This window comes from Micromonospora sp. CNZ297, from assembly GCF_007827625.1.
This window is the reverse complement of sequence record NZ_VISU01000002.1, coordinates 56,555-110,750: the sequence shown is the minus strand read 5'-3', so window position 1 is coordinate 110,750 and position 54,196 is coordinate 56,555. Positions and strand designations below refer to the sequence as shown.

Genomic DNA, 54,196 nt, shown 5'->3' with positions numbered 1-54,196 from the left:
CCCCGCTGGGCGTCGTGGCGGTCGCCCCGTCGCCGTCGTTCCTGGTGCGGCATCCGGCGCTGCCGGTGCTGTACGGGTGCAACGAGCTGCCCGACGGGCTGGTGAGCGCGTTCCGGCTCGCCCCGGACGGCGATCTCACGCCGCTGGGCGTCCGCGAGACAGGTGGCGCGGAGCCGTGCCACCTGGCGGTCGCCCCGGACGGGCGGCACCTGTTCGTGGCGAACTACGGCGGCGGCAGCGTGGCGGTGTTCGGCCTGGACGCCGACGGCGTGCCGGGGGAGCGCACCGACCTGGTCCGGCACTCCGGGCACGGCGCCGACCCGCAGCGGCAGGAGCACGCGCACTGCCACATGGTCTCGCCCGACCCGGCCGGGGGTGGGCTGCTCGCGGTCGACCTGGGCACCGACTCCGTCTACCGGTACGACGTCGAAGCGTCCACCGGCCGGCTGGCCGAGCGGGAGCCCCGGCTGCGGACGGCGCCCGGGACCGGTCCCCGGCACCTCGCCCGGCACCCGGACGGGCGGCGCTGCTGGCTCGTCGGTGAGCTGGACGCCACTGTCACCGCGTACGAGCTGACGCCGGACGGGCCGCGTCAGTCGACGCGTGTCGACGCCAGCGGCCGGACCGGCCACGTCCAGCCCTCCGAGGTGGCCGTCGGGCCGGGCGGGCGTTTCCTCTACGTGGGCAACCGCGGCGTGGGCACGATCGCTGTCTTCGCGCTGGACGGCGCCGCGCCGGAGCTGGTGGCCGAGGTCGACACCGGCGGTGAGTGGCCGCGGCACTTCGCGTTCGCCGGTGAGCACCTGTACGTGGCCGACGAGCGGGCCGACATGATCAGGATCTTCCGGGTCGATCCGGACGGCGGGGTGCCCGAGCCGGTGGGGGAGCCGGTGCCGGTGGCGAGCCCGACGTGCGTCCTACCGTGACCGGACGGTTACCAATTGGCGGTCCGAAGTGGATTGACATCACCATAAATGACTGACCAGTAACTTAGCGTATGAGTTAGCTGATCAACTGTTTCTGCTGCGTAACTTTCGTCCGAACGGTTGTGGTGGTAACCCCACGAGGTACGCAAGATGGTCACCGTGTCTGGCCGCCATCGCATGCGTTCTCACCTCCGCGGAGCAGGTGCCGCCGCCGTGGCGGCCGCCCTGGTCGCCGTCGTAGCCGGCTCCTGGTTCGGCTACCAGCAGCTGGCCGGCCCGAACTGTTCGGGCCGGATCGAGCTGTCGGTGGCGACCGCCCCGGAGATCGCCCCCGCGGTGCGCGCCGCCGCCGACCAGTGGGTCGCCGACGGTGCGGCGGTGGGCGGGACCTGCATCGCGGTGAACGTCTCCTCGTCCGAGTCGGTCGAGGTGGCCGCCGCGGTGGCGAGCAAGCACGGCGCCACGCTCGCCGGCGTCGGGCAGGCCAGCGGCACCGCTGTCACCCCCGACGTCTGGGTGCCGGACTCGTCGACCTGGCTGGTCCGGCTCAAGAGCGGCGGGGCCAGCGCGTTCGCGCCGACCAACGGCGCCTCGATCGCCCGTAGCCCGGTCGTGGTGGCGCTGCCCGAGCCGGTGGCCTCGCGCATAGGGTGGCCGGACAAGAAGCTCCGCTGGTCCGACCTGCTGACCCAGGTCACCGCCAGCAAGCCGCTGCGGGCCGGGATCGTCGAGCCGACCCAGGACGCGGCCGGCCTGTCCGGCCTGCTGTCGCTGACCGCCGCGGCCAGCTCCACCGGCGAGTCCGGCTCGCCGAAGGCGCAGGAGGCGATGGTCGGCGCACTGCGGGCGCTGGCGACCAACCGTTCCTCGCTGCGGCAGGACCTCCTCGCGCGGTTCCCGCGCTCGTCCGACCCGACGGCGATCGCCAACGGGCTGGGGGCGGCGGCGCTGTCCGAGGAGGACGTGATCGCCTACAACAGCACCAAGCCGCCGATCCGGCTCGCCGCGCTCTACCTGGAGCCGGCGCCGATCCCGCTGGACTACCCGTTCGCGGTGCTGCCCGGCATCGAGCCGACCAAGGCGTCCGCCGCCCGGGTCCTCTTCGAGGTCCTGCGTACGCCGGGCTTCAAGGACCGGCTCGCCTCGCAGGCGCTGCGCGCGCCGGACGGCAACTGGGGCCGGGGTTTCCAGGCGCCGACCGGCGCACCGAGCCCGGCCAACGGCGGCGCGAGCCAGGTGCCGCCGTCGGGCCAGGGCGGCGCGGCCGACCTCGACCCGGGTGCCATCTCGACCGCGACCACGACCTGGTCGGTGGCCACCCAGTCGGGCCGGATGCTCTGCGTCATCGACGTGTCCGGCTCGATGAAGAAGCCGGTCGCGACCGCCAACGGCGCGAGCCGGGAGCAGGTCACAGTCGCCGCCGCGAGCCAGGGCCTCGGGCTGTTCGACGACTCCTGGTCGATCGGCCTCTGGACGTTCTCCACCAACCTCCAGGGCTCGCAGGACTGGAGCGAGCTGGTCGGAATAAAGCCTCTGTCCAGCAACCGGGGCTCGCTCCAGCGCGGCCTGGCCTCGATCAAGCCCTCCAGCGGCAACACCGGCCTGTACGACACCATGCTCGCGGCGTACAAGAAGGTGCAGCAGGACTGGGAGCCGGGCAAGGTCAACTCGATCGTGCTGTTCACCGACGGCAAGAACGAGGACGACGACGGCATCTCGCAGAAGGCGCTGCTGGACCAGCTGAACAAGCTGAAGGACGACGAGCAGCCGGTCCAGGTCATCATCATCGGCATCGGCACCGAGGTGAACCGGGCCGAGCTGGAGTCGATCACCAAGGTCACCGGCGGTGGCGCCTTCGTCACCACCGACCCCAGCAAGATCGGCGAGATCTTCCTCCGGGCGATCGCGCTGCGGCCGCCCGCCCCCCGCTGACCTGAAGCTCAGCGTTAGTCTTCCGCCGTACCGGAAATCCGGTACGGCGGAAGGCTTCCCGGGTCAAGACACGGGATGAGAACTGACGGTAATGCGTCCGAATCAATCGGTAACCATAATTGTCCAGGCATGATGACCGGGTGCCTCGACCGCGGGCTCCACACCGGAGCCGGGCGGCGACGGGGCGGTCCTGAGCGAAGTGGGGAGGGCCGGTGACCTCGGCGACGCTGTTGACCCCTGCCACGTCGTCGCGACCCGGTGGTGAACGCCCCGGCAAGACGACACGAGCCGCGGAGCGGGCCTACATCCGGGTCCTGGTGGTGCTGGACACCGCCGTGCTCGCCGTGGCCATCCTGGTCGGTTACCTGGCCCGGTTCGGCGACGAGGAACCGACCGGGTCCGAGATCCCGTACGTGGTGGTCGCCCCGGCGCTCCTGCTGGTCTGGCTCGTCTCGCTCAAGGCGATGCGCTGCTACGACGACCAGGTGCTCGGCTACGGCGCCGACGAGTACCGCCGGGTCAGCGCGGCCAGCATGCGACTCGCCGGCGGCATCGCCATCGCCGGGTACATCGCCGACGTCGGCGTCTCCCGGGGTTTCCTGGCCATCTCCTTCGCGGTCGGCACGATCGGCCTGGAGGTGGCGCGGTTCGCGGCCCGCAAGCGGCTGCACCGGGCCCGCGACCGGGGCGCCGGCTGGTCCCGCAAGGTGCTCGTGGTGGGCGACACCGCGCACGTGCTGGAGTTGGTGCACACGCTGCGCCGGGAGCCGTACGCCGGCTACCAGGTGGTCGGCGCGTGCATCCCGGACGCGCTGCTCGCCCCGGTGCCGCAGCGGCTGGGCGATGTGCCGGTGGTCGGCAGCTTCCGGGGCATCCCGGAGGCCGCCACCGCGATCGGTGCCGACACGGTGGCGGTCACCGCCTCCGGCGAGCTGACCGCGACCCGGTTGCGCCGCCTCGGCTGGCAGCTGGAGGGCACCGGCGTCGACCTGGTGGTGGCGCCGGCGCTCACCGACGTGGCCGGCCCTCGCATCCACACCCGTCCGGTCGCCGGCCTGCCGCTGATCCACGTCGAGGCGCCCGAGTTCCGCGGCGCCCGCAAGCTGGTCAAGGGCTTCGTCGACCGGTCCCTCTCGCTGATCGCTCTGCTCGTGCTGGCGCCGCTGCTGATCGTGATCGCGCTGGCCATCAAGATCGACAGCCGTGGCCCGGTGCTGTTCCGGCAGACCCGGGTCGGCCAGGGCGGCGAGGAGTTCGGCGTCTTCAAGTTCCGCACCATGGTGGTCAACGCCGACGCCCTGCTCGCCGAGCTGGCCGCGCGCAACGAGACCGACGGCCTGATGTTCAAGATGCGCGACGACCCGCGCGTCACCCGGGTCGGCCGGCTGCTGCGCAAGTGGTCGCTGGACGAGCTGCCCCAGCTCGCCAACGTGCTGCTCGGCCAGATGAGCCTGGTCGGTCCGCGCCCGCCGCTGCCGTCCGAGGTTGCCCGCTACGACGGCGACGTGGCACGCCGGCTGCTGGTCAAGCCCGGCATGACCGGCCTCTGGCAGGTCAGCGGCCGGTCGGACCTGAGCTGGGAGGACGGCATCCGGCTGGACCTCTACTACGTGGAGAACTGGTCGCTGGCCGCGGACCTGACCATCCTCTGGAAGACGTTCGGCGCGGTGCTCAACAGCCGCGGCGCGTACTGAGGGGGGCGGGTCAGGGCTGCGGCCCGAGCCAGTCCAGGCAGACCACCACCGCGTCGTCCACCAGGTCACCGGCGACGAAGGCCCGCAGGTCGCCGATCAGCGACCGGACCGCGTCCAGCGGCTCCATCGGGCCGGTCCGGCGCAGGAACCGGTCCAGCGCCACCTCGCCGTAGCGCACCTGCTCGGTGGTGGCGTCGATCACGCCGTCGCTGACCACGAAGAGCCGGTCCTCGCGCTCCAGCCGGAACCGCTGCGGGCGGTAGTCGGTGCCCTCGAACATGCCGAGCGGGAACTGCTTGTCCAGCTCCTGCTCGGTCACCTCACCGGCCCGCAGCCGCAGCAGCCGCGGCGAACCGGCGTCGACCACAGTCATCTCGCCGGTGGCCAGATCCAGCTCGATCAGGAGCACGGAGACGTGCTGTTCGCCCCGGTGCTGGGCGTAGATCGCCTGGTCGGCCAGCGCCGCCTGGTCGGCCAGGTCGAGCCCGGCCCGGCGCGCGTTGCGCAGCGCGTACGTGGCCAGCGAGGCGAGCAGCGCCGCCGCAACCCCCTCGCCGTAGCCGTTCAGCACCGCCAGCCAGAGCCGGTGACCGTCGTCGGACCAGTCGAAGCTGTCCCCGCGCACCGCGTACGCCGGCTCCAACTGTCCGGCCAGGCTGAACGACGGCCGGATCCGGCTGCGCCCGGGCAGCAGCTCCCACTGCATCTCGGCGGCCAGCGTGAGCCGCCGGCTGCGCCGGGCGGTGCGGTAGATGTCGGTGGTCGCCGTGACCGCGCTCAGCTCGTGCCCGAGCACAGTGGCGATGGTGTCCAGCTCCCGGCGGGCGTGCGGGTCGGCGGGTACCGGCGAGACCTTCAGCACGCCCCGGCGTTCGCCGCGCATGCCCACCGGGAACCAGCCGACGCCGTCGGCGATCACCGGCTCCTGGTGATCGAAGGCGCGCCAGGCCGGGTGGCCGGGGCCGGTGACCGACGGGCCGTCATCCAGCGGCAGCAGCTCGGCGAGCCGGTAGTCGACCTGGTACAGCTCGGTGCGGGCGACGCCGTACGTGCGCGCCAGCTCGGCGGCGAGCCGGTCCACGATGAGATCCGTCGGCGCCTCGGTCAGGACCTGGCGCGCGCGGCCCTCCGCTCCGCTCATCTTTGCTCCTTTGCACAGGTCGCCGGGCAGATCCGGGGAGTAGTCTCGGGCCACCATGACCGAAGAGCGCAGTCCCCGGGAACCTGAAACGAGTATGTCCGCCGCACTGGACGAGGCGGCAGGCACCTTGCTCGCCGTCTGGGAGGCGGCCCGGGAGCGCACCACCAGCCGGCTGTCGAGTGCCCAGCTACGCGCGATCATGGTCGTCGAGCAGTATGACGGCATCAACCTCCGCCGGCTCGCCACCCTCACCGACATGTTGCTCTCCTCCGCCAGCCGGCTGTGCGACCGGCTCGTCGCGGCCGGGATGCTGGAACGCGAGCCGGGCCGCTACGACCGGCGGGAGATCTCGCTGCACCTCACGCCCGCCGCCCTCCGGCTCCTCGCCGAGCTGCGTGCCGACCGGCGGCACCGGCTGGAGCGGATCCTGGCCGGGATGAGCCCGGAGGGCCGGGCCGCGCTGGTACGCGGCATGCGCGAGTTCGACGAGGTGGGCCGGCGAGGCGAGGCCCCGGTGGCGGAGGGCTGGCCGATGCTGCAACCGTCCGGGGAACGGATCGGCGACCCCGCCAGGCCGTCCGGTGAGCCGCCGGTGGCCCGTACCGCCTGACTCAGCCTGAACGGCCGTCCGGCGCGGCTTCGCGGGCGGCCCGCAGCCGGGCCACCACCCGGGGATGCTCGGTGAGCGCCCGTTCCAGCGTGCCGAGCACCTCGTCCAGCAGCGCCCGGCCGCCCCGGGAGGTCAGCGCCTCCTCCTGCCACCCGACGAAGTCGCGCAGCAGCCGGTCGTCGTCCACCCGCACGGCCGCGATCAGCGCGTCCACCAGGTGCGCGATGCCGGCGGCGACCTCCTCGGCGCTCTCCTGCGGCGGGTCCACCGCGGCGAGCGCGAGCCCGACCAGCTCACGCCGCCGGTGCAGTACCGCCACGTACGCGTCGTCGGGCGGGGGCGGCGGCGACCCGGTGTGCGCGGCCGACAACGGCCGTTCCAGCAGCGCCACCGCGTCCCGGGCGCTGGCGCCCCAGCCCGCCGCGCCGATAGCGGTGGCCCACCGGCCGTCCGGGCCGAAGCCGGGACCACCGGCGAGCACCGGCACACCGGCCGCGCGGCTGGCCTCCACCATCCGCGCCGCCCGGACCAGCCGGTTCGGCTGCACGCAGCTCAGCAGCACCGCGTCCGGGCCGGTCTGGTGCAGGTAGGAGACCAGATGCCGGGCCGGCACGCTGGCGCCGAGGAACGTCACCCGCCAGCCGGCCGCCCGGACCACCTCGGTGACGATGCGGGCGGCCAGCGCGTGCCACTCGCCCTCCACGCAGGCCATCACCACGTGCCCGCGTCGCGGTGGGCCGACCGTCGCGCCCAGCGCGTCCACCACCTGCTCGCTGACGTGAGTGGCGGCGTGCTCCTGGGCGACGCTCCACGAGCCGGTGAGCCAGCGCCGGCCGACCTCCCGCTGCGCCACCGCGACCAGGTCGACCAGGACGTCCGCGACCGAGAAGCCGTCCGCCAGCAGGCCGCGCGCCAGCGCCACAGCGCCGGACCGGTCGGCGGCGTCCAGGTGGTCGAGGTACGCGGCGAGCGTCTCCGGCCCGATCCGGCGCCCGGCCGCGGGGGTGGGGCGGTCAGGCGGCGGTGGTGTCACCCGGCCGCCACGGCGAGCATGGCGATGTCGTCGTGGGGTTGCCCGTCCAGCCACTCGTCGACGAGCTGGAGCACCCGGTCCACGAGCGCGGCGGGCGGAAGCCCGGTGCCGGTGGCGAGCGCCTGACGCAACCGGGCGTCGCCGAACATGGCCGGCTCGGTCGGGCCGCCCCGGGCCTCGGTCACCCCGTCGGTGTACGCCAGCAGCAGGTCACCCGGGGCCAGCCGGACCTCGGCGTCGGCGAACCGGGCGTCGGTGAGCGCGCCCACCGGCATGCCGCCCACCCGGATCGTCTCGACGCCGCCGCCGGCACGGACGACGAGCGGAGCGGGGTGCCCGCCACCCGCCATCCGGATCAGCAGCCCGCCGTCCGGCTCACGGCGCAGCGCGCCGAGCAGGAGCGTGGTGAACTGGGCCCGGCGGGCCGCGTCGGGAGCGTCCAGCAGCGCCCGGTTGAGCAGCTCCAGCAGTTCCCGGGGACGCTGCTCGACCAGGCGCAGGGTCTGCAGTGACTGGCGGACCCGGCCGGTCAGCACGGCCGCACCGACGCCCTTGCCGCAGACGTCGCCGAGCGCGAACAGGCCGCCGTCGCCGGTGGGGAACAGGTCGTAGAAGTCGCCGCCGATGCGCAGGCTGTCCCCGGCGGCGCGGTAACCGCCGGCGAGCGTCATCCCGGGCAGGCGGGGCAGCGCCGGCGGGAGCAGGCTGTTCTGGAGCACCCGGGCCAGGTGCGCCTGCTCGCCGTACAGCTCGGCTGCGGCCAGCGCGGCGCCGGCCCGGCCGGCGAACTCCCGGGCCAGGCCGATCTCCCGCTTGTCGAAACCGGGCCGCTCCCGGCGGCGGGCCAGCACCAGCGCGCCGGCCGGGCCGCCCGCGCTGGGCATCGGGCTGATCAACACGGTGCCCGGGCGGCCGAACCCGGCGGGCAGCACCTCGGCCAGGTCGGCCAGCTCGGCGTCCAGCCAGGGACTCGGTTCGGTGAGGTCGCCTTCGAGCGCTTCGACCAGGCCGGGGACGGACTCCACCGTGTGCCAGCCGGCCAGGCCGGTGACCGGGCCGGGATCGCCGGTGGCGTACCGGATCCAGTGCGGCTGGTCCTCGGCGGGCGGAGGCGGGCGGTGCACCACGACTGCCGCGTCGGCCAGGTAGGGCACCGGCAGCGTCACGGCGGTACGCAGCGTCTGCTCGCGGTGCAGGGACAGCCCGAGCCGGCTGCCCGCCTCGGCGAGGAACGCGGTGCGCGACCGTTCGGCCAGCAGCGCGTCGGTGCGCGCGTGTTCCTCGGTGACGTCCCGGACGTACCAGGCGCTGCGGTCGTCGGCAAGGGGACGCCGCAGGCCGCGCAGCCGCCGGCCGTGGTGTTCGGTCTCGAACGCGTCCGATCCGGCGGCGGCCGCGTCGGCCAGCGCCGGTACCCGGCACGCGGCCAGGTCGACGCCGGGCGCCACCTCGGGGAGCAGGTCGGCGGCCATCGCGTTGACGAGCGTCACCACGCCTGCGTGGTCGACCGTCACGACGGCCTCGGCGAGCCCGTCCAGCAGCTCCCGGGCCAGACGGTCGTCAGCCGGTAGCGCGGCCTCGGCAACCCGCCGGGGCCGTTTCCGCGAGGCGTGTCCACCGCCGCTGACCGGCCCCGCGACACCGCCCCGGCGCGCGGCGGTCACCTCCGGTGGCCGGGCGCTTCGGTCGGTCGACCCCTGCGCATGCTGTCGGTGCACCCCTCGCTCGGCGGACTTGTTGCCCGGCGGCAAGCGTACCGAGCGCAGGCACGGAATGCCCGTCGAGGATCATCCCGGCTCAGGTGGTCCGGGCCAGCCAGCCCACCGGCCGGTCGACGATCCGGCGGACCACCGACCCGGCGCCGCCGACCGCCGCGGACTGCGCGCCGAGCACGGCCGGCCGCACAGTGACCGGCGCCCACCCGGCGGTGAGCACCCGGCGGGAGACCTCCGCCTCCACAGTCGGCCGCAGCCAGGGCGCGAGCCGGGCGTATCCGCCCCCGAGCACCACCGTGTCCAGATCCAGCAGGTTCACCACGCCCGCCACCGCCACCCCGAGGGCGGTGCCGGCGTCGGTCAGGGCGGTCAGCGTGGCCGGGTCACCGGCCTCGGCCAGGTCGGCGAGCCGGGTGGCGGCGGTATCAGCCGGCAGTTCCGCGCCGGGCAGCCCGGCGGCGGCCAGGATCGCCTCCTGGCCCGCGTACCGCTCCAGGCAGCCCTGGCCGCCGCAGCGGCACGGCCGCCCCTGCGGCTGCACCGGGAAGTGACCGATCTCTCCGCTCCAGCCGCGCGCGCCCCGGTAGAGCGCGCCGTCGAGCACGATCCCGGCGCCGATGCCGATCTCGCCGGTGACGTGCAGGAAGCTGCGCGGGCCGGGCGGGCCGGCGTACAGCTCGCCGAGCGCGGCCAGGTTCGCCTCGTTGTCGACCACCAGCGGCGGCACCCCGTCGACCGGCTCGGCCAGCGGGTGCCCGGCCAGCAGCGCCGGCACGTCCACGTCACGCCAGCCCAGGTTCGGCGCGAGCCGGACCAGGCCGCCGTCGCCCACCAGGCCCGGCACGGCGAGCGCCGCGCCGGCCAGTGTCAGCCCGTCGCGTACGGCGGCAGCGCGTGCCTCGGCGGCGAGCGCGGCGAGCCGGGCGAGCGCGTCGGCGGGGGAGACCGGGCGCAGGTCGGCGCGGCGGACCAGGTGGTGCCGGACCGTGCCGGTCAGGTCGACGACGCAGGCCGCCAGGTAGTCGACGTTCACCTCCAGGCCGAGCCCGGCCGGGCCGTCGGAGGCGAGCACCAGGCCCCGGGCGGGACGGCCCGCACCGGTACGCGGCTCCGGCTCCGCCTCGGCGACCAGCCGGCCGGCGATCAGGTCGTCCACGACGGCGGAGACGGTGGCCCGGGTCAGGCCGGTGTCGGCGGCGATCCCGGCGCGCGAGGGCGGCCGGTCGGCGGCGGCGATCCGCCGCAGCACCACTGCGAGGTTCAACTCGCGCAGGCTGCCCTGCCGGACCGCCCCGGCGGTGCTGGCGCTTGTCACCTCTTGACACTGCCACATCGCCGCCATTTAATTCAACCGCTGAACAAATCGCGGACGACACCACCACCTGGAGGTCTGCCATGGCACCCCGCCCCACCCCCGCGGACAAGTTCTCCTTCGGTCTCTGGACGGTGGGCTGGCCGGCCCGTGACCCGTTCGGTGACGCCACCCGACCGGAGCTGGACGCCGTCGAGGCGGTGCACCGGCTCGCCGAGCTGGGCGCGTACGGCATCACCTTCCACGACGACGACCTGGTCCCGTTCGGCGCGGACGCCGCCACCCGCGATGCCCGGCTGAGCCGCTTCCGCAAGGCCCTCGACGAGACCGGCCTGGTCGTGCCGATGGTCACCACCAACCTGTTCAACCACCCGGTGTTCAAGGACGGCGGCTTCACCAGCAACGACCGCGACGTGCGCCGGTACGCGCTGCGCAAGGTGCTGCGCAACATCGACCTGGCCGCCGAGATGGGCGCGAAGACGTTCGTCATGTGGGGCGGCCGGGAGGGCGCCGAGTACGACGTGGCGAAGGACGTCCAGGCCGCGCTGGACCGCTACCGCGAAGCCGTCGACCTGCTCTGCGAGTACGTCGTCGACAACGGCTACGACCTGCGCTTCGCCCTGGAGCCCAAGCCGAACGAGCCGCGCGGCGACATCCTGCTGCCCACGGTCGGCCACGCGCTCGGCTTCATCTCCACGCTGGCCCGCCCGGAGATGGTCGGGCTCAACCCGGAGGTCGGGCACGAGCAGATGGCCGGGCTGAACTTCGCCCACGGCATCGCCCAGGCGCTCTGGCAGGGCAAGCTGTTCCACATCGACCTCAACGGCCAGCGCGGCATCAAGTACGACCAGGACCTGGTCTTCGGCCACGGCGACCTGCTCAACGCGTTCGCCCTGGTCGACCTGCTGGAGCACGGCGGCCCGAACGGCGGCCCGGCCTACGACGGCCCGCGCCACTTCGACTACAAGCCGTCCCGCACCGAGGACATGACCGGCGTGTGGGCCTCCGCCGAGGCGAACATGCGGACGTACCTGCTGCTCAAGGAGCGGGCCGCGGCGTTCCGCGCCGACCCGGAGGTGGTCGAGGCGCTCGCCGCCGCCCGGGTGGCCGAGCTGGCCACCCCGACGCTCAACCCCGGTGAGGGCTACCGCGAGCTGCTGGCCGACCGGACCGCGTTCGAGGAGTTCGACCCGGAGGCCGCCGGGGCGAAGGGCTTCGGCTTCGTCCGGCTCAACCAGCTCGCCGTCGAGCACGTGCTCGGCGCGCGCTGAGGCGGCCCGCCATGCCGCTCGTCGCGGGGGTCGACTCGTCGACCCAGTCCTGCAAGGTGGTCGTCCGGGACGCGGAGACCGGCGCGCTGGTCCGGCAGGGCCGCGCGCCGCACCCGCCCGGCACCGAGGTCGACCCGTACGCCTGGTGGGAGGCCCTGCGGGCGGCGGTCGCCGAGGCCGGTGGCCTGGGCGACGTGGCCGCCGTCTCGGTCGGCGGCCAGCAGCACGGCATGGTCTGCCTGGACACCTCCGGTGAGGTGGTCCGCCCGGCGCTGCTGTGGAACGACACCCGCTCCGCCGACGCGGCCCGGGAACTGGTCGAGGAGGCCGGCGGCGGGGAGACCGGCCGCCGGTTCTGGGCCGAGGCGACCGGCGCGGTGCCGGTGGCCAGCTTCACCGCGACGAAGCTGCGCTGGCTGGCCCGGCACGAGCCGGACAACGCCGACCGGGTCGCCGCCGTCTGCCTGCCGCACGACTGGCTCACCTGGCGGCTCGCAGGCGCGCCCGGGCTGGACGCGCTGCGTACCGACCGGGGCGACGCCAGCGGCACCGGCTACTGGTCGCCGCGTACCGGCGAGTACCGGCTGGACCTGCTGGAGCGGGCTTTCGGCCGGCGCCCGAAGGTGCCGGTCGTGCTCGGCCCCGCCGAGGTGGCCGGGCACCTCGACCCGGCGGTGCTCGGCGGCGGCGCGGCGTCCGGCGCGGCCGGTCCGTCCGGAGGCCCGGTGCTCCTCGGGCCGGGCACCGGGGACAACGCCGCCGCGGCGCTCGGCGCCGGGGCCGGTCCGGGCGACGTGGTCGTCTCGATCGGCACCTCCGGCACCGTCTTCGCGGTGGCGGACACGCCGGCCGCCGACTCCACCGGCGCGGTGGCCGGGTTCGCCGACGCCACCGGCCGGTTCCTGCCGCTCGTGTGCACGCTCAACGCCGCCCGGGTGCTGGACGCCGCCGCGACGCTGCTCGGCGTCGACCTCGACCGGCTCGGCGAGCTGGCCCTGTCCGCCCCGCCCGGCGCGGACGGGCTGGTGCTCGTGCCGTACCTGGAAGGGGAGCGGACGCCGGACCGGCCACACGCCACCGGCGAGCTGAGGGGCCTGACGCTGCGCACCTCGACCCCGGCGCACCTGGCCCGGGCCGCGGTGGAGGGCATGCTCTGCGGGCTGGCCGACGGCCTGGACGCGCTCATCGCACAGGGTGCCCGCGCCGACCGGATCATCCTGGTCGGCGGCGGCGCCCGGTCCGCGGCGGTGCGCCGGATCGCGCCGCAGGTCTTCGGCCGCCCGGTGGTGGTGCCGCCGCCGGGCGAGTACGTGGCCGACGGCGCGGCCCGGCAGGCCGCCTGGGTGGCGCTCGGCGGCGACACCCCGCCCGCCTGGTCGATCGGCGACACCGAGGAGTACACCGGCGAGGCGGTCCCCGCCATCCGCGAGCGCTACGCCCACGCCCGGGGGTAAGGAAGGGCCCCTTCTTAACGCCTGCGGTAGAGGAGGGGCCCCTTCTTAACACGCGCGCCGGCCGGGGGCGGTGTCCCGGATCCGGCCCGCACCTGATTGGCTGCCCTGCATGAAGGGCACGAGGATCTCCCGGCGCGGGAACACGGCACACCGGTTCTACAGCGTCGTGGTCTTCGTGGTGCTCGCCTCGCTGGACAACGTGGCGATCGGCCTGGTGCCTCCGCTGTACGGGCCGATCTCCACCGCCCTCGACGTACCCCAGCGGATGCTCGGCCTGGTCACCGCCGTCAGCTTCCTGGTCAGCGCGGTGGCGGCGGTGGCCTGGGCGTACGTGGGGGATCGCACCAACCGCAAGCCGCTGCTCATGGTCGGCACGCTGCTCTGGGCCGCCGGCACCGCCGGCAGCGCGCTCGCCGGGGGGTACGCGACGTTCCTGGCCGCGCAGTTCGTCGGCGCGGTCGGGCTCGGCGCGGTGGGCTCGGTCGGCTTCTCGGTGGTCACGGACCTGATCTCACCGCGCCGCCGGGGCCTGGTGATGAGCTTCTGGGGGCTGTCCCAGGGCGTCGGCACGCTGGCCGGGACGCTGCTCGGCGGCGTGCTCGGCGCGACCGACTGGCGGCGGCCGTTCCTGCTGCTGACCGGCGTGGGCCTGGCCGCCACAATGGCGTACCTGTTCACCTACGACATCCGGCGCGGGCAGAGCGAACCGGAGCTGGCCGGGGCGATCGACGCCGGGAACGAGTACGACTACCGGATCAGCCGTGCCGACCTGCCCCGGATCCTGGCCCGCCGGACCAACCGCTGGCTGATCATGCAGGGGCTGACCGCCCAGGCCGCGTTCGGCTCGCTGGTATGGCTGCCGGTGCTGTTCAGCCAGCGGGCCGAGGCGCAGGGCTACTCACCCGCCACGGCCGTGGTGGTGGGCAGCGTCTTCGCCACCCTGTTCCAGCTCGGCGGCGTGCTGTCCATCGTGGGCGGTCTGGTGGGTGACGCGCTGCAACGGCGTACGCCCAGCGGCCGGGCCATGGTCGCGGCCGTCGGCATCCTCGCGGCGCTGCCGTTCTACCTGGTCCTGTTCTTCGTGCCGATCCGCATCGACGTGCCCGACGGCGCCGGTTCCGGCGCGGTGGTGACGGCCGTGCTGTCCAGCGTGCTGACCGAGCCGTCGGTGGGGCTGAGCCTGCTCACCGCCGTGGTGGCGCTGGCGCTGACGTCGGCGAACTCGCCGAACTGGTTCGCCCTGATCGCCGACGTCAACCCGCCCGAGCACCGGGGCACCGTCTACAGCCTGGGCAACCTGGTCAACGGCGTCGGCCGGGCGGCGGGCAACGGGCTGGTCGGCGTGGCGTTCGCAGGGCTGCGGGCGGCCTTCCCGCCGCCGCTGAACTACGCGGTCGGGCTGGCCGCGTTCCAGCTCTTCTTCATCCCGACCGGGATCATGTACTGGCTGGCCGCGCGTACGTCGCCGCGGGACATCGCGCAGGTGCACGACCTGCTGCACGCCCGCGCCGAGCGCCTGGAGGAAGGAGGGGCCCCTTCTTAACGGTGCGTGTTAAGAAGGGGCCCCTGCTCTACCGGAGGCGTTAAGAAGGGGCCCTTCCTTACACCCGGAACCAGACCGTGACGTCCGTGGGGACCGCGGCGGTGTCCAGCGGCGCGCTCGACACCAGCACCTGCGCGCCGGCCGGCAACGGCGCCGGGTCGGCACCGAAGTTGGTCAGCACGGTGAGGTCGCCGTTGGTGAACGTGAGCACCTCGTCGCCGGAGGTCAGGAACCGCAGCGGGCCCCGGGCCAGCGCGTGCTCGCGGCGCAGCCGCAGCGCGGTCCGGTACAGCTCGTACGTCGAGCCGGGCACGCCGCGCTGCCGGTCCAGCGCGTACTCGGCCCACGTCGACGGCTGGGGCAGCCAGCTCGCGTCAGTCGGCCCGAAGCCGTACGACGGGGCGTCGGCCTCCCACGGGATCGGCACCCGGCAGCCGTCCCGGCCGCGCTCGGTGTGCCCGCTGCGCTTCCAGGTCGGGTCCTGGCGGGCCTCGTCGGGCAGCGTGGTGTGCTCCGGCAGCCCCAGTTCCTCACCCTGGTAGAGGTAGGCGGAGCCGGGCAGCGCGAGCATCAGCAGGCTGGCCGCCCGGGCCCGGCGCAGGCCCAGCGCGGCGTCCGGCTGCGGGTCGTCCACGCCGACGCCGTTGGCCCGGCCGCCGGCGGTGCCGAGCCCGAGCCGGGAGGCGTGCCGCACCACGTCGTGGTTGGACAGCACCCAGGTGGTGGGCGCGCCGACGGAGTCGGTGGCCTCCAGCGAGCGGGTGATCACCGCGTACTGGGCCGGCGCGGTCCACGCGGCCAGCAGGTACTCGAAGTTGAAGGCCTGGTGCATCTCGTCGGGGCGCACGTACCGGGCCAGGCGCTCGGCCGGCTCCACCCACGCCTCGGCGACCAGGATCCGCTCACCGGGGTACGAGTCGAGCACCCGCCGCCACTCCCGGTAGATCTCGTGCACGCCGTCCTGGTCCCACATCGGCGGGCGCGGCTTGTCCACCTCGCTGCCGGAGAGGATCTCCTGCGGCTCCTGCCAGTCGGCCAGGTCCGCCTGCTTGATCAGGCCGTGCGCCACGTCCACCCGGAAGCCGTCCACGCCCCGGTCCAGCCAGAAGCGCAGCACGTCGAGGAACTCCTCGCGCACCTCCGGGTTGTCCCAGTTGAGGTCGGGCTGGCCGGAGTCGAACAGGTGCAGGTACCACTGCCCGTCGGGCAGCCGGGTCCAGGCGGGGCCGCCGAACACGCTCACCCAGTCGTTCGGCGCCTCGGCGCCGTCCGGGCCCCTGCCGTCGCGGATGACGTAGCGCTGCCGTTCCGGGCTGCCCGGCGCGGCGGCGACTGCCGCTTCGAACCAGCGGTGCGCGGAGGACGTGTGGTTGGGCACCAGGTCGACGATCACCCGCAGCCCGCGGGCCTTCGCCTCGGCGATCAGCTTGTCGGCGTCGGCGAGCGTGCCGAACAGCGGGTCGACGTCGCGGTAGTCGGACACGTCGTACCCGGCGTCGGCCTGCGGGGACGGGTAGAAGGGGGACAGCCAGAGCGCGTCGACTCCCAGCTCGGCGAGGTGGTCGAGCCGGGACGTGATGCCCGGCAGGTCGCCGATCCCGTCGCCGTCGGAGTCGGCGAACGAGCGCGGGTAGACCTGGTAGATGACCGCCTCGGTCCACCAGCCGGTGCCCGGGGCCTGCTGCGTCGCGTCGGTGTTCAGCGCCTTACTCCTGTCTGGGTGGTGCGGGACGAGCGAGTTCTTCAGTGTGCCCGGGGCGGCGCTGTCGATTCGCGCACCACCAGGCGAGTGGGCAGGATCACCGGGGGCGGTGTCCCGCCGTCGGTGTCGGCGCCGCGCGGGGCGGGCACCAGGCCCGGGTACGGCTCGGCGGCCCGTACGCCGAGCGGGTCGAGCAGGATGCGGGCGGCGAGCAGCCCCTGCTCGGCGGCCGGCTGGGCGATCGTCGAGAGCCCGAGCACGCCGGCCAGGTCGTGGTCGTCGATGCCCATCACGCTCACGTCCTCCGGCACCCGCAGCCCGGCGTCGCGCAGCGCGGTGATCGCGCCCATCGCCATCTCGTCGCAGGCGGCGAAGATGGCCGTCGGCGGCTCGCCCCGGGCCAGCAGCTCGGTGGTGGCCCGGGTGCCCCCGTCGATGGTGAAGCGCGACTCGACGTCGAGGCTCGGGTCGGGCCGCAGCCCGGCGGCCCGCAACGCCTCCTGGTAGCCGCGCCGCCGGTCCAGGTGGGTGGTGAAGGCCAGTTCGTCGTCCGGGTCGCCGGAGATGTGCGCGATCCGGGTGTGGCCGAGGTCGAGCAGGTGGCGGGTGGCGGTCCGGGCAGCGGCCACGTCGTCGATCCGGACGCAGGGCCACCCGGGCACCTCGCTGCCGGAGCTGATCGTCACGCCCGGCAGGTCCAGCTTCGTCAGCGCGTGCACGTCGGCCGCGCGCAGCGGGGTCGCGACCAGGATGATCGCGTCCACCCGCTTGTGCAGGCTCGCCGTGCGCAGCACCCGCTGCCGGGTCTGCTCCCGGCCGCCGAGGTTGTAGAGCAGCAGGTCGTAGCCGCTGTCCTGGAGGAATTCCTCGACCGCCTCGACCACGGTGCCGAAGAACCATCTGGTGATCCGGGGCACCACCACCGCCACGGTGCCGGTCCGGCCGCCGGCCAGGCGGCTCGCGCTGGGCGACACCGCGTACTGGAGCTGCTCGGCGGCGGCGAGCACCCGGCGGCGGGTCGCGGCCGAGACCGTCGGCAGGCCCCGCAGCGCCCGGGAGACGGTGGCCGTGGAGACCCCGGCCAGACGGGCGACGTCGTCAATCCTGGTCATCGTGAGCTCCCCGCTGTGACCCGGACCCCGCCGCCGGCCGTGCCGGCGGCGGGGCGCCGGATCAACCCTTGACGCTGCCGGCGAGCAGACCTCGCACGAAGAAGCGCTGGAGGGACAGGAACACGATCAGCGGTACGACGATCGACACGAACGCGCCGGCCGTCAGCCGCTGCCACTCGTTGCCGCGGGTGCCGGCCAGCTCCGCGAGCCGGACTGTCATCGGGGCGGTCTCGTCGCCGCCGCCGGCGAAGATCAGCGCGACCAGCAGGTCGTTCCAGACCCAGAGGAACTGGAAGATGCCGAACGCCGCCAGCGCGGGCGTGATCAGCGGCAGCACGATGGTGCGGAAGATCTTCGGGTGGGTGGCCCCGTCGACCCGGGCCGCCTCCATCAGGTCGCCGGGGAGCTGCGAGATGAAGTTGTGCAGCAGGAACACGGCGAACGGAAGTGCGAAGCAGGTGTGCGCGAACCACACCTGGGCGAACTTCTGCTCGTCGACCAGGTCCCACGCGGGCAGGATCTGCACCCCGGCGATGGTGACGCCGGTGGAGAAGAACCGCAGCAGCGGCACAAGGGCCATCTGCAACGGCACGATCTGCAGCGCGAAGATCCCGATGTAGACCCAGTCCCGCCCCTTGAAGTTCATCCACGCCAGCGCGTACGCGGCGAGCGACGCGAAGGCCAGCGGGAAGAGCACCGAGGGGATGGTGATCGCCAGCGAGTTGATGAAGTAGCTGGCCAGCTGCCCGGACGAGCCGCGGCTGAACAGCACCTCCTGGTAGTTCTCCAGCGTGATCTGCGGGTTGCTGAAGAACGTCCACCACCCGGTGGTCTTGATCTCGTTCTCCGGCCGGATCGAGGAGATGAACAGGCCGAAGGTCGGGATCGTCCAGAGCACCGCGATCACGATCGACACGAGCGTGGCGGTACGGCTGTTCAGGCGCTTGCGCACCCGGGCGCCCCGGGTGGTCGGCTCGGTGGCCTGGGCGCCGACTCCGACGGTGGGCGTGGCGGTGGTCATCTCAGCCCTCCCGCTGCTTGCGCAGGTTGCGGATCTGGTAGATCACGATCGGGATCACCAGGACGAACAGGAACACCGCCAGCGCCGAGCCCTGACCGTTCTCCTGGTAGCGGAACGCCTGGTTGTACATCTCGGTCGCGATCACGTTCGTGTCGTAGTTGCCGTTCGTGGCGGTCCGGACGATGTCGAAGACCTTGAGCGTCGCGATGGACAGCGTCACCACCACGACGATCAGCGCCGGCCGGATGCTCGGCATGGTGATCCGCCAGAACATCTGCCACGGGGTGGTGCCGTCCAGCCGGGCCGCCTCGACGATGTCGGCCGGGATGGCCTTGATCGCGGCGGAGAGCACCACCATCGCGAAACCGGCCTGGATCCACACCATGATCACGATGAGCAGGAACGTGTTCAGCGGCGAGTCCAGCAGCCACTGCTTCGGCTCGCCGCCCAGGCTCACCACGATCTGGTTGAGCAGGCCGATCTGGTCGCCCTCGCCCCGGTAGGCGTAGACGAACTTCCAGATGATGGAGGCGCCGACGAACGAGATCGCCATCGGCAGGAAGATCAGGGACTTGGCCACGGCCTCGAACCGGGCCTTGTCCACCAGGACCGCGTAGATCAGGCCGAACCCGGTGGCCACCAGCGGCACCAGGAGCACCCAGATCAGCGTGTTGATCAGGACCCGGACGATCGAGTCCTCGGCGAACATCCAGCGGTAGTTGTCCAGGCCCACCCAGTTGTTGCTGCCGGAGTCCATGAAGGAGAGCAGCGTGGTGCGGATGGCGGGGACCACCAGCCCGACGGCGAGCAGCAGCAGCGTCGGCAACAGGAAGAAGAACGCTAACGTGCCCTCGCGCTGCTTGCGCCGGCGGGGCAGCGGCGCGCCGCTCGCGGAGGCCGCGACCAGCTGCGCCTCCCGGCGCCGGGCGAAGAACGACGGCACCACGTCGAGAAGCAGGAGCAGCCCGCCCACCACCGCGACGAAGGCGATCAGCCCGTACATGAGCATGAGGAACTTCGGCTGCTCCGCCGCGAAGTCGAACTCCATCGACCCTCCCTCAAGGGTTCGGCTAGCAGAGGTGGCCCGGTCCGCGTCCGCGGACCGGGCCACCTGCTAGATCACTTCCAGCTGCCCTCGATGTCGTTCAGGACGGCGGTGGTGTCCTTGCCGTTGATCCAGGCCACCATGCCCTTCCAGAAGGTGCCGGCGCCGACCGCGGCCGGCATCAGGTCCGAGCCGTCGAAGCGGAAGACCGTCTTCTCGTCCTGGAGGATGCCCACGGAGAGCTTGTCCACCGGGTTCGGGACGTTGTTCAGGTCCAGCTTCTTGTTCGCGGAGACCCAGTCACCGATCTTGGCGCGGCTGTTGGCGTACTCGCCGGAGGCCAGGTAGGTCTGCACCGCCTGGACCTCGGGACGGTCGGCGAAGGCCGCGACGAACTCGCCGCCGCCCAGCACCGGCTTGCCCTTCGACGGGTCGATGGCCGGGAAGTAGAACGCGAAGACGTCGCCGTCCTCGGCCACCTTGGTGCCCTCGGGCCACTGGTTGGCGTAGAAGGACGCCTGGCGGTGCAGCGCGCACTTGCCGGCGGTGATGGGCGTGCCGCCCTCCTGGAAGGAGGTGGTGGCGATGCTCTTCACGCCGCCGAAGCCGCCGTTGACGTACTTCTCGTTCTTCAGGATGCTGCCGGCCCGGTTGAGGGCGTCAGCCACCTGCGGGTCGTTGAACGGGATCTCGTGGGTGGTCCACTTGTCGTAGACGTCCGGGCCGCCGGTACGCAGCAGCACGTCCTCGATCCAGTCGGTGGCCGGCCAGCCGGTGGCGTCACCGGACTCGATGCCGGCGCACCACGGCTTGGTGCCGCTGGCCGCGATCTGGTCGGAGAGCTTGATCATGTCGTCCCACGTGGTGGGGACCGTCCAGCCCTTCTCCTTGAAGGTCTTCGGCGAGTACCACACGAAGGACTTCACGTTCGAGCCGAGCGGGGCGCCGTAGAGCTGGCCGTTGACGGTGCTGTACTTCAGCCAGTCGGCGGAGTAGTTCTGCTCGGCCATCGCCTTGGTGTCGGCGCCGACCGGCTTGAGCTTGCCCGAGTCGACGAACCGCTTCAGCAGACCCGGCTGCGGGATGAAGGCGAGGTCGGGGGCGTTGCCGCCGTCCACCCGCACCGGCAGCTGCGCCTCGAACTCGCCGGAGCCCTCGTGGTCGATCTCGATGCCGGTGCAGTCCTCGAACTCCTTCCAGGACTGCTGGAGGCGCTCGTCCTCGATGTCACGGATCGAGGAGTAGATGGTCACCTTCTTGCCGTCGTGACCGTCGTACTTCTCATATGCGCCGCACTCGGCCGAGCCCGCGTTGCTGCTCTTCTTGTCGTTGCCGGTGCCGCAGGCGGCGACGCCGAGCGCCAGCCCCAGGACGCCGGCGACCGCGAGCGCCTGGCGCGATCTGGCAAACGCCATGCCGATCTCCTTCCTTGCCGGCGCGTGGGGGGATCGAACCCGCGCCGGTCCGATGGTCGTCCTCACATGTAAGCGCTTGCATCGTGCCGGGTCCACCCCTGGCCGGACACGGCCCGGTAACAATCCCGAAACCCTGACCACCGGTGATGGGTGCGCTCCCACGAATCTTCCCGGGAACGGAACTTTCTGTCAGGATGTCCGCATCACATTGAAGACTTTCAACATTGGAGGCAGTGGATGCGTAAGCGATGGCTCGCCCTCGGGGCGAGCGCCGCGGTCCTGGCGGCGACCCTCGTACCGGCCGCGCCGGCGATGGCCGCCCCGACGTTCAAGGTCCCGTTCCCGTGCAACCAGTCCTGGTCCGGTCAGACCCGGACCAACCACAGCCCGGCCAACGCGATCGACTTCAACCGCACCGACGACCTGGGCGACCCGGTGGTCGCCAGCGCACCCGGCACTGTCGACGTGGTGACCAACCTCGGCGACACCAGCTACGGCAAGTACGTCCGGATCAACCACGGCGGCGGTCACACCACCTACTACGCCCACCTGAACGCCTTCAACGTCTCCGTCGGGCAGACCGTCGGCTACGGCCGGGTGATCGGGTACGTCGGCACGACCGGCGGCTCCACCGGCCCGCACCTGCACTACGAGCAGCGTCTCAACGGCAGCTCTGTGAAGATCAAGTTCAACGGCGTCCAGGCGCTCTACTGGGGCACCAAGACCTACACCAGTGACAACGGCTGCGGCGGGACGAACACCGGCGAGGGCACCGTCAACACGGCCGGCTCCCCGCTGACGGTCCGCTCCGGCCCCGGCACCGGCTACAGCTCGGTCGGCACGGTGGCCGACGGGGCGAAGGTGACCATCCAGTGCCAGACCAGCGGCACCAGCGTCACCGGCACGTACGGCACCAGCTCGATCTGGGACCGGATCGGCTCCGGCCGGTTCATCTCCGACGCGTACGTCTACACCGGGTACGACGGCTACATCCCGGGCGTACCCCGCTGCTGAACCCGGCGGGCGCGGGGGCGAGCGGCTCCCGCGCCCGTACCGGTCAGGAGTTCAGCCGCCACACCGCGAAGTTCAGCGCGGACGCGAACGTCACCCAGGCCCAGTACGGCAGCATCAGCAGCGTGGCCGGCCGGGAGACGCGCCGGAACAGGGCCACCGTCACCCCGATCGCCAGCCACATCAGCACGATCTCGGCGAACGCCAGCCCGTACGCCCCGGCGCCGAAGAACAGCGGGGTCCAGATCGCGTTCAGCACGAGCTGCACGACCCAGGCCCAGAGCGCGGGGCCGAAACCGACCCGCCGCCAGACCAGCCAGCCGGCGATCGTGATGAGCACGTAGAGCACGGTCCAGACCGGGCCGAACAGCCACGACGGCGGCGCCCAGGCGGGCTGCTCCAGGCCCTGGTACTCGGCGGAGGTGCCCTGGACACCCAGCCCGCCGATCGCGGCGGCGGCGAAGGTGGCGGCGCCGAAGCCGAGCAACGCCAACCACTGGCGGGCTCCGGCGGTGCGCCGGGTGACACTCTGCGACATCTCCATGGCCGAGATGTTTCCGCTCGACCGGCCCGGCAAACGCCCGGGCGCCGCCGGACCCGGACGCGGAAAAGCCGGAGTCACCCGGCCCGGACGTTCCGGTCCGGCAGGACGGAACACCCGGGCCCGGCGACCCCGGCGGGTACGAGAACCGCTGTTACGTGTTGAAGATGCTGACGCCACCCGGGCCGACCAGCAGGCCGACGACGATGAGGACGATGCCCCAGAGGATCTGCCGGCGGAACAGGGCGAGAATTCCGGCGACCACCAGTACGACTGCGAGAATCCAGAGAATCAGCTCCATGTCGGCTGGATACCCGTGCGCCCGATACCGGAAACCTCCCGCTCAGTCGAGCTGATCACCGCCCAGGTGGAAGACGCTGTACGCCTGTTTGATCACCGGGTGGGCCACGTTGCGGACCCGGACCCCGCCCGGTGTGGTGCCGCGCTCGGTGCCGTGGTGGGCGTGCCCGTGCAGCGCCAGCGCGGTAGGTGCGGAGTCGATCGCCTGACCGAGCTGGTAGCAGCCGAGGAACGGGTAGATCTCCAGCGGCTCGCCGGCGAGCGTGTCCGGTACGGGGGAGTAGTGGGTGAGCGCGACGAGCGCGTCGCAGTCCAGCGAGAGCAGCGCGTCGGTCAGCGCGTCGGCGCTCTCCCTGGTGGTCCGCACGAACGCCTTCATCTCCGGCTCCCCGAAGTCGCTGGCGCACCGCCCGGCGAACCCGCCGCCGAACCCCTTCACGCCTGCGACCCCGAGCCGTCCGCCGGGGGTGTCCACCACGACGCCGGTGCCCTCCAGCACCGTGATCCCGGCGTCCTCCAGCACCTTCACCACCTGCGGCACCTCGTCGCACTGGTGGTCGTGGTTGCCGAGCACGGTGATCACCGGTACGCCGAGGTCGCCGAACTCCCGGGCCACGCACCGCGCCTCGGCCTCGGTGCCGTGCCGGGTCAGGTCACCGGCGAGCAGGAGCACGTCGGCGCAGCCGGGCAACTCCTCCAGCGCGGGGCGGAACCGGCCCACCACGTCCTCGTCCAGATGCACGTCGCCCACGGCGGCGATCCGGATCACCATCGAACCTCCCTCACGGCAACTCCTCGACCTGGGTGGGCGCCTGCGTGCGGATCACCCCGATGTCGCTCGTCACGTGGGTGCCCGGGAAGCGCTCGGCCACCCGCCGCAGGATCTCCTCCCGCCGGTGCGGGCTCTCCACCTCGCCGTAGAGCACCAGCCCGTTCTCCCGCCGCACCACCGTGATGCCCTGCTCGGCCACGGTCGGGTCCTCGGCCAGCATGCTCTGGATCTCCGCCTCGACGTACTCGTCGGGGGGAATGTCGCCGGACAGTCCGGTCACAGGGTCTCCCTTCCGCCAGGCGCGCCGCCGGGCAGCACGTCCAGCCGGTCGAGCAGCACCAGGAACGCCTCCGCGTACGGCGAGTGCTGCGTCTCCTTCCGTACCCGTTCCCAGTCGATCTGTTCCCGCAGCGAGCGGGCCAGCGGCAGGGCGCGGGCGAAGTCGCAGTAGTGCTGGGAGAAGCTGAGCAGCTTGTGCACCATGAGCTGGCTGGCCGAGAGCACCGGCATGTGGATCGCGTCGACCGGGCGCACGATCGTGTCGGCGAACGTCTCCTCGGTCACCGGCGTCTCCACCGGCCGGTGGATCAGGTCCACCATCCGGTCCTCGTCGTAGACCTTGACCAGCCAGTCCTCCGGCGGGCGCTCGGCGGTGAAGCCGGCCTCGACCAGCGCCTCCAGCGCCCGGTCGACGTCCACCTCGCGGAGCAGGAAGTCCACGTCGTGGTCGCTGGAGTGACCGCCGTGCGCGTACACCGCGAAGCTGCCACCGAGCGCGAACGGGATCTCGGACTGTTTGAGCACGGCGGCGACCTTCTTCAGCGTGTGCACCAGGGTCTCGTCCCCGCGCTCGGCCATCTGCGGCTCCCTCGTCGTCATTGGGCGGTGGGACCACGATGCGTACCCGGCGGACGCTCCGGTCACACCTGTTGCGGCGCGATCGGCCCGCCAGGGCAGGAAAGCGACATACGGGCCGGTGTGAGCATCGGTCGGATAACCTCGGGAGGGTGGCCAGCTCACTGCGGACGCGGCGGGGCAGGGCCCGACTGCGCACCGTCGCCCTGATCGGCATCGACGGCTCAGGTAAGACCACCCAGGCCCACCGGCTCGCCCAGGCGCTCACCGCGGCCGGCCGTCCCGCCACGTACCACCGCAACGCCGGTGGCCGACGCTGGCTCGGCCGTATCGCCCAGCGGGTCGGCCGTCCGGACGCGCAGCGGCTCGTCGGGCGCGACGGCCTGCTCGTGGTCGAGTCGGTGCTGCGATGGTTGGCCATCGCGCTCGCGCTGCTCAGCTGTCTGGTGACCGGGCGTACCGCGGTGATGGACAGGTGGTCCGCCTGCCAGTACGCCAGCATCCGGGCACACGGCGGGCAGCGGTGGGAGCGGCTGGCCCGGGCCGGGTACCGGATCTTCCCGGCGCCCCGGGTGACGTTCCTGCTCACCGTCGACCCCGCCGAGGCGTACCGGCGGATCGAGCGGCGCGGCACCGACCACGAGACCATGGAGTGGCTGACCGCCGCGGCCGCCGCGTACCGGGACCTGCCGGAGTACGGCAGCTTCGTGGTGGTGGACGGCAACGGCCCGCCGGAGAAGGTGGCCCGCCGGATCCGGGCGCACCTGAGCGAGTGGCTGCCCGACGACCCGTCAGCCGGTCCCGGCCCGGCTCCGGCCGGCCCGGCTCCGGCCGGCCCGCGCCGCCCGGTCGGTGGCGCCGGGCGGGACGGGCCGGTGCCGGTTCAGGCCCGCCCGTAGACCGGGATGCTCGCGCCGCTGGTGGGCGCGGACTCGGGGGAGGCCAGGAAGCGGATCACCTCGGCGATCTCGGCCGGCGGCACCCAGCGCCCGTGGTCGGCGTCGGGCTGGGCGGCGCGGTTGGCCGGGGTGTCGATGACGCTCGGCAGCACGGTGTTGCACCGCACGCCGCGCTGCCGGTACTCGACCGCGACCGTCTCGGCGAACGCCCGCACCGCGGCCTTCGCGGTGGCGTAGCCGGAGGCGCCGGGGAACGGCGTGACCGCCGCCCGGGCCGAGACACAGACCACCGCGCCGTCGCCGGACGCCATGAGGTGCGGCAGCGCCGCGTGGGTGACCAGGTACGTCGGGCGCAGGTTGAGCCGCAGCATCCGCTCGAAGTCCTCGACCGGGGTCTCGTGCACCAGGGCGCCGGCGGCGTACCCGCCGACGAGGTTGACCACCGCGCGCAGCGGTGCGGCCGGTTCGGCGGTCGCGGCCTCGACCGCCCGCGCGGCCCCCTCGGGCGTCAGCAGGTCGGCCACGACCCGGACCGGGCCGTCGTCCGTCCCGGGCTCCCGCTGGGGTACGACCACCCGCCAGCCCGCGTCGAGGAAGGCGGCGGTGACCGCGCCGCCGAGCCCACCCGTGCCTCCGGTCACCAGCACCGTGCGTTCCGTCATGGACACACGCTAGCCAACCGCCCTGCCGACGGACCGGTGGGCCGTCCGGCCCGTCCGGTCGAGGCCGACCAGGCAGGCCCTGCCGCGCGACGGCGGACCGGCACGTCGGGCGGCAGGAGTGACTCGACCGGAGCGGATGAGGCGGCGGGGCTGCGACAATGGGATCCTTGGCCCGGCGGCGGGCACGGAAGACGGTAAATTTCCCGATACGCGGTGTCATGGTTGACGCTCACGCCGTGTGAAAGTAAGTTTCATCCGTGGCGAAGAGTTCGAAGATTTCTGCGAGTCACGAGCCCGGTGGACTGATCGTCCACATCAGCGGCCTGCTGCCCTCGCTGTCCCCGGCCGAACAGCGGGTGGCCCGGCTGGTCGTCGCCGATCCGGCGGACGCGGCCCGGCGTACGATCACCGACCTCGCCACCGCCGCCGAGACGTCCGAGGCGACAGTGATCCGCTTCTGCCGCTCGGTCGGCATGGACGGCTACCCCCAGCTGCGGATCCGGCTCGCCGCCGAGGCCGCCCGCCGGATCGAGCCGCCGGACGCGCGGGTGGTCGGCGGCGACATCCCGCCGGGTGCCGACCTCGCCCAGATCATCGCCACGATCGCGTTCAACGACGCCCGGGCCGTGGAGGAGACCGCCGAGCAGCTCGACCCGGCGGTCTGCGAGCGAGTGGTCGAGGCGATCGGCGCGGCCGGCCGGATCGACGTCTACGGCGCGGGCGCCAGCGGCTTCGTCGCCTCCGACTTCCAGCAGAAGCTGCACCGCATCGGCCGCATCGCGTTCTACTTCCCGGATGTGCACACCGCGCTCACCTCCGCCGCCCTGCTGGGCCGCGGCGACGTGGCGGTCGGCATCTCGCACACCGGCACCACGTCCGACGTCATCGAGGTGCTGGAGCAGGCCCGGGCGCGCGGTGCCACGACAGTGGCGCTGACCAACTTCCCGCGTTCGCCGATCACCGAGGTCGCGGACCACGTGCTCACCACTGCCGCCCGGGAGACGACATACCGCTCCGGCGCGACCGCCAGCCGGCTGGCCCAGCTCACAGTGGTCGACTGCCTCTTCGTCGGTGTGGCCGCCCGCAGCCGGGCCCGGACGAAGAAGGCCCTGGAGGCCACCGCCGAGGCGGTCCAGTCGCACCGGGTCGGCCCCGGGCGGAGGCGGGGATGACGGCGGGTCGGGTGGAGCGGGACGGCGTGGCGGCGGTGCGACCGGTGGTGCGCGTCGGCGCGCCGACCGAGCGGCGCAACCCGCACAGCGTCGACCTCGACCTGATGTCCACCCGGGACGTGCTCACCGTGATCAACGAGGCGGACCGGCGGGTGCCGGCCGCGGTCGCCGCGGTGCTGGACGAGATCGCCGAGACGGTCGACCTGGCCGTGGCCGCGCTGCGCGACGGGCACCGTGTGCACTACTTCGGGGCCGGCACCTCCGGTCGCCTCGGCGTGCTGGACGCGGCCGAACTGGCACCGACGTTCAACTCGCCGCGGCACTGGTTCTGCTCGCACCTCGCCGGCGGCCCGGACGCGATGTGGCGGGCCGTCGAGGACGCCGAGGACGACGAGCGCGGTGGCGCCGCCGACGCCGCCGAGTGCGTACGCCACGGCGACCTCGTGGTGGGCCTGGCGGCCAGCGGGCGCACCCCGTACGTCCTCGGGGCGCTCGCCGCGTCCCGGGCGCAGGGGGCCGGTACGGTGCTGCTCTGCGCGAATCCGGAGGCCGAGGCCGCCGCGTCGGTGGACGTCTTCATCGGGGTGGACACCGGGCCGGAGGTGGTCACCGGGTCGACCCGGATGAAGGCCGGCACGGCGCAGAAGCTGGTGCTCAACACGTTCTCCACGGCCGTGATGGTGCGTCTGGGCCGGGTCTACTCGAACCTCATGATCGACATGGTGGCGACCAACGCCAAACTGCGCGGCCGCATGATCTCGATTCTCATGGAGGCCACCGGCTGCGCCGAGGAGGTGTGCCGGGTCGCCCTGCGGGAGGCCGACGGCGACCTCAAGACCGCGCTCGTCGCGCTCGTCTCCGGCGCCGAGGTGCCGGCCGCCCGGGCCGCGCTGGCCCGCTCCGCCCACCAGGTACGCGGCGCGCTCGAACTGCTCGCCTCCTGACCGTCCGGCCCGCCCGCGGGCCGGCCCCGTACCGCCGATCCACCCGCCCGGCGCATCCGCCAGGCGGGTGCGACGCGTATCACGTGCAGGGAGGGGACGACTCCTCCCGCACGGATTGTTCAACGAGGCGGAGGGTAATCCTTGAGCACGGCTGAACCGACCGGTCCGCAGGCGCGTATCTCGCAGTGACCAGGATCGCAACGACTCGGTGACGCGGCTCGCTGTGTTCATGGAACAGGCAATGGTGCCATTCCATGGGCGAACGGCGATTTCGCAGCTCCGGTGTGCGCCGAAAACGGCGCCCGCGAGCCGCCCGAACCGGGCCGGTAACAGGAAACATGGACCGGGCTCTCAGCTACTACTCAGGCATTCGTGACAGTTTCGACTCACGACATGGAATCCCCGACGCGTCACATCTGTTGTGTAGGTGTCAGCACCTACGGGCACAGCGGAGGTTACGGGGAGGGCTGATGAACGTGGGGATGGCAAGGAACCGGGCAACCGGCGCGAGCGAGGGGACCGTGGCAATCGTGGACAAGAACATCGGCATGCGTACCGACGAGGTCGCCGAGGAGCGGGACCTGGTCGGCGTCTACCTGCACGAGATCTCCCGGACGCCGCTGCTCGACGCCGCCCGGGAGGTCGACCTCTCCAAGGCGATCGAGGCGGGCCTCTACGCCGAGCACCTGCTCGACGAGGATCGGATCCCCGACGGCGTCGACCGGGAGGACCTGGAGCGGCTGGTCGCCGAGGGTGAGCGCGCGAAGGACCTGTTCATCCGCGCGAACCTGCGACTGGTCGTGTCGATCGCCCGGCGCTACGTGCGCTCCGGGATGCCCATGCTGGACCTGATCCAGGAGGGCAACACCGGCCTGGTCCGGGCGGTCGAGAAGTTCGACTACGAGCGGGGCTTCAAGTTCTCCACCTACGCGACCTGGTGGATCCGTCAGGCCATCAGCCGGGCGATCGCCCAGCAGGAGCGGACCGTACGGCTGCCCGTGCACCTGGTCGAGGACGTCAACCGGATGCGCAACGTGGCCCGGCAGCTCACCCGTGAGCTGGGCAGCGACCCGGAGCCGGAGCAGATCGCGACCGCGCTCGGCGTGACCGTCGAGCGGGTCAACGAGCTGGTCCGCTGGTCGCAGGACACCGTCTCGCTGGACACCCCGGTGGGTGACGACGGTGACACCAACCTCGGTGACCTGGTCGCCGACAGCGACGCGCCGTCGCCCGAGGAGATCGTGCTGACCGGCCTGGAGCGGCAGCGGATCGAGGGCCTGCTCAACCACCTCGACGACCGTTCCGCCGGCATCATGCGGGCGCGGTACGGCCTTGAGGACGGGCGGGAGCACTCGCTGACCGAGGTCGCGTCGCGGTTCTCGCTGTCCCGCGAGCGCATCCGCCAGCTGGAGATCCAGGCTCTCGGCCGGCTGCGTGAGCTGGCTCGCGCGGAGGGGCTCCAGGCGGCCTGACCTGGTAACAATGAACGGCGAACGGCCGGCGTCCGACAGGGGGACGCCGGCCGTTCGCCGTCTTCGCGGTGCTCAGACCCGGCCGTAGCCGGCGATCGTCATGATGTTCATGCCGCGCTTGCTGACGTTGCGTCCGGCGCTGGGCGCGTCGATGATCTGGCCGTTGCCGACGTAGAGCGCCACGTGCCCGAGCCCGGAGTAGAACACCAGGTCACCCGGTTGCAGCTGGCTGCGGCTGATCCGCGTGGTGGCCCCCCACTGCTGCGCCGCGCTGTGCGGCAGCGACTTCCCGGCCGCCCGCCAGGCGGCGAGCGTCAGACCGGAGCAGTCGTAGCTGCCGGGGCCGTCCTGGGCGTAGCCGTAGGGCTTGCCGACCGCGCCGTAGGCGTACCGCACCGCCGTGCCGGCGTCGCCGGAGACGGCCGGCGGCTTGCCCGCCGAGCTGGGGTTGCCGGGTGCCTCCGTGGCCCGCCCGTACGCCTTGCGCCGCATCTCGTAGAGGTCGGACAGGTCCGCCTCGATCCGCGTCTTCGCGGACTTGAGCTGCTTGGCCTGCGCCGCCTCCCGGGCGAGCGTGACGTCCAGCGCGGTCTTCTGGTCGATCAGCCGCTTCTGGTCGGCGGTGAAGCTGTTGATGGTGCGCTGCCGCTGGCGGGTGAGCTGGTCGAGCGTGCCCAGCCGCTCCGGCAGGGTGGCCTGGCCGCCCGGGTCCAGCAGGGCCGCCGCGGTGCGCATGCCACCGGTCTTGTACGCCGTCGCGGCCAGCACGCCCACGTCGGCGCGGCTGCGTTCGGCCTGTTCCTGCAGCGGCCCGATCCGGGCCTCCAACTTGGCCGCGGTGGCCTTGTTGGTCTTGATGTCCTCGTTGAGCTTGTTGTAGGACTCGACGATTCGTTCCAGCTCAGTCGAGGACTTCTCGATCTGCTTCGTCAGCTCGGCGGGGGTCGGCTCGGCCCGGGCCACCTGCGCCGGGGCGAGCAACGCGGCCGAGAGGCCGGCCACCGCCAGCGAGCGGAGCAGCATCCGTAAGGACGACAAGAGCGGAAAGCTCCTCTCCCACCGGTCGCCGGGCGCGTTCGCGACTGGCGACACCGGCCCGGGGCCGTCCGGGTGGACGGCTGTCGACCGGGCCGACCTGGACAACCTAACCCGTGATCGCAGTAGTCGGGAGTTCAAGCAGGGGCGAAAGTTGGCAAAGTGGCGGAAAGTGATGAGGGGGAACCGGTGGGTGGATGAGGCGACTCGCCCGATTCGTCGTTCTGGGCGGATGTCGCCAGGCAACGCCAGGCAAAGTCACGACAAAGACGGAAATCGTTCTCTGTTTCCGGCGGGCAGGGCCGGGCCGATGCCCCCCGCGACCGCCGAAACCCCGAGGTCAGGTGGCGCGAGGCCAACACAATGAAGCCCGGACGGGAAATCCCACCACGGGATCCCTGCTCCCGGGAGGCCGCCGTGCAGACCGACCGCTCCGCCGCCCAGCCGCCCCGCTCGCCGCGACCGGCCGCACCCAGGCTGCTCTACGCCCGGCCCGGCATCGTCGTCACCGCCGAGCGTTTCACCGTCGGCCGCAACAGCTGGCCGGTGGCCGAGATCACCCAGCTCCGGACCGACCGCGGGCCGCACGACCGGCTCGCGATCCGGGCGGTCGCCGTGTCCGCCGCGATGATCGCCGCGGTCGGCCTGCTGCTCGGCTTCACCGGCGGCCTGCACCGGCTCACCGCCGGGGCGTACCTCATGCTCGGCGCGGTCGGGCTGGTGCCGCTGCTGCTCGTGCTGATCGGCGACCGCGTGCGGCCCCCTTCGCACGAGCTGTGGGGACGGGTGCGCGGCACCGAGGTGCTGCTGTTCAGCAGCGACGACGAGCGGCAGTTCGGCCAGGTCGCCCGCGCGCTGGGGCGGGCCCGGGAGGCGGCGCGGCTGGGCGGCTGGGCCGACCCGCCGGCGGCCGAGCCGTGGCGGCCGGCCCGGTGAGACGCGGTCAGCCCGCGACCGGCTCCGGCGTACGCGACCGCGTCTCGGCGGCCACCCAGTGGCTCACCCGCCGCTCGGCGTAGAACGAGACGAACGGCACAGTGCCGGCGAGCATCACCAGCAGCATCCGCTTCAGCGGCCAGTTCGCCCGGCGCGACAGATCGAACGTGAGCGCCAGATAGAGCATGTACAGCCAGCCGTGCGCCACGCCGACCACGGCCACCACGCTCGGGTTGTCGAAGCCGTACTTCAGCGGCATGCCGATCAGGACCAGCACCACGAGCGCCACGCCCACGATCCAGGCGATCACGCGGTACCGGGTAAAGGCTCCGCCCACCGTCGTCCGTCCTTCCGCACCGGCCTCAGCCGGGATAGTCGCCGGGCCGGGCGCCCGGATTGGCGTTCAACCAGGATAGGTAGCTGTTGTACGCGGCCAGCTCGGCGTCGTCCGCCCCGTCGGCCGGGGCGGCAGGCGCCCGCACGACGCGCACCGGCCGGCGTACCGCCGGGGTGCCGGCGGTCACCGGCGGCGCGAGAGCGTCCGACGGCGCGGGTCGGTCCGACGGCGCGGGACCGGCCGACGCCGCCGGGTCCGCCGACGACGCCGGGTCGGCGGCGCGCAGCGTCTGGCGGACCTCACGCCACCAGACGAAGATCACGAAACCGGCGAAGACCGGCCACTCGATCGCGTAACCGAAGCTGATCGCGTTCCCCCCGGCGGCGCGGGTGACCTGCCACCAGCCCATGCCGAGGCAACCCGCCACGAGCACGACCATGGCCACGTGGCGGACGATCCACGCCGGTGTCCAGAGCCGATTCATGCCAACGAGAGTACCGGGGCCGCCGGTCGTCTCCGACACGGCGTCGTAGTCCGGGCGGGGTTTGGTGACACGCCCGCTGGGCATCCGAACAGGTGCCAACCCGAACGAGACGAGGGGGCGACGATGACCGAATCGGTACGCCGGGACGCGAGCCCGGAACAGCGGGTCGCGGAGTGGGACGGCGACCACGCCCGTACCGTCGACGCGGACGGCGAGCAGCTCGGGGTGGACCCGGTGGAGCTGGGTGACGACGACCTGGTCCGGGAGATGCAGAGCCTGCACCGCACCCGGCTGGACACGCTGCGGCACGCCACCGACTCGGCGCTCGCCAACCACCTGCGGCGCACCGCCGAACTGGAGACGGAGTACCTGGCCCGGCACCCCGGCCGGGAGGTCGACCCGAGCCGGCTGCGGGACGCCTGATGGCCAGCCACGCCGAGCGCGGCATGTCCGCGCCGCCGGAGGTGGTGTTCAACACGGCCACCGATCCGGACCGCTCCTCGGCCTGGCTGCCCGAGCGGCTGCGCAGCTCCGGCACCTGCCGGGTCGAGGTCGTCGACGCCGACGACATGCGGGCCCGGTGGAGTGCCGCGGACTGGTCCGCCGAGATCGACGTGGAGCCGGCCGGCGCGGGCGGTGCCCGGGTGCGGCTGGACCTGGCCGGGCCGGACCACGACCTGGCCGACGAGATCCTGGCCAACCTCGACCGCGAGGTGGCCGACAACCTGACCGCCGGTTGAGCCCGGCCCGCACGACGAGCACGAGGAGGCCGGGTTGACCGGGAGTGGCCTGAAGCAGAAGGTGGCGCGCCTGCGCCAGGCGTACGCACCGCACGAGCACCGGCCGCTGGAGGGCTACCTGAAGGCGATGGGCACGTACGCCGGTGTCACAGCCGCGCTCGTCGGCCTGGTCCGCGCGACCGGCCGGCCGGTGCCCGAGCGGCCCACGCCCGCGGACGTGGTGCTGCTCTCGATCGCCACGCACAAGCTCAGCCGGCTGCTGTCCAAGGACGCGATCACCAGCCCGCTGCGGGCGCCGTTCACCCGCTACGACCACCCGATCGGCAGCGGCGAGGTGATGGAGCAGGTCCGCGACGAGGGCAGCCCGACCCGGCACGCGCTCGGCGAGCTGGTGAGCTGCCCGTTCTGCCTGGCGGTCTGGGTGGCCACCGGGCTCACCGGCGGCCTGGTGCTGGCGCCCCGGCTGACCCGGCTGGTCGCCACCGCGCTGACCGCGGTGGCCGCCTCCGACTTCCTCCAGATGGGGTACGCGGTCGCCCAGCAGGCGGCCGAGGGCGGTCGCCACGAGGCGTGACCCGAGGACGCGAAAGGGGGCCGGCGAGCGCCGGCCCCCTTTCCGTGTCTCCCACGGTCAGGTGGGGGTGGTGCCGTGGTCCTCGCCGGCCCAGCCGCGCGACGCCTCCGGCTCCCGCTCGTCCTCGTCCTCCCCGGTGACGACGTCCCGGTCCACAGCGGTGCGCTCGTGCTCGTTGGCGAAGTCCGGCTCCGGCAGCGTGTCGACGCCCTCCGGGGGCTGGCCGAGCGCCGCCAGGTGCTCGTGGTCGGGGTTGCGATCGGTCATCTCGCGTCCTCTCGGTCTTCCGGGGGCTCAGGCGACCGTGCCGCCCAGCAGATCCGCCGCCTCGTCCGCCGCGTACTCGCCCTGGGGGAGTGCGGCGATCCGGGTGAGCAGCTCCGCGGGGAGTTCGGCGGCCACCGCCCGGCGGTAGATGTCCGCCTGGGTGATCCGCTCCTGGCCGTGGTAGATGTCGTCGAGCAGGTCGTCGAGCGGCCTGGTGTCGGGCTGCTCGGTCACGGGCGCGTCATCGGTCACGCCGACCACCTACCCGGCACCGAACCGGTCAAACTCGCCCCAACCCCGCTCAGGCCGGTGCCGGGAGCGTGGCCCGGCGGGCCCGCACGGCCTGGGCGAGGTGGTCGAGGACCTCGGCGGTGGCGTCCCAGCCGATGCAGGCGTCGGTGACCGACTGGCCGTACGCCAGCTCCCGGGTCGGGTCCAGGTCCTGCCGGCCCGGCACCAGGAAGCTCTCCAGCATGATGCCGACGATCCCGCGCTGGCCGGCGGCGAGCTGCGCGGCCACGTCGGCGGCGACGAGCGGCTGGTTGCGGTGGTCCTTGCCGCTGTTGGCGTGGCTGGCGTCGACCACCACCCGCTCCGGCAGGCCCGCGGCCCGCAGCAGTTCCAGCGCCCCGGCCACCGACTCCGCGTCGTAGTTCGGCCGGCCGCCCCCGCCACGCAGCACGAGGTGCCCGTCCGCGTTGCCCCGGGTGTGCATGATCGCCGGGGTGCCGGAGACGTCGATGCCGGGGAAGACGTGCGGCACCCCGGCGGCCCGGATCGCGTCCACGGCGGTGGCGATGCTGCCGTCCGGGCGGTTCTTCATGCCGATCGGCATGGACAGCCCGGAGGCGAGCTGCCGGTGCACCTGGCTCTCCACCGTCCGCGCGCCGATCGCGCCCCAGGCCACCGTGTCCGCGATGTACTGCGGGGTGATCGGGTCGAGGAACTCGCAGCCCACCGGCAGGCCCAGCCGCAGCACGTCGAGCAGGAGCGCCCGCGCGGTACGCAGGCCCGTGTTCACGTCGCCGGAGCCGTCCAGCGCCGGGTCGTTGATCAGGCCCTTCCAGCCCACCGTCGAGCGCGGCTTCTCGAAGTAGACACGCATCACCACGAGCAAATCGTCGGCGACCCGGGCGGCGGCCTCGCGCAGCCGGCCCGCGTACTCCAGGGCGGCGGCCGGGTCGTGCACGGAGCAGGGGCCGACGACGACGAGCAGCCGGTCGTCGTCGCGGTCCAGCACCCGGCCGACGGCACGGCGGCCCGCCACGACGGCCTCGGCCAGCGGGGTCTCGAGCGGCAGGTGGTGGTGCAGCAGGGCCGGGGTGGTCAGCGGCACCACACGGTCGATGCGCTGGTCGATGACCCGATGGGCGTCCTGGGACGTGGTCACGGTGGGGATTCCTTCCGCCGACCGTGCCCCCGTGCCGGGTCCGGGGGATCGAGCCGGCTGCTCGCATACGAAAGGGCAGGGAAAACGATCCCTGCCCGCCGGCTCGAAGAGGTGGTGACGTCAGCTCATGGTCGAGTCACCGGCTCCTCCAGCCGGCTGCCTAAACCATCGATACGACCGCGTCACGTCGGCCAGCGTACCCGACGCGCGGCGGAAAGCCCGCTGTCGTTCCGAAGTGCGGAACGCGGGGTATGTGATCGGCATGACCACGAGCCACGACCCGAGCGACCAGGAACGGATCGAGTCCCGAGCGCATCTGCTGCCGGAGGAGGCGGCGGCCGGCAGCGACGACGCGGAGGCGCAGGCCGACGCGATCCTCACCGAGTCCGACATCCGCGAGGCGGACCAGAACGCCGCCCCCGACACGGTGCTGGAGCACCGCACGTCCGAGCAGACCGTCACCCCCGTCGAGCCGCCCGACTGAGCCCGGCACCCCGGGCCCGGCGGGAACCCCGGTAACTGTCGTCCCGCAGCCGGGCCAGCGGGCCGGCCAGACGCAACCCCGGCGGCACGTTGCCGATCGGATCGAACGCGAGCGCGGCGTCCTCGGCGGCGCCGCGCTCGTCGTCGAGGCGTACCTCGCCGAACGGCCGCCACCGGCCCACCGCCGAGGCGACCGCCAGCACCAGCCGGGGCTCGTCGCCGGCCACCGCCGCGCCGGCCTCGGCCAGGCCGCGACCCAGGTCGGGTGACTCCGGGTCGGCCAGCACGGCCAGGAACAGCCGCCGCCCGCCGGCCCGGAACGGCATGATCGACGTGTACGTCCCGGTGAAGCGCCGCCGGGGCAGCGGCAGGTTCCGCAGCACCGGCGCGGCGGCGCTGGAACTCCACAGCAGGTCCACCGGCGGCTCCGGATCGCGGTGCAGCCGTACCGCCACGCCCAGCACGTCCGGCCAGCCACCCGGCGTCGGCACGCCCTTGGACAGGCGGATCGTGGCCGGCCACCGGCCCGGCAGGTCGAGCAGCGGCACCCCGGTCGGCGGTCCCGGCGTACCCCAGATCCGGGTCTCGCCGGCGAACGTGCGCCCGGCCGGATGCAGCAGCCGGGCGTGCCGGAGCCGGGCCAGCGCGGCGGCGGCGCGCTCGGCGGCGGAGGGTGTGGTGGCGGCCATGCCCGCACGGGTACCCCGGCGCGCACCGACGATGCTCCGGCGCGCGTGTCACCTTTCCGCCTCCGAGATCGGATAGCGTCGTCTCATGCCCGACAGCGGTTTCCCCTGGCCGATCGAGACGACCCGACTGGACAACGGCCTGCGTGTGGTGGTGAGCGAGGACCGCACCGCCCCGGCCGTGGCGGTCAACCTCTGGTACGACGTGGGCTCACGCCACGAACCGGCGGGACAGACCGGCTTCGCCCACCTCTTCGAGCACCTCATGTTCGAGGGCTCGGTGAACGTGGCGAAGACCGAGCACATGAAGCTGATCCAGGGCGCGGGCGGCTCGCTCAACGCGACCACCAACCCGGACCGGACCAACTACTTCGAGACGGTCCCGGCCGAGCATCTGGAACTGGCGCTCTGGCTGGAGGCCGACCGGATGGGCGGGCTGGTGCCGGCGCTGACCCAGGAGACGCTGGACAACCAGCGTGACGTGGTGAAGAACGAGCGCCGTCAGCGCTACGAGAACGTGCCGTACGGCGACGCGTGGCTGCGGCTGCTGCCGCTGCTCTACCCGCCGGGCCACCCGTACCACCACGCGACGATCGGGTCGATGGCCGACCTGAACGCCGCCGACCTGGCCACCTTCCAGGAGTTCCACAGCACGTACTACGCGCCGAACAACGCGGTCCTCACAGTGGTCGGCGACACAGAGGCGGCGGAGGTGTTCGCGCTCGCCGACAAGTACTTCGGCGGTCTCACCGCGCGCGCCGACATCCCGGCCGCGCCGGACGGCCGCACCGTGCCGGCCACCGGCCGCCCGGCGGTGGAGACAGTCACCGCCGACGTGCCCGCCCCCCGCGTCTACGTCGCGCACCGCACCCACCCGTTCGGCACCCAGGGGTACGACGTGACCACGGTGCTGGGCACCGTGCTCGGCAGCGGCCGGGGCAGCCGCCTCTACCAGCGGCTCGCCGACGGTGAGCGGATCGCCCAGCCGGACCTGGTCGGCGCGTACGGGGTGGACCTCGCGCACGCGCCCGCCCCGCTGATCGCCACCGCCACGGCCCGTCCCGGGGTGAGCGCCGAGCGGCTGCGCGACGGGCTCGCCGAGGTGGTCGACGAGCTGGCCACCGTGCCGGTGACCGCCGCCGAGCTGGACCGCGCCAAGGCGCTGCTGAGCACCATGTGGTGGCGGCAGATGTCCACCGTCGACGGTCGGGCGGACACGCTCGGCCGCTACGCCACCCAGTTCGGCGACCCGGCCCGCGCGGCCGACCGGCTGCCGGCCTGGCTCGCGGTGACCGCGGAGCAGATCGCCGAGCAGGCCGCCGAGCTGCTCGGCGCCGCCGACCGGGTGATCCTGACCTACCTGCCCGAGGAGAACTGATGTCGCTGATCGCCACCCGTCCCGGCCCCGGCGCCGCCCGCGCCTACCGGTTCCCGCAGGTGGTCCGGCGGACGGTGGCCGGCGGTCAGGTGGTCGCCGCGCACCTGCCCGGGCAGAACCTCGCCGTCGCGTTGCTGCTGCTCGACGGCGGCGCGGGCCGGGAGCCGGTCGGCAAGGAGGGCCTCGGCGCGGTGCTGGCCAAGGCGCTGGAGGAGGGCACCGCGCAGCGGGACGCCACCGCGTACGCGCTGGCCATCGAGGCGCTCGGCACCGAGCTGGCGACCGGGCTCGACTGGGACTCGTTCCAGGTGAGCGTGCAGGTGCCGGTGGACCGGCTGACCGCCGCGGTGGAGCTGCTGGCCGAGGCGGTCCGTACGCCCCGGCTCGACCCGGCCGACGTACTGCGCGTACGCGACGACGAGGCGACCGCGCTGCGGATGGACTGGGCCAACCCCGGCCCGCGTGCCGACGCGGTGCTCCGGGCCGAGCTGTTCGGCGCGGAGCACCGGTGGGGCCGCCCGCTCTACGGCGACCCGGACAGCGTGGCCGCGCTGGAGGTGGACGACGTCACCGTCTTCCACTCGGAGTGGTTCATCCGCCCCGGCACGCTCGTCGTCGCCGGCGACCTGGAGCGGATCGACCTGGACGCGCTCGCCGCGACGGCGTTCGCCGGCGCCGGCGGCGGCCCGGTGGAACGCGGCGGCCCGATCGACGTGCCGCTGGCCGGGCAGCGCCGGGTCATCCTGGTCGACCGGCCCGGCTCGGTGCAGTCCACGCTGCGGCTCGGCCACCCGTCCCCGCATCGCGCCCACCCCGACCACGTGCCGATGACGCTCGCCGGCACCGTGCTCGGCGGCGCGTTCACGTCCCGGCTCAACCACCTGATCCGGGAGGTACGCGGCTACACGTACGGGATCCGCGGCGACTTCGCCTCGTCCCGGCGGTTCGGCCGGTTCGCGGTCAGCTCCGGCGTGCAGACCGCGGTGACCGCCCCGGCGCTCGTCGAGTCGGTGGGCGAGATCTCGCGTACCCAGCTCACCGGTGTCACCGAGGACGAGCTGGAGGTGGCGCGTTCCTGGCGGGCCGGGCAGCTCTCGGTCGAGTTGCAGAGCCCGCGGGCCATCGCCGCGGCCCTGACCACGCTGGTCGTGCACGACCTGCCGGACGACTACCACGCGCGGCTGCGGGAGCAACTGCTCGCGGCGACGGTCGAGGACGTCTCCGCGGCGGCCGCCACCTATCTGCACCCGGAGTCGCTGACGATGGTGATCGAGGGGGACGCGGCGGTCATCCGGGACGAGCTGGTCGCCAGCGGTCTCGGCGAGGTGGTCGACCACACGTGACCGGGCGGGGCGGCGGGCCTGTGATTCCCGTCGCCCCGCATCCGCGCGGTGGGAAACGTTTCCCACCCGCACCGCCCGGCTGGGTAGCCTCGCGGGCATGAGGATCGGCATTGTGGGAGCCACCGGCCAGGTCGGTGGCGTCATGCGGCAGGTGCTGGCGGAGCGCGAGTTCCCGGCGGAGCAGGTGCGCCTGTTCGCCTCGGCCCGGTCGGCCGGGCGCACGCTGCCCTGGCGCGACGGCGAGGTCACCGTGGAGGACGCGGCCACCGCGGACTACCGCGGCCTGGACATCGTGCTCTTCTCGGCGGGCAAGGGGACCGCGAAGGAGCTGGCTCCCCGGGTCGCCGAGGCCGGCGCCGTGGTGATCGACAACTCCTCGGCGTTCCGGATGGACCCGCAGGTGCCGCTGGTGGTGGCCGAGGTCAACCCGCACGCGATCGCGGACCGCCCGAAGGGCATCGTGGCCAACCCGAACTGCACCACGATGGCCGCCATGCCGGTGCTGCGCCCGCTGCACGACGAGGCCGGACTGGTCAGCCTCGTCGTCGCCACCTACCAGGCGGTCTCCGGCGCCGGCCTGGCCGGTGTGGCGGAACTGGACGAGCAGGTCCGCAAGGTGGCCGAGGACGCCGCCGGGCTCGCCTTCGACGGCCGGGCGGTGGAGTTCCCGGAGCCGCGCTCGTTTGCCCGTCCGATCGCCTTCAACGTGCTCCCGCTGGCCGGCTCGATCGTCGACGACGGCTCCTTCGAGACGGACGAGGAGCAGAAGCTGCGCAACGAGAGCCGCAAGATCCTGGAGATCCCCGGGCTGAAGGTCTCCGGCACGTGCGTGCGGGTGCCGGTCTTCACCGGCCACTCGCTGCAGATCAACGCCCGGTTCGCCCGGCCGATCGACCCGGACCGGGCCCGTGAGCTGCTCGACGGCGCGCCCGGCGTGGCGCTGCGCGACGTGCCGACGCCGCTGGAGGCGGCCGGCCAGGACCCGACGTACGTGGGCCGGATCCGGGCCGACGAGACCGTCGAGCACGGGCTCGCGCTGTTCTGCGCCAACGACAACCTGCGCAAGGGCGCGGCGCTGAACGCCGTGCAGCTCGCCGAGCTGGTCGCCGCCGAGCGCTGACCCGCCAGGGCGTCCGTGCCGGGCCACCCGGCACGGACGCCTGCTCAGCGGGTATGCCCGCCGGGTCGCCGGCCGCCCCGTGCCGGCAGGGCGGGGGTGCCGATGACCTGCGGTTCTTCGAGGCCGAATGCGTCCGGGCCCTGCTCGGCGTGCTCGCGTACGCGATCGCCGGTCTGGTGGGCGTGCTGCTGAGCGTGCCGGCGGCGCTCGTGGTGCTCCTGCTGCTGCCGATCTTCTACGGGCTGTCCAGCAACGGCTCCTACGACCTGCGCCGACGGCTGCGCCACCGGCGGTGAGGCACGCGTTACCCCGCCTGCGCCGGCGGGTAGACCGCGGTGCCGACAGCGAGAGGGGAGCACCATGACAACGGTCGGAGAGTTCATGACGACCCGGTTGGTGACGATGGACGGCAACGACACGCTCATGGCCGCCGCGCAGGAGATGCGCGACAGTGCCATCGGCGACGTGGTGGTGACCGACGGCGACAACGTGGTCGGCATCGTGACGGACCGGGACATCACGGTGCGGGGCGTGGCCGAGAACATGGACCCCACCGCCACCCGGCTCAACCAGGTCACCAGCAAGGACGTGGTGACCGTCAGCCAGTACGACGACGCCGTGGCCGCCGCGGACCTGATGCGCACGTACGCGGTCCGTCGCCTCCCGGTGATCGACGACGGCCGGCTGGTCGGCCTGATCTCCATGGGTGACCTGGCGGTGGAGCGGGAACCCCAGTCGGTGCTCGCGGACATCAGCGCCGACGAGCCCAACAACTAGACTTGCCTGCCGCGGTGACGCCGGCTCCCGGTTCGGGGGCCGGCGTCGCGCGTCCGTGCCGTGGCGCCGCGCTCACCCGGTTCGGGCGAGGTTGACCCCGGATCGGGTGGGGACACGAGCCTCGACAGGTAGACCGCGGATCGCGGGAGGAGTCGCCCGGATGGTGGACATGACCACGAGATTCTTCGAGGACCTGGATCGGCGGGGGTTCGAGCCGCTGCTGGTCAAGACATCCGGAACGCTCCGCTTCGACCTGCACGAGGGCCCGCACACCACGCACTGGCTGCTGGAGATCGATCACGGCAACCTGCGGGTCCGGCAGGAGGACGGCGAGGCGGACACGGTGGTCGGTACCGAGCCGCGCCTGTTCGCCGAGCTGGTCGGCGGTGAGGAGAACGCCGTCGCGGCGCTGCTGCGGGGCGACATGACAGTCGTCGGCGACCTGCGGCTCATGTTGCAGGTCGAGCGGGTCTTCCCCGGTCCGCCGGACTCCCGGGGACCGCACCACACGTTCGGCGGGAGGGGTGCCTGATGCCCGGTAGCAACTCCGTCCGGATCCTGGACGGCAACACGTTCGTGGTGTGCGAGGACACCGGCGACATCGAGGCCACACCGAGCGAGCCGACCGGATTGTTCTCGCTCGACACGCGGTACCTGTCGAAATGGGTGCTCACGATCAACGGCGAGCGGCTCAACGCGCTGTCCTACGACGACCTCCAGTACTACGAGGCCCGGTTCTTCCTGGTGCCCGGCATGGCCACGCACTACATCGACGCGAAGCTGTCGGTCATCCGGGAGCGGGCGGTCGGCGGCAGCTTCCGCGAGACGCTGACCATCCTCAACCACGACGAGAAGCCGGTCGACCTGGAGATCCGGATGGACGCCGGATCGGACTTCGCCGACCTGTTCCAGGTCAAGGACGAGATCCTGAACAAGAAGGGCGAACACTACGCCGAGGCCGAGTCGGACCGGCTGCGCCTGGGCTACCGGCGGGGCAACTTCCGGCGCGAGACGCTCGTCTCCGCCAACCAGCCGGCCCGCTACGACCAGCGTGGTTTCGCCTGGAGCATCCGGCTGGAACCCAACGAGCAGTGGGAAGCGGTCATCGACGTGCAGACGTTCGCGATCGGCCCCGGCGGCCGGGACCTGCGGATGGGGCTGCGCGCGCACGGCACCGAGCGGCTCGCGCTCCAGCACGACCTGGAGGAGTGGATCAGCCGGGCACCGAAGCTGAACAGCGAGCACGAGGAACTCGCCGCGACGTACCGGCGGAGCCTGGTCGACCTCGCGGCGCTGCGCTTCTCGCCGCTGTCGCTCGGCGGGCAGACGCTGCCCGCGGCCGGCCTGCCCTGGTTCATGACCATGTTCGGCCGGGACAGCATCCTCACCTGCCTCCAGGTGCTGCCGTTCGCGCCGGAGATGTCGAAGACCACGCTGCGCATCCTCGGCGCGCTGCAGGGCACCCGGTTCGACGACTTCCGGGACGAGGACCCGGGCCGGATCCTGCACGAGATGCGGTACGGCGAGACCGCCGCGTTCGAGGAGCAGCCGCACTCGCCGTACTACGGCTCGGTGGACGCGACGCCGCTGTTCGTGGTGCTGCTCGACGAGTACGAGCGGTGGAGCGGCGACGGCGCGCTGGTCAAGGAGCTGGAACGGGAGTGCCGGGCCGCGCTGAAGTGGATCGACGACTATGCCGACCTGCTCGGCAACGGCTACATCTGGTACGAGCGGCGCAACACCGACACCGGCCTGGAGAACCAGTGCTGGAAGGACTCGTGGGACTCCATCTCGTACGCCGACGGCACGCTTCCGCCGTTCCCGCGGGCGACCTGCGAGGTGCAGGGGTACGCGTACGACGCGAAGATGCGGGCCGCCCGGATGGCCCGGGAGTTCTGGGACGACCCCACGTACGCCGATCAGCTGGAACGCGAGGCGGCGGAGCTGAAGCGGCGCTTCAACAACGACTGGTGGGTCGCCGACCGCAGCTTCTACGCGCTCGCGCTGGACCCGGACGGGCGCCAGTGCGACGTGCTCACCTCCAACATCGGGCACCTGCTGTGGAGCGGGATCGTGGACGACGAGCGGGCGCCGAAGATCGCCGAGCATCTCGTCGGTCCCCGGCTCTGGTCCGGCTGGGGGGTGCGGACGCTGGCCGAGGGCGAGGTCCGCTACAACCCGATCGGCTACCACAACGGCACGATCTGGCCGTTCGACAACTCGTTCGTCGCCTGGGGCCTGCGCCGGTACGGTTTCGCCGAGGAGGCCGCCACAGTGGCCAACGGCATCCTCGACGCGGCCACCTACTTCGACGGCCGGCTGCCGGAGGCGTTCGGCGGCTACCAGCGCGAGCTGACCAAGTTCCCGGTGGAGTACCCGACCGCGTGCAGCCCGCAGGCCTGGTCGACCGGCGCGCCGCTGTTGCTGCTGCGCACCATGCTGGGGCTGGAGCCGCACGACAAGCACCTGGCTGTCGACCCGCGGCTGCCGGTGGGCATGGGACGGATCGAGGTGCTGGACATCCCTGGTCGCTGGGGCCGGGTGGACGCGTTCGCCCGGGGCCGGCTCAACATCGAGGAGCTGGCCGACTGAGCCGGCTCAGTGCCCGGGCGGCGACGCCGTGTGCGCCTCGTTCGGCGGGAGCAGGCAGAACTCGTTGCCCTCCGGGTCGGCCAGCACGGTCCAGCGCGGCAGCTCGCGCACGACTGTCGCGCCCGCCTCCAGCACCGCGGCCCGCTCCTCGGCGTCACCGACCAGGTCGAGGTGGATCCGGCCGGGCTCCGGCAGCACGTCGGCGGGGCTGATCCACAGGTCCGGACGCCGTCCGTGCGGGTCGCGCAGCAGCACCGCCTCGGTCGGCGCGAGCGTGCCCTCGGCGAGCTTCACCCGGTCCGCCTCGACCACCGGCAGCCCGGTGACCGCACTCCAGAACGGTGCGAGCAGGTAGGGGTCGCGGCAGTGGATGACGATCGCGGCGAGGTCGGGCATTCTTCGAACCTAGTCGCCCGCGGCGGCGGGCAGGACGCTGTCCAGGAACGCGGCGGCGGCCGCGCGCAGGTCGGGCCGGGCCAGGTCGAGCGCGTGACCGCCGTGCGTGAGCCAGAGATGCGTCGGGTGCCCGGCGGCGAGCAGCCGGCCGGCCAGCTCGACCGGCTGGGCGGCCGGCACCGCTTCGTCGTCGCGCCCCTGCACCAGCAGCACCGGTACGCCGGAGCCGAGGTGGGTGGCGACAGTCGCGTCGACGGTGGCCGGATCGCCCGCGGTCGGCGGACGGCCCAGCAGGTCGGTCCACGGGTCGTCGCCGGGAGCGCGCCGGCGCCGCTGCTCCGGGTCGAGCGGGTCGACGGGTGCCCAGTACGCGAGCACCCCCGCCACGTCGCCGGGCCGGTCCACCCCGCGCAGGCCGAGTTGAAGCGCCAGCATCCCGCCGGCCGAGTCGCCGCCCACCAGCAGCGGCAGGCCGCCCGCCGCGGCCCGGGCGGCCCGGGCCGCGACGCGGACGTCGTCGAGCTGCGCCGGCCAGCGCGCCTGGTGCGAGAACCGGTACGTGGCCGGGACCACGCGCAGCCCGAGCGACGCGAGCGCCGTCCCGTCCTCCTCGGCGCGGGCCCGCCATCCTCCGCCGTGGATCCAGAGCAGCACCGCGCGTTCGGTCATGTCGCCATCGTCGCCGGGCCCGGGCCGGTGCGCGACCCGGGTCTGCCGAGGGCAGATCGGCCCTACGGTCGCGTAACCTACTCGGGGTAAAGTTTCGACATGTCGGAACTCGTGTACCCCCCTGTGATCACCGCCGCGAAGACGATGTTCCGGCTTCTCGACCTGCGCCTCGACGTGTCCGGCAGCGACCACGTGCCGCAGACCGGCGGCGCCGTGCTCGCGTCCAACCACGTGAGCTACCTCGACTTCATCTTCTGCGGCTACGGCGCGCACCCGGCCAAGCGGCTGGTCCGGTTCATGGCCAAGGACAGCGTCTTCCGGCACCGGGTCTCCGGTCCGCTGATGCGCGGCATGAAGCACATCCCGGTCAACCGGGCCGCCGGCGCCGGCTCGTACGCCGCCGCTGTCGGCGCGCTGCGCCGGGGCGAGGTGGTCGGCGTCTTCCCGGAGGCGACGATCAGCCGCTCCTTCACCGTGAAGGACCTGAAGAACGGCGCGGCCCGGATGTCGCAGGAGGCGGGCGTGCCGCTGCTGCCGGTCGCGCTCTGGGGCACCCAGCGGCTGTGGACGAAGGGCCGCCCGCGCACGCTGACCCGCCGGCACACCCCGATCACGATCATCGTCGGCGAGCCGATGGACCCGTCCGCCTACCCGGACGCCACCGTCATGACCGCCGACCTGCGTACCCGCCTGTCGGCGCTGGTCGACCGGGCCCAGCGGGAGTACCCGGACAAGCCGTCCGACCCGGACGACACCTGGTGGCAGCCGGCCCACCTGGGCGGCGGCGCGCCGACCCCGGAGGAGGCGGTCGAGCTGGACCGGTCCGAGCGCCGCACCCGCAGCGCCTCCTGACCACGCCGGGTTCCGCCGCGGGGGAGCGTCAGCAGGCGGAGCCGGGCTGGTCGTGGGCGGGGAAGCCGGACCACGCCCACGGCGACGCCTCGGCCTCCGGCGGACGGTAGTAGTCGTCGCGGGACAGGAACTCCACCGGCAGCGATCCCGGCAGCGTCACGGTGCCCAGCGTCGGGCCGGGGGAGGCGGCGACCCGGACGGCGAGGACGTCCCGTTCCGGCGGGGACAGGTCCACCAGGTCGGCGTTGGCGAGCCGGAAACCGGCCACCGAGCGGCGTACCTGCCGGGCCAGCCCGGCGACCAGACCGACCGGCCCGGTCAGCGCCAGCGCCGGCTGCCGGATGGTGCGCAGCGCGTCGCACACGATGCGCAGCTCGCCGATGCCGTCGCCCACCTCGGCCAGCTCCAGCCGGGACGGCCACTGCCAGCGGATCTGCCCGCTGACCAGGCGGGACAGCCGGACCGGACGCCGGTGCCGGGCGGCCGCCCGGCTGTCCCGCCCGGAGACCACCGACAGGTCCGAGCCGGTGCAGACGTACGCCAGGCGGCGGTCGGTCACGGTGATCGTCGCCGGGGCGGGCAGCGACCAGCAGCGGACGTCCTCGCTCGGGCCGAGCAGGTGCCCGGCGACGCGCAGGCAGTGCTGACCGAGCAGACGTTCGCCCGGCTCGGGCACCAGCTCGTAGCGCCGGTCGAGCACGGGACGGGTGGGGTCGTCGTCGGCGTCGAACCGGTGCGGTCCGACGAAGAAGGGTGTGGCGTCCTCCGGCACGGTACGACCTCCCGATGACGGTTGGCGGTAACGGCGAGCCTGCCCGATTCCTGGGGTGACTGTCATGACGCCTGTTAGGGGGTCGGCCGGTCGGCCGACGCCTGCGACCGGTAGATGCCGATATCTTCCGGTCGGACGAGCCCGTCCTCGATCGCCCGGGCGAGCAGTGCCGCCTTCGTGGCGGCCGGACGCCCCGCTCGGGTGTACTTGATCCGCGCACGGTCGACGTACTGCTTCACGGTGTGCTCACTGATCTGCATCCGGCGCGCCACCGACGCCTTCGACATCGACTGGAACCACAGCAGCAGCGCCTCACGCTCCTTGTCCGACAGGGACGGACGATCCGGGCGGGCGTCACCGACCATCGCACCGGCCAGCGCCGGCGGCACGTACGGCCGGTCGCTCGCCGCCGCCAGTACGGTGGCCACGCAGTGCTCGCGGCCCTCGTGCTTGGCCAGGAACGCGACCGCCCCGGCGTCGAGCGCGGCCAGCATGGTCTGCGGGTCGCTGTGCTCGGAGTAGACCACCACCCGGCGCCCGGCCGCGCTCAGCTCGGCCAGCTTGTCCAGCACCATCCGGCCGTGCAGGCGCAGGTCGAGCAGCACCACCTCGGCGTCCGGCGCGGCCCGCAGCACCTCGTCCGGGTCGTCGCCGGTGGCCAGCACCCGCAACCGGGGCTCGCGGGCCAGCCAGGCGCGCACCCCGTCGATCACCACCGGATGGTCGTCGACGATCGCCACCCCGATCGGGGTTCCGGCGTTCACGTCCGCCGCCAGCGGGTCTGCGTCCATCTGATCTCCCCGTCCCGCTCGTGCAGGTGTTCCACCGGCCCGTCCCCGCCGGTCGCCGGCTCGTCCGGGCCGTCGTGATCCGGTGTCACCAGGCTGACCACCACCTCGTCCTGGCCTGCTACCACTGTGAGCCGGGCCCAACCCTCGGCGGCGGCGAGCGCCGCGGTGAGCGGGTCGGCCAGCCCGCGCCGGATCTCCACCGGCAACTCCGGCGGCGTGCCGACCGACACCAGGTCGATCGGCAGTCCGTTGCGTTCGGCCAGGTCGGCCGCCGCGCGCAGTTCGTGCAGCAGCGCGTCCGGCACGTCGTCCGACTCGGCGATGAGCCGGCGCAGCCGGGCCGCCGCCAGCACCGCGCGCCGCCGTACCGCCGGGTCGGCCGGGTCGGCGTCGCCCGCCGCCAGCTCGGCCAGCACCTCCTCGGCGGTGCCGCTGACCAGCGCCAGCCGTGCCTGCCGTTCGGTGCGGGCCCGCTCGGCCGCCTCCTGCTCCGCCGCCACGGCGAGCGTCGCCGCGGCGGTGGCCGCCCGGTTCCGGGCCTGCGCGGTGAGCGCGGCCGCGCCGACGAAGACCGCCACCGGCAGGGTGGAGGTGCCGTAGACGTACATCGCGGCCCGGCTCAGGTCGGCCGGCGCGGTCGCCCCGTACAGCATCACCGCCGCCAGCGCGATCGTGCCGTGCGCGGCGAGCATGACCAGCAGCCGGCGCACCGGCCGCTGCCAGAGCACCAGCAGGAAGAACCAGGCCAGGCCGCCCCACACCCAGTTGGCGGTGCTGAACAGGAACCGGTCGCCGGCCCCGGCGACCACCGCCGCGTCGACCACCAGCAGCACCGCGGCCAGCGGCCCGGCCGCCGGCAGCCCGCCGCGCAGCAGCCGTACGCCGGCCCCGACCCCGACCAGCGCGGTCACCAGCCAGCCCGTCGCCACCACGGCCGGGAAGGCCATCCCCGGCCCGGCCCGCAACACGGCCGGCAGCGCCACCGCCAGGTGCCAGGCCGCCGCGATGACGATCACGGCGATCCGCGCGCCGCCGTCGGACGCGTCGGCCACCGCGTGCGCCTCCGGCGGGGTCGTGGCCGCCGCGGAGCGCGTCGCCGTCCGCGGCCGGGGCAGCGGGCGCAGCGCGGAGCCGGCCGTCACGGCCGTACCCGACTCACTCGCCATCGGACCACTCCAGCCGAATCCGGGTGCCGGTGCCAGGGGCGGAAGTCACCACCGCCTGACCGCCCACAGTGCTCATCCTCCCGTGGATCGACTCGCGCAGCCCGTACCGGTGGGCCGGGACCGTGGACGGGTCGAAACCGGGACCGTCGTCGACCACCTCGACCACGACGGTGCCGCCCTCGCGGGCCAGGCGCAGCGACGTGGCCGCGCCCGGCGCGTGGCGGGCCACGTTCGCCAGCGCGGCGGCGGCGCTGTCGGCGAGCGCCGTGGCGACCTCCGCCGGCAGCCGGCACGGCGCGAGCGTCGCGGTCACCGCGAGCCCGGGCGTCCCGGCCAGCACCTCGCGCAGCCGTTCGTCCAGGTCGGTCTCGCCGGGCGCGGTCGCGGTCCGCGCGCCCGCCAGGGCGGTGAGGGTACGCAGATCGTCCGCGCACCGCTCGCGCAACGTCGCCGAGTCGGGTACGGCGCCGAGGCCGACCATGGTGAGCGTGCCCAGGACGGTGTCGTGCAGGTCGCGGTTCTGCCGCCGTTCGTCCTCGCGGGCGGCGCGTGCCACCACCGCCTCGTGGGACAGCCGCTGGTAGTCGGCGAACGCGGCGTCGGCGCGGGCGATCCGGCGGCGCATCACCGCTGTCATCACCGCCGCGCTGCCGGTCTGCACCAGCAGCGTCCCGGCGTGCGCCCGCGCCTCGACCGGGTTGCCGGCCAGCGTGGTGCCGGTGACGTACGCGGCGGTGACCAGCAGGCCGGCCGGCACGGACCAGCGGGCCGGGGCGGTGGCCTGCGCGTTGATGACTGTCGAGCTGGCCAGCACCGCGACCCAGCTGGCCTCGCCCGGCAGCACCTCCGGCGCGACGAGCCACGGGACGGCGAGCGCGGCGGCGGTGGTCAGCGCCACGTCCCCGGCGATCAGCGCGCCGCCGATGCCGTGCCGGAACGCGCGGAACGCGTACCAGACCGACCAGGCGGTCAGCACGACTACCGCGGGGACCAGCAGCGCCACCCGCACCGGTGGCGTACGCACCGACAGCGCGACCACCGCGCCGACCAGGCCGCAGGTGAGCCGCAGCAGCGCCGGCAGGGTGGTGAAGATCCGGCTGAACGCGTCACCCGCCGGACGTGCCAGCGGGGCCCGTGACAGGGGCATGGCGGCAGCGACCGGCATCGGGGGGATGTCCTTCCGGCAGCGACCCGGCCGGGTCCGCGCGGCATAGATTGACGCTGGAGAATAACATGGTTTGTCGCAACTGGTCACCCTTGGTGCTTGACGAGTTTCGCTCCGGCGTAAAGCAGACCGCACTCCGGCCCGGCGGTCAGCGGCGCGCGGCGGCGAGCAGGTGGGCGCTGGCGCCGAGGATCGCCGCGTCCCGCTCGAACGTCTCGGCGCAGGCCAGCGCGTCGGCGAACAACCGCTCGTGCGACCCGGTGCCGAGCGCGTTCAGCAGCGGCCACAGCGGACCCTCCACCCCGTACACCTGGGGGTCGGGCAGCCCGGCCGCGACGAAGTCGGCGGCCAGTTCCTCCGGCCGGTGGAAGAACGCGGTGGTGAAGCCCGTGCGGGGATCGTTCACGCCGGTCTCGTACTCGGCGCGCAGCAACCGACGGTTGTGCTCGTCGACGCGGCCCTGCGCGCTCAGGTCGATCAGCGCGGCGTGGCGGCTGATCGCCGCCGCCACGACCGTCCCGCCCGGCCGGGTCACCCGCGCCGCCTCGCGCAGCGCCGCCACCCGGTCGGCCTGCCGCGGCAGGTGGTAGAGCGGGCCGAGCAGCAGCGTCGCGTCCGCCGCCGCGTCGGGCGACGGCAACGCGCGGGCGTCCCCCACCGACGCGGTCACCAGCGGGTACGCGGACCGCGCGGCCGCCACGTGCGCGGGCACCAGGTCGACCAGGTGCACCCGGTAACCGGCCGCGGCGAGCGGACCCGCGTAGGCACCGGGACCGCCGCCGACGTCCAGCACGTCCGCGGGTGCGGCGGGCAGCAGCCGGGCGAGCAGATCGCGGGTACGCCGTGCCTCCAGCCGGCCCTGCGGTGACCCTTCCAGCCGGTCGGCCTCGGCGTAGACCTCGGTGTAGTAGCGACTGATGTCCGGTTCGGCCGGGCGGTGTGCGGGCATCGATCGATGGTCGCCGAGAAGCGGAGCCGCGGCATCCGGTTTACGGTTGCCGGTGTTTCCTACCCTGCGGGGTATGGCATACCAGCCGGCCATGGTGCCGCCGAAGAAGTCCAAGCGAACCTTGTTCATCGTGCTCGGCGTGGTGCTGGCGATCTGTTGCTCCGGCGGTGTGCTCGCCGGCTTCTTCCTCTTCCGGGCCGTGCAGGAAGCCACCGGCCCGGCCCGGTCCACAGCGGAGACCTACGCCGAGGCGATCGTCGACCGCGACTATCCCGCCGCGTACCGGCAGTTCTGCTCCTCGGTGCGCGACCGGGTCAGCGAGGCGGACTTCACCCGGCAGCAGTCCTCCCAGCCGGAGTTCACCGGCTACGAGATCACCGGGCTGAACGTGTCGAACAACAACGGGCGGGTGAGCGGGTCGACGACCATCCGCTTCACGCCTTCGGTCGGCACGAACGTGACCCAGTCGTTCCCGATGGTCAAGGAAGACGGCGAGTGGCGGATCTGCGAGTGAGCCGGTCGCGTGCCGCCGCGTGACACCTGATCCACTTGTCGCATGGCCTCATCTCCCGCCACACCGCTCCCGCCGGCCGTCGAGGACCGGCTCGCCCGCGAGCGCAACGTCTGGCTCTGCACGCTGCGCCGTGACGGCTCCCCGCACGTCACGCCGGTGTGGTTCGTCTACGCGGACGGCGTCTGGTGGATCGGCTGCGAGGGGCGCAGCGTCAAGGCCCGCAACGTGACGGCCGACCCCCGCATCTCGCTCGCCCTGGAGGACGGTGTCCACCCGGTCGTAGCGGAGGGCGAGGCCCGCGTACACCGCACCGGCTTCCCGCCCGAGGTCGTCGCGGCGTTCGCGGAGAAGTACGGGGGATGGGACATCCGGCAGCCGGTCACGCCGGACGGTGAGCGGGTGCTGCTGGAGGTGCCCGTCCGGCGGTGGCTGCTGGCCGGAACGGCACGCTAGTTCCCGGTCCCGAAGACCTGGCGGCGCAGTTCGCCGACGCGGTCCGGGGATCCGGCACCGCACGGCAGCGCACGCGATCATGCCCGAGACCACCGACGAAACCGGCGGGTCATCGCGGCCCGGATTCCTGTGCCACTCTCTGCGCCATGCGTCTGTCGTCGGGTCTGCGAGTCGCCGCGGTGGTGGCCGGGCTGCTGTCGGTCGGAGCGGCGCTGCTCGACATGCGGGAGGCGTCGCTTCTGTGGGCAGTGGTCACGCTGGCTGCGCTGGCCGGCCAAGCGTTCACCGCCACCGCCATGCCCCGGGTGAACTGGGGCGTCGCCGCCGGTGCCGGGCTGTTCGCCCTGGTGGCGGTGGCGAACCTGCACCGGTACCGGGAACAGGTGGCGGAGGTGGGCGAGCCGGCACGGGGCCGGGCTGGGGCGGGGGCGTACCTGCTGGAGAGCTGGCAGCACGGCATCGACCGGCAGCGGCTGACAGCCGGGGGCCTGGCTCTCGGCGTACTCCTGCTTGGCGCTGCCGTGTCGGCGTTGCCGGCACGCGGCGGGCGGCGGGGTGTGGTGACGACGGTCCTGGCGGTGGCAGTGCTCGTCTGGTGCGTGGCGAGCGTGGCGCTGGCGCCCGGCGAACCGCCGCTGCCCGACCTGTTCGCGGCGGTGTGGCCGGCGTTGCTCGCCGTGCTGGTGACCGCCGGGGTGCTGGCGGTGTCCGGACGGCGGGGCGACCGGCGCGGGCTTCTCCCGGCGGGGATGGTCCTGCTGTCGCTGGTCGCCGTGCGGGTCTGCGCCGATCTCGCCGCCGCCTGGGCGAGCTGGTGGCCGCTGGTCAGGCCCGCCGAGGACGCCTTCCTGCAACCGGGAATCATGATCAGCGTGGGTGCTCCGGCGGCCAGTGCCATCGAGGTCTCCTCGGCCGTGGAGATGGCTGTCGCTCTGGGCGGCGTGGGGCTGGCCGTCGCCGGCGCACTGCGTGCCCACCGCGAGACCGAGGGCCGCTGAGACCTGCGGCGTCCGGTGGGCCGCGCCTACGGGTGGGTGTCGGTGATCGCGATGACCTCGTCGAGGCGGTCCAGCGCGGCCCGCAACTCGTCGACCCTGGCCTGGATGCGCTCGCGCTCGGCGCGCAGCATGGCCCGCTGCGCCGGGTCGGTGTGCCCGGAGTCCCAGCACGGCAGGAGTTCCGCGATCCGGCTGCTGGTCAGGCCCGCCGCGTACATCTGCTGGATGAAGCGGACCAGCGTGACCGTGTCCGGCCGGTAGAGGCGCTGGCCGGACGGGCTGCGCCTGGGGAAGAGAAGACCCTGTTCCTCGTAGTAGCGCACCGCGCGCACCGAGACACCGGCGCCGCGAGCCACCTCCCCGATGCGGATCAGCGGCTCGGGCAACGGTGACTCCTCTCACCCCGGTCTCGGCGATCAACACTTGCCTCTGACGTCAACGTCAGGTTTTAGCGTACCGGGCATGGACATCACCAACTCGGTAGCCCTCGTCACCGGCGCCAACCGCGGCCTGGGCCGCGCCTTCGCCCAGCGCCTGCTCGAACGCGGCGCCCGCAAGGTCTACGCGACCGCGCGCCGGCCGGAAACCGTCGACCTGCCAGGGGTCGAGGTGCTGGCGCTCGACATCACCAGTCCCGCATCGGTGCGTGCCGTCGCCGCTGCCGCCCCGGACGTCACGCTGCTCGTCAACAACGCCGGGATCCAGACCGGCACCGACCTGGTGGCCGGTTCGCTGGACGCGGTGCGGCACGAGGTGGAGACGAACGTGCTCGGCCACCTGGAGATGATCCGGGCGTTCGCGCCGGCGCTCGGCCGCAACGGCGGGGGCGCGATCGTCAACGTGCTCTCCGCCATGTCGTGGTTCGGAACCCGAGGCGCCGGCGCGTACCACCTGACCAAGGCCGCCGCGTGGGCGATGACGAACGGCGTACGCCTGGAACTCGCCGACCAGGGCACGCTCGTGACGGCGGTGCACCTCGGCCTGGCCGACACCGACATGTCCGCCGGGTGGCCCGTCACCAAGATCGCGCCGTCCGACCTGGCCGACGCGGCGCTCGACGGCGTCGAGGCCGGTGCCGCCGAAGTCCTCGCCGACCAGTGGAGCCGCGACGTCAAGTCCCGGCTGACGCTGACGCCGGAGGAGTTCAACGCCGCGATGGACCGGGCCTTGGCGGCGCTGACGGCGGCCTGAGCGAGGTTCAACCCGCCCTGTTCGGTGGGCGCCTGATGTGCCTCGTGTTCTGGCCCCAGCCGGGTCGTAGCCTCGGTCGGAATAAGGTGCCAGCCGCTACGGTGGCCGACGTGAGCGACGACGTGCCTGTAGTCGAGGTGGTGCCCTACGACCCGGCCTGGCCCGAGCGATTCAGGATCGAAGAACGGCTGTTGTCGGAGGCGCTTCCCGCGGCGCTGAGCGTCGAGCATTTCGGCTCCACCAGCGTCCCCGGCCTGGCTGCCAAACCCGTCATCGACATCCTGGTGGTGGTGCCTGAGGTAGGTGCGGTGGTCGCCGACGTCCGGCCACTTGAGCAGCTCGGGTACGCCTACCGTCCGTTGGCCTTCCCGGACGACGATGAGCACTTGTTCTTCGCGAAGGACACGGCCGGAAAGCGAAGCCACCACCTGCACGTTTTCGGAGTCACGTCGCCGGTGCCGGAGGCGAACCGAGTCTTTCGCGCCTACCTCGCGGCCACCCCGGACGCTGCCCGTCGCTACGAGGCGGCAAAGAGGCGTGCAGCCGCGCTGCATCCCCACAGTCGGGCCCAGTACGGCGCAGCA

Annotated in this window: 59 protein-coding genes and 1 pseudogene (2 of these 60 cut by a window edge); 30 read left to right on the top strand and 30 right to left on the bottom strand. The window is 73.2% G+C overall.

Annotated features, from left to right (window positions below; translation table 11 throughout):
- From FB454_RS03875 to FB454_RS03865, 3 genes are all read left to right on the top strand, one after another.
- Positions 1-926 carry the 3' portion of a lactonase family protein gene (locus FB454_RS03875; RefSeq protein WP_186461518.1) on the top strand. Its footprint begins 109 nt before the window's first position, so the window shows 926 of its 1,035 coding nt (coding positions 110-1,035); its start codon lies beyond the left edge, outside the window; the stop codon is at positions 924-926.
- 177 nt (positions 927-1,103) lie between these two features.
- Positions 1,104-2,858 (top strand): substrate-binding domain-containing protein, encoded by a 1,755-nt coding sequence (locus FB454_RS03870; RefSeq protein ID WP_049794844.1) that lies wholly within the window; start codon positions 1,104-1,106, stop codon positions 2,856-2,858.
- A gap of 212 nt (positions 2,859-3,070) precedes the next feature.
- On the top strand, positions 3,071-4,552 hold the full coding sequence (locus tag FB454_RS03865; protein WP_013288176.1) for a sugar transferase: 1,482 nt from the start codon (positions 3,071-3,073) through the stop codon (positions 4,550-4,552).
- A 10-nt stretch (positions 4,553-4,562) separates the two neighbouring features.
- Here FB454_RS03865 and FB454_RS03860 read toward each other — a convergent pair whose 3' ends face one another.
- Positions 4,563-5,693 carry a PP2C family protein-serine/threonine phosphatase gene (locus FB454_RS03860; protein ID WP_013475409.1) on the bottom strand — a complete coding sequence of 377 codons (1,131 nt, stop codon included), beginning with the start codon at positions 5,691-5,693 and terminating at the stop codon, positions 4,563-4,565.
- Positions 5,694-5,787: 94 nt separating this feature from the next.
- On the opposite strand from FB454_RS03860, the gene FB454_RS03855 reads away from it, so the two are divergent.
- Positions 5,788-6,303, top strand: a complete 516-nt coding sequence (locus tag FB454_RS03855) for a MarR family winged helix-turn-helix transcriptional regulator (RefSeq protein WP_013288174.1) — start codon at positions 5,788-5,790, stop codon at positions 6,301-6,303.
- Between the two features lies 1 nt (position 6,304).
- On the opposite strand, the gene FB454_RS03850 is transcribed toward FB454_RS03855, so the two are convergent.
- The 3 genes from FB454_RS03850 to FB454_RS03840 all read right to left on the bottom strand — a co-directional run bounded on the left by FB454_RS03850 (position 6,305) and on the right by FB454_RS03840 (position 10,393).
- On the bottom strand, positions 6,305-7,336 hold the full coding sequence (locus FB454_RS03850) for a cobalamin B12-binding domain-containing protein (protein ID WP_013475410.1): 1,032 nt from the start codon (positions 7,334-7,336) through the stop codon (positions 6,305-6,307).
- Positions 7,333-9,000 (bottom strand): PP2C family protein-serine/threonine phosphatase, encoded by a 1,668-nt coding sequence (locus FB454_RS03845; RefSeq protein WP_486481513.1) that lies wholly within the window; start codon positions 8,998-9,000, stop codon positions 7,333-7,335. Before FB454_RS03845 ends, FB454_RS03850 begins: the two co-directional genes overlap by 4 nt.
- Before the next feature lie 133 nt (positions 9,001-9,133).
- Complete coding sequence (locus FB454_RS03840; RefSeq protein ID WP_013288171.1) at positions 9,134-10,393, bottom strand: ROK family protein; 1,260 nt, start codon at positions 10,391-10,393, stop codon at positions 9,134-9,136.
- Positions 10,394-10,446: 53 nt separating this feature from the next.
- On the opposite strand from FB454_RS03840, the gene xylA reads away from it, so the two are divergent.
- From xylA to FB454_RS03825, 3 genes are all read left to right on the top strand, one after another.
- Complete coding sequence (xylA, locus tag FB454_RS03835; RefSeq protein ID WP_013288170.1) at positions 10,447-11,634, top strand: xylose isomerase; 1,188 nt, start codon at positions 10,447-10,449, stop codon at positions 11,632-11,634.
- A gap of 11 nt (positions 11,635-11,645) precedes the next feature.
- On the top strand, positions 11,646-13,088 hold the full coding sequence (xylB, locus tag FB454_RS03830; RefSeq protein ID WP_145752833.1) for a xylulokinase: 1,443 nt from the start codon (positions 11,646-11,648) through the stop codon (positions 13,086-13,088).
- Between the two features lie 109 nt (positions 13,089-13,197).
- A complete protein-coding gene (locus tag FB454_RS03825) occupies positions 13,198-14,631 on the top strand; it encodes an MFS transporter (RefSeq protein WP_145752831.1) in 1,434 nt (477 codons plus the stop codon).
- Positions 14,632-14,689: 58 nt separating this feature from the next.
- Here FB454_RS03825 and FB454_RS03820 read toward each other — a convergent pair whose 3' ends face one another.
- The 5 genes from FB454_RS03820 to FB454_RS03800 form a co-directional block, all read right to left on the bottom strand.
- The gene (locus FB454_RS03820; RefSeq protein WP_145822630.1) at positions 14,690-16,333 is read right to left on the bottom strand and encodes a glycoside hydrolase family 13 protein; all 1,644 of its coding nucleotides are present in this window, start codon (positions 16,331-16,333) and stop codon (positions 14,690-14,692) included.
- 41 nt (positions 16,334-16,374) lie between these two features.
- On the bottom strand, positions 16,375-17,445 hold the full coding sequence (locus tag FB454_RS03815) for a LacI family DNA-binding transcriptional regulator (RefSeq protein ID WP_145822486.1): 1,071 nt from the start codon (positions 17,443-17,445) through the stop codon (positions 16,375-16,377).
- A 61-nt stretch (positions 17,446-17,506) separates the two neighbouring features.
- Positions 17,507-18,466 (bottom strand): carbohydrate ABC transporter permease, encoded by a 960-nt coding sequence (locus FB454_RS03810; RefSeq protein ID WP_030271330.1) that lies wholly within the window; start codon positions 18,464-18,466, stop codon positions 17,507-17,509.
- Position 18,467: 1 nt separating this feature from the next.
- Positions 18,468-19,514 carry a carbohydrate ABC transporter permease gene (locus FB454_RS03805; RefSeq protein ID WP_145822485.1) on the bottom strand — a complete coding sequence of 349 codons (1,047 nt, stop codon included), beginning with the start codon at positions 19,512-19,514 and terminating at the stop codon, positions 18,468-18,470.
- A 71-nt stretch (positions 19,515-19,585) separates the two neighbouring features.
- Positions 19,586-20,926, bottom strand: coding sequence for an ABC transporter substrate-binding protein (locus tag FB454_RS03800; protein WP_013288163.1), 1,341 nt, complete (start codon positions 20,924-20,926; stop codon positions 19,586-19,588).
- A gap of 237 nt (positions 20,927-21,163) precedes the next feature.
- Between FB454_RS03800 and FB454_RS03795 the strand changes: the two genes are divergently transcribed.
- Complete coding sequence (locus FB454_RS03795) at positions 21,164-21,940, top strand: M23 family metallopeptidase (protein WP_013288162.1); 777 nt, start codon at positions 21,164-21,166, stop codon at positions 21,938-21,940.
- Between the two features lie 43 nt (positions 21,941-21,983).
- Here FB454_RS03795 and FB454_RS03790 read toward each other — a convergent pair whose 3' ends face one another.
- The 5 genes and pseudogenes from FB454_RS03790 to FB454_RS03775 form a co-directional block, all read right to left on the bottom strand.
- The gene (locus FB454_RS03790; protein ID WP_145822484.1) at positions 21,984-22,481 is read right to left on the bottom strand and encodes a TspO/MBR family protein; all 498 of its coding nucleotides are present in this window, start codon (positions 22,479-22,481) and stop codon (positions 21,984-21,986) included.
- A 151-nt stretch (positions 22,482-22,632) separates the two neighbouring features.
- Positions 22,633-22,779, bottom strand: coding sequence for a GPGG-motif small membrane protein (locus FB454_RS34750; RefSeq protein WP_013288160.1), 147 nt, complete (start codon positions 22,777-22,779; stop codon positions 22,633-22,635).
- Positions 22,770-23,550, bottom strand: a pseudogene (locus FB454_RS03785) (metallophosphoesterase family protein). The gene FB454_RS34750 and the pseudogene FB454_RS03785 overlap by 10 nt, the downstream one beginning before the upstream one ends.
- A 10-nt stretch (positions 23,551-23,560) precedes the next feature.
- Positions 23,561-23,770 carry a hypothetical protein gene (locus FB454_RS03780; protein ID WP_236619442.1) on the bottom strand — a complete coding sequence of 70 codons (210 nt, stop codon included), beginning with the start codon at positions 23,768-23,770 and terminating at the stop codon, positions 23,561-23,563.
- Positions 23,771-23,826: 56 nt separating this feature from the next.
- Positions 23,827-24,408 (bottom strand): nucleotidyltransferase, encoded by a 582-nt coding sequence (locus tag FB454_RS03775; RefSeq protein WP_013288157.1) that lies wholly within the window; start codon positions 24,406-24,408, stop codon positions 23,827-23,829.
- A 149-nt stretch (positions 24,409-24,557) separates the two neighbouring features.
- Between FB454_RS03775 and FB454_RS03770 the strand changes: the two genes are divergently transcribed.
- The gene (locus FB454_RS03770; RefSeq protein WP_145822482.1) at positions 24,558-25,304 is read left to right on the top strand and encodes a dTMP kinase; all 747 of its coding nucleotides are present in this window, start codon (positions 24,558-24,560) and stop codon (positions 25,302-25,304) included.
- On the opposite strand, the gene FB454_RS03765 is transcribed toward FB454_RS03770, so the two are convergent.
- Complete coding sequence (locus FB454_RS03765; RefSeq protein WP_013288155.1) at positions 25,289-25,966, bottom strand: SDR family NAD(P)-dependent oxidoreductase; 678 nt, start codon at positions 25,964-25,966, stop codon at positions 25,289-25,291. The two genes, FB454_RS03770 and FB454_RS03765, sit on opposite strands and share 16 nt — an antisense overlap.
- A 257-nt stretch (positions 25,967-26,223) precedes the next feature.
- Here FB454_RS03765 and FB454_RS03760 point away from each other — a divergent pair, with 257 nt between their 5' ends.
- The 3 genes from FB454_RS03760 to FB454_RS03750 all read left to right on the top strand — a co-directional run bounded on the left by FB454_RS03760 (position 26,224) and on the right by FB454_RS03750 (position 29,554).
- Complete coding sequence (locus FB454_RS03760) at positions 26,224-27,138, top strand: MurR/RpiR family transcriptional regulator (RefSeq protein WP_013288154.1); 915 nt, start codon at positions 26,224-26,226, stop codon at positions 27,136-27,138.
- Positions 27,135-28,082: an N-acetylmuramic acid 6-phosphate etherase gene (gene murQ, locus FB454_RS03755; protein WP_013288153.1), complete on the top strand. Its 948-nt coding sequence runs from the start codon at positions 27,135-27,137 to the stop codon at positions 28,080-28,082. Before FB454_RS03760 ends, murQ begins: the two co-directional genes overlap by 4 nt.
- A gap of 482 nt (positions 28,083-28,564) precedes the next feature.
- Complete coding sequence (locus tag FB454_RS03750; RefSeq protein ID WP_041784543.1) at positions 28,565-29,554, top strand: sigma-70 family RNA polymerase sigma factor; 990 nt, start codon at positions 28,565-28,567, stop codon at positions 29,552-29,554.
- Positions 29,555-29,626: 72 nt separating this feature from the next.
- Here FB454_RS03750 and FB454_RS03745 read toward each other — a convergent pair whose 3' ends face one another.
- Positions 29,627-30,592, bottom strand: a complete 966-nt coding sequence (locus tag FB454_RS03745) for a C40 family peptidase (protein WP_013288151.1) — start codon at positions 30,590-30,592, stop codon at positions 29,627-29,629.
- A gap of 414 nt (positions 30,593-31,006) precedes the next feature.
- On the opposite strand from FB454_RS03745, the gene FB454_RS03740 reads away from it, so the two are divergent.
- The gene (locus tag FB454_RS03740) at positions 31,007-31,525 is read left to right on the top strand and encodes a DUF6232 family protein (protein WP_013288150.1); all 519 of its coding nucleotides are present in this window, start codon (positions 31,007-31,009) and stop codon (positions 31,523-31,525) included.
- A gap of 7 nt (positions 31,526-31,532) precedes the next feature.
- Here FB454_RS03740 and FB454_RS03735 read toward each other — a convergent pair whose 3' ends face one another.
- Positions 31,533-31,862 (bottom strand): DUF3817 domain-containing protein, encoded by a 330-nt coding sequence (locus tag FB454_RS03735; protein WP_030271312.1) that lies wholly within the window; start codon positions 31,860-31,862, stop codon positions 31,533-31,535.
- 25 nt (positions 31,863-31,887) lie between these two features.
- Positions 31,888-32,346 carry a hypothetical protein gene (locus FB454_RS03730; protein WP_186461516.1) on the bottom strand — a complete coding sequence of 153 codons (459 nt, stop codon included), beginning with the start codon at positions 32,344-32,346 and terminating at the stop codon, positions 31,888-31,890.
- A gap of 123 nt (positions 32,347-32,469) precedes the next feature.
- On the opposite strand from FB454_RS03730, the gene FB454_RS03725 reads away from it, so the two are divergent.
- Genes FB454_RS03725 through FB454_RS03715 form a run of 3 tightly spaced genes read left to right on the top strand, consistent with a single transcriptional unit; the run spans position 32,470 to position 33,660 of the window.
- The gene (locus FB454_RS03725; RefSeq protein WP_013288147.1) at positions 32,470-32,769 is read left to right on the top strand and encodes a DUF6158 family protein; all 300 of its coding nucleotides are present in this window, start codon (positions 32,470-32,472) and stop codon (positions 32,767-32,769) included.
- On the top strand, positions 32,769-33,086 hold the full coding sequence (locus tag FB454_RS03720; protein ID WP_013288146.1) for a hypothetical protein: 318 nt from the start codon (positions 32,769-32,771) through the stop codon (positions 33,084-33,086). The genes FB454_RS03725 and FB454_RS03720 overlap by 1 nt, the downstream gene beginning before the upstream one ends.
- Before the next feature lie 34 nt (positions 33,087-33,120).
- Positions 33,121-33,660 (top strand): DUF1360 domain-containing protein, encoded by a 540-nt coding sequence (locus FB454_RS03715; RefSeq protein WP_013288145.1) that lies wholly within the window; start codon positions 33,121-33,123, stop codon positions 33,658-33,660.
- Between the two features lie 57 nt (positions 33,661-33,717).
- Here the strand turns inward: FB454_RS03715 and FB454_RS03710 are convergent, their stop codons facing one another.
- The 3 genes from FB454_RS03710 to FB454_RS03700 are packed head-to-tail and all read right to left on the bottom strand — an operon-like array spanning position 33,718 to position 35,326.
- A complete protein-coding gene (locus tag FB454_RS03710; RefSeq protein ID WP_013288144.1) occupies positions 33,718-33,927 on the bottom strand; it encodes a hypothetical protein in 210 nt (69 codons plus the stop codon).
- Between the two features lie 27 nt (positions 33,928-33,954).
- Positions 33,955-34,188: a hypothetical protein gene (locus FB454_RS03705; RefSeq protein WP_018786980.1), complete on the bottom strand. Its 234-nt coding sequence runs from the start codon at positions 34,186-34,188 to the stop codon at positions 33,955-33,957.
- 40 nt (positions 34,189-34,228) lie between these two features.
- Entirely contained in the window at positions 34,229-35,326 is a 1,098-nt protein-coding gene (locus tag FB454_RS03700; protein WP_145822480.1) for a 3-deoxy-7-phosphoheptulonate synthase, read from the bottom strand.
- Positions 35,327-35,579: 253 nt separating this feature from the next.
- Between FB454_RS03700 and FB454_RS03695 the strand changes: the two genes are divergently transcribed.
- A complete protein-coding gene (locus tag FB454_RS03695; RefSeq protein WP_013288141.1) occupies positions 35,580-35,801 on the top strand; it encodes a hypothetical protein in 222 nt (73 codons plus the stop codon).
- Here FB454_RS03695 and FB454_RS03690 read toward each other — a convergent pair.
- Entirely contained in the window at positions 35,776-36,489 is a 714-nt protein-coding gene (locus FB454_RS03690) for a phosphodiesterase (protein ID WP_145822479.1), read from the bottom strand. The genes FB454_RS03695 and FB454_RS03690 overlap by 26 nt on opposite strands.
- Before the next feature lie 85 nt (positions 36,490-36,574).
- Between FB454_RS03690 and FB454_RS03685 the strand changes: the two genes are divergently transcribed.
- From FB454_RS03685 to FB454_RS03655, 7 genes are all read left to right on the top strand, one after another.
- The gene (locus FB454_RS03685) at positions 36,575-37,864 is read left to right on the top strand and encodes a M16 family metallopeptidase (RefSeq protein ID WP_013288139.1); all 1,290 of its coding nucleotides are present in this window, start codon (positions 36,575-36,577) and stop codon (positions 37,862-37,864) included.
- Complete coding sequence (locus FB454_RS03680; protein ID WP_013288138.1) at positions 37,864-39,207, top strand: M16 family metallopeptidase; 1,344 nt, start codon at positions 37,864-37,866, stop codon at positions 39,205-39,207. Before FB454_RS03685 ends, FB454_RS03680 begins: the two co-directional genes overlap by 1 nt.
- Positions 39,208-39,304: 97 nt before the next feature.
- The gene (locus tag FB454_RS03675; RefSeq protein WP_013288137.1) at positions 39,305-40,327 is read left to right on the top strand and encodes an aspartate-semialdehyde dehydrogenase; all 1,023 of its coding nucleotides are present in this window, start codon (positions 39,305-39,307) and stop codon (positions 40,325-40,327) included.
- A gap of 53 nt (positions 40,328-40,380) precedes the next feature.
- A complete protein-coding gene (locus tag FB454_RS03670; protein WP_013288136.1) occupies positions 40,381-40,623 on the top strand; it encodes a hypothetical protein in 243 nt (80 codons plus the stop codon).
- A gap of 64 nt (positions 40,624-40,687) precedes the next feature.
- Positions 40,688-41,104, top strand: a complete 417-nt coding sequence (locus FB454_RS03665) for a CBS domain-containing protein (protein ID WP_013288135.1) — start codon at positions 40,688-40,690, stop codon at positions 41,102-41,104.
- Positions 41,105-41,264: 160 nt separating this feature from the next.
- The gene (locus FB454_RS03660) at positions 41,265-41,636 is read left to right on the top strand and encodes an SCP2 sterol-binding domain-containing protein (protein WP_013288134.1); all 372 of its coding nucleotides are present in this window, start codon (positions 41,265-41,267) and stop codon (positions 41,634-41,636) included.
- A complete protein-coding gene (locus FB454_RS03655; protein WP_145822478.1) occupies positions 41,636-43,696 on the top strand; it encodes a glycogen debranching N-terminal domain-containing protein in 2,061 nt (686 codons plus the stop codon). The genes FB454_RS03660 and FB454_RS03655 overlap by 1 nt, the downstream gene beginning before the upstream one ends.
- 6 nt (positions 43,697-43,702) lie before the next feature.
- Here the strand turns inward: FB454_RS03655 and FB454_RS03650 are convergent, their stop codons facing one another.
- Both FB454_RS03650 and FB454_RS03645 read right to left on the bottom strand, forming a co-directional pair.
- Positions 43,703-44,092: a VOC family protein gene (locus tag FB454_RS03650; RefSeq protein WP_013475432.1), complete on the bottom strand. Its 390-nt coding sequence runs from the start codon at positions 44,090-44,092 to the stop codon at positions 43,703-43,705.
- 9 nt (positions 44,093-44,101) lie between these two features.
- Complete coding sequence (locus FB454_RS03645) at positions 44,102-44,761, bottom strand: alpha/beta hydrolase (protein ID WP_047890581.1); 660 nt, start codon at positions 44,759-44,761, stop codon at positions 44,102-44,104.
- 99 nt (positions 44,762-44,860) lie between these two features.
- Between FB454_RS03645 and FB454_RS03640 the strand changes: the two genes are divergently transcribed.
- Complete coding sequence (locus FB454_RS03640) at positions 44,861-45,613, top strand: lysophospholipid acyltransferase family protein (RefSeq protein WP_145822477.1); 753 nt, start codon at positions 44,861-44,863, stop codon at positions 45,611-45,613.
- A gap of 28 nt (positions 45,614-45,641) precedes the next feature.
- Here FB454_RS03640 and FB454_RS03635 read toward each other — a convergent pair whose 3' ends face one another.
- From FB454_RS03635 to FB454_RS03615, 5 genes are all read right to left on the bottom strand, one after another.
- A complete protein-coding gene (locus FB454_RS03635) occupies positions 45,642-46,385 on the bottom strand; it encodes a hypothetical protein (RefSeq protein ID WP_145822476.1) in 744 nt (247 codons plus the stop codon).
- A 74-nt stretch (positions 46,386-46,459) separates the two neighbouring features.
- Positions 46,460-47,176: a response regulator transcription factor gene (locus tag FB454_RS03630; protein ID WP_013475435.1), complete on the bottom strand. Its 717-nt coding sequence runs from the start codon at positions 47,174-47,176 to the stop codon at positions 46,460-46,462.
- The gene (locus FB454_RS03625; protein WP_047890583.1) at positions 47,146-48,342 is read right to left on the bottom strand and encodes a hypothetical protein; all 1,197 of its coding nucleotides are present in this window, start codon (positions 48,340-48,342) and stop codon (positions 47,146-47,148) included. The genes FB454_RS03630 and FB454_RS03625 overlap by 31 nt, the downstream gene beginning before the upstream one ends.
- The gene (locus FB454_RS03620) at positions 48,332-49,507 is read right to left on the bottom strand and encodes an ATP-binding protein (protein WP_047890584.1); all 1,176 of its coding nucleotides are present in this window, start codon (positions 49,505-49,507) and stop codon (positions 48,332-48,334) included. Before FB454_RS03620 ends, FB454_RS03625 begins: the two co-directional genes overlap by 11 nt.
- 148 nt (positions 49,508-49,655) lie before the next feature.
- Complete coding sequence (locus FB454_RS03615; RefSeq protein ID WP_047890585.1) at positions 49,656-50,456, bottom strand: class I SAM-dependent methyltransferase; 801 nt, start codon at positions 50,454-50,456, stop codon at positions 49,656-49,658.
- Positions 50,457-50,529: 73 nt separating this feature from the next.
- Between FB454_RS03615 and FB454_RS03610 the strand changes: the two genes are divergently transcribed.
- From FB454_RS03610 to FB454_RS03600, 3 genes are all read left to right on the top strand, one after another.
- The gene (locus FB454_RS03610) at positions 50,530-50,970 is read left to right on the top strand and encodes an Rv0361 family membrane protein (RefSeq protein WP_013475439.1); all 441 of its coding nucleotides are present in this window, start codon (positions 50,530-50,532) and stop codon (positions 50,968-50,970) included.
- Between the two features lie 42 nt (positions 50,971-51,012).
- Positions 51,013-51,423, top strand: a complete 411-nt coding sequence (locus FB454_RS03605) for a pyridoxamine 5'-phosphate oxidase family protein (protein ID WP_145822475.1) — start codon at positions 51,013-51,015, stop codon at positions 51,421-51,423.
- A gap of 146 nt (positions 51,424-51,569) precedes the next feature.
- A complete protein-coding gene (locus FB454_RS03600) occupies positions 51,570-52,421 on the top strand; it encodes an aminopeptidase (protein WP_145822474.1) in 852 nt (283 codons plus the stop codon).
- A gap of 26 nt (positions 52,422-52,447) precedes the next feature.
- Here FB454_RS03600 and FB454_RS03595 read toward each other — a convergent pair whose 3' ends face one another.
- The gene (locus tag FB454_RS03595; RefSeq protein WP_013475442.1) at positions 52,448-52,807 is read right to left on the bottom strand and encodes a MerR family transcriptional regulator; all 360 of its coding nucleotides are present in this window, start codon (positions 52,805-52,807) and stop codon (positions 52,448-52,450) included.
- 76 nt (positions 52,808-52,883) lie between these two features.
- On the opposite strand from FB454_RS03595, the gene FB454_RS03590 reads away from it, so the two are divergent.
- Both FB454_RS03590 and FB454_RS03585 read left to right on the top strand, forming a co-directional pair.
- On the top strand, positions 52,884-53,612 hold the full coding sequence (locus FB454_RS03590) for an SDR family oxidoreductase (protein ID WP_047890588.1): 729 nt from the start codon (positions 52,884-52,886) through the stop codon (positions 53,610-53,612).
- Between the two features lie 110 nt (positions 53,613-53,722).
- Positions 53,723-54,196 carry the 5' portion of a GrpB family protein gene (locus FB454_RS03585; protein WP_161801594.1) on the top strand. It continues 81 nt past the right edge of the window, so 474 of the gene's 555 nt are visible here — the first part of the coding sequence; it begins with the start codon at positions 53,723-53,725; the stop codon falls past the right edge of the window.

What these genes read in the sequence shown, in the direction of transcription:
- FB454_RS34750 (WP_013288160.1), bottom strand. Translation starts at nt 22,779, where the DNA reads ATGGAGCTGATTCTCTGGATTCTCGCAGTCGTACTGGTGGTCGCCGGA.
- FB454_RS03725 (WP_013288147.1), top strand. Translation starts at nt 32,470, where the DNA reads ATGACCGAATCGGTACGCCGGGACGCGAGCCCGGAACAGCGGGTCGCG.
- FB454_RS03655 (WP_145822478.1), top strand. Translation starts at nt 41,636, where the DNA reads ATGCCCGGTAGCAACTCCGTCCGGATCCTGGACGGCAACACGTTCGTG.
- FB454_RS03605 (WP_145822475.1), top strand. Translation starts at nt 51,013, where the DNA reads ATGGCCTCATCTCCCGCCACACCGCTCCCGCCGGCCGTCGAGGACCGG.
- FB454_RS03860 (WP_013475409.1), bottom strand. Translation starts at nt 5,693, where the DNA reads ATGAGCGGAGCGGAGGGCCGCGCGCGCCAGGTCCTGACCGAGGCGCCG.
- xylB (WP_145752833.1), top strand. Translation starts at nt 11,646, where the DNA reads ATGCCGCTCGTCGCGGGGGTCGACTCGTCGACCCAGTCCTGCAAGGTG.
- FB454_RS03600 (WP_145822474.1), top strand. Translation starts at nt 51,570, where the DNA reads ATGCGTCTGTCGTCGGGTCTGCGAGTCGCCGCGGTGGTGGCCGGGCTG.
- FB454_RS03640 (WP_145822477.1), top strand. Translation starts at nt 44,861, where the DNA reads ATGTCGGAACTCGTGTACCCCCCTGTGATCACCGCCGCGAAGACGATG.
- FB454_RS03615 (WP_047890585.1), bottom strand. Translation starts at nt 50,456, where the DNA reads ATGCCCGCACACCGCCCGGCCGAACCGGACATCAGTCGCTACTACACC.
- FB454_RS03730 (WP_186461516.1), bottom strand. Translation starts at nt 32,346, where the DNA reads ATGAATCGGCTCTGGACACCGGCGTGGATCGTCCGCCACGTGGCCATG.
- FB454_RS03610 (WP_013475439.1), top strand. Translation starts at nt 50,530, where the DNA reads ATGGCATACCAGCCGGCCATGGTGCCGCCGAAGAAGTCCAAGCGAACC.
- FB454_RS03815 (WP_145822486.1), bottom strand. Translation starts at nt 17,445, where the DNA reads ATGACCAGGATTGACGACGTCGCCCGTCTGGCCGGGGTCTCCACGGCC.
- FB454_RS03750 (WP_041784543.1), top strand. Translation starts at nt 28,565, where the DNA reads ATGGCAAGGAACCGGGCAACCGGCGCGAGCGAGGGGACCGTGGCAATC.
- FB454_RS03795 (WP_013288162.1), top strand. Translation starts at nt 21,164, where the DNA reads ATGCGTAAGCGATGGCTCGCCCTCGGGGCGAGCGCCGCGGTCCTGGCG.
- FB454_RS03790 (WP_145822484.1), bottom strand. Translation starts at nt 22,481, where the DNA reads ATGGAGATGTCGCAGAGTGTCACCCGGCGCACCGCCGGAGCCCGCCAG.
- FB454_RS03650 (WP_013475432.1), bottom strand. Translation starts at nt 44,092, where the DNA reads ATGCCCGACCTCGCCGCGATCGTCATCCACTGCCGCGACCCCTACCTG.
- FB454_RS03780 (WP_236619442.1), bottom strand. Translation starts at nt 23,770, where the DNA reads ATGCTGGCCGAGGACCCGACCGTGGCCGAGCAGGGCATCACGGTGGTG.
- FB454_RS03625 (WP_047890583.1), bottom strand. Translation starts at nt 48,342, where the DNA reads ATGGCGAGTGAGTCGGGTACGGCCGTGACGGCCGGCTCCGCGCTGCGC.
- FB454_RS03855 (WP_013288174.1), top strand. Translation starts at nt 5,788, where the DNA reads ATGTCCGCCGCACTGGACGAGGCGGCAGGCACCTTGCTCGCCGTCTGG.
- FB454_RS03695 (WP_013288141.1), top strand. Translation starts at nt 35,580, where the DNA reads ATGACCACGAGCCACGACCCGAGCGACCAGGAACGGATCGAGTCCCGA.
- xylA (WP_013288170.1), top strand. Translation starts at nt 10,447, where the DNA reads ATGGCACCCCGCCCCACCCCCGCGGACAAGTTCTCCTTCGGTCTCTGG.
- FB454_RS03620 (WP_047890584.1), bottom strand. Translation starts at nt 49,507, where the DNA reads ATGCCGGTCGCTGCCGCCATGCCCCTGTCACGGGCCCCGCTGGCACGT.
- FB454_RS03590 (WP_047890588.1), top strand. Translation starts at nt 52,884, where the DNA reads ATGGACATCACCAACTCGGTAGCCCTCGTCACCGGCGCCAACCGCGGC.
- FB454_RS03685 (WP_013288139.1), top strand. Translation starts at nt 36,575, where the DNA reads ATGCCCGACAGCGGTTTCCCCTGGCCGATCGAGACGACCCGACTGGAC.
- FB454_RS03800 (WP_013288163.1), bottom strand. Translation starts at nt 20,926, where the DNA reads ATGGCGTTTGCCAGATCGCGCCAGGCGCTCGCGGTCGCCGGCGTCCTG.
- murQ (WP_013288153.1), top strand. Translation starts at nt 27,135, where the DNA reads ATGACGGCGGGTCGGGTGGAGCGGGACGGCGTGGCGGCGGTGCGACCG.
- FB454_RS03660 (WP_013288134.1), top strand. Translation starts at nt 41,265, where the DNA reads ATGGTGGACATGACCACGAGATTCTTCGAGGACCTGGATCGGCGGGGG.
- FB454_RS03720 (WP_013288146.1), top strand. Translation starts at nt 32,769, where the DNA reads ATGGCCAGCCACGCCGAGCGCGGCATGTCCGCGCCGCCGGAGGTGGTG.
- FB454_RS03840 (WP_013288171.1), bottom strand. Translation starts at nt 10,393, where the DNA reads ATGGCGGCGATGTGGCAGTGTCAAGAGGTGACAAGCGCCAGCACCGCC.
- FB454_RS03805 (WP_145822485.1), bottom strand. Translation starts at nt 19,514, where the DNA reads ATGGAGTTCGACTTCGCGGCGGAGCAGCCGAAGTTCCTCATGCTCATG.
- FB454_RS03870 (WP_049794844.1), top strand. Translation starts at nt 1,104, where the DNA reads ATGCGTTCTCACCTCCGCGGAGCAGGTGCCGCCGCCGTGGCGGCCGCC.
- FB454_RS03630 (WP_013475435.1), bottom strand. Translation starts at nt 47,176, where the DNA reads ATGGACGCAGACCCGCTGGCGGCGGACGTGAACGCCGGAACCCCGATC.
- FB454_RS03645 (WP_047890581.1), bottom strand. Translation starts at nt 44,761, where the DNA reads ATGACCGAACGCGCGGTGCTGCTCTGGATCCACGGCGGAGGATGGCGG.
- FB454_RS03665 (WP_013288135.1), top strand. Translation starts at nt 40,688, where the DNA reads ATGACAACGGTCGGAGAGTTCATGACGACCCGGTTGGTGACGATGGAC.
- FB454_RS03810 (WP_030271330.1), bottom strand. Translation starts at nt 18,466, where the DNA reads ATGACCACCGCCACGCCCACCGTCGGAGTCGGCGCCCAGGCCACCGAG.
- FB454_RS03775 (WP_013288157.1), bottom strand. Translation starts at nt 24,408, where the DNA reads ATGGCCGAGCGCGGGGACGAGACCCTGGTGCACACGCTGAAGAAGGTC.
- FB454_RS03675 (WP_013288137.1), top strand. Translation starts at nt 39,305, where the DNA reads ATGAGGATCGGCATTGTGGGAGCCACCGGCCAGGTCGGTGGCGTCATG.
- FB454_RS03670 (WP_013288136.1), top strand. Translation starts at nt 40,381, where the DNA reads ATGCCCGCCGGGTCGCCGGCCGCCCCGTGCCGGCAGGGCGGGGGTGCC.
- FB454_RS03680 (WP_013288138.1), top strand. Translation starts at nt 37,864, where the DNA reads ATGTCGCTGATCGCCACCCGTCCCGGCCCCGGCGCCGCCCGCGCCTAC.
- FB454_RS03710 (WP_013288144.1), bottom strand. Translation starts at nt 33,927, where the DNA reads ATGACCGATCGCAACCCCGACCACGAGCACCTGGCGGCGCTCGGCCAG.
- FB454_RS03825 (WP_145752831.1), top strand. Translation starts at nt 13,198, where the DNA reads ATGAAGGGCACGAGGATCTCCCGGCGCGGGAACACGGCACACCGGTTC.
- FB454_RS03765 (WP_013288155.1), bottom strand. Translation starts at nt 25,966, where the DNA reads ATGACGGAACGCACGGTGCTGGTGACCGGAGGCACGGGTGGGCTCGGC.
- FB454_RS03690 (WP_145822479.1), bottom strand. Translation starts at nt 36,489, where the DNA reads ATGGCCGCCACCACACCCTCCGCCGCCGAGCGCGCCGCCGCCGCGCTG.